Below are 44,829 nucleotides of genomic sequence, written 5' to 3' on the forward strand. Positions count from 1 at the left end.
TCCTAGCAAGGTCAAGTTAATCAGGAGGAATAACGGTCTATGCGTAGCGTAAAAAATTGGATGCCTCCATTCTTCCGGCATCCCTCTATCCCTCCTCGCCCTACGAGAGTTGAGGGCGAGGATTCCCGCGATTTTGTTGAATAAACGCTCGAATTCTCTGCTGATATTCTTTACCGGCTACAGGAGCCACATTATAATGATCCGCATCAGGAACAAGGAAGAGTTGTTTTGAACCCGTTATGGTATCAAATAAAACTCGGCTCATGTAAGCAGGTACAACGGGGTCACTCGTACCGTGAATCAAAAGAACCGGCATTTTGAGAGAGCTAACTTTGCTTTTCGAGTTAAACTTTTGCGTCAGCAGCAAATCAGCCGGAAATAAACTATAGATTCTCTGATGATCGACCATATCCCGCATTGAGGTAAATGTACTTTCCACAATTAAACCCCGGATGCTGGGATTTCTCACCGCTAAATCGATTGCGATCGCGCCCCCTAAAGATTGACCATATACGAAAATATCCTGGGGAGGAATACCCTTTTGCTGCACCAGATAATCCCACGCTACTTGAGCATCTTGGTAAACTTGGGTTTCAGTGGGAAACTTCCCGTCACTTTCACCATAGCCTCGGTAGTCAAATAACAAGACATCCAAACCCAATTGGTGAAATTCCATAGCCTGTTCGACATTCGCGCCGATATTTTCCCCATTCCCATGTAAATAAAGCAGCACCCCGATTTGGGGGGAGGTGGCGGGAATCCACCACCCATGGAGACGTTCTTGCTTTCCAGGAGAAACAGGTATCCACACCTCCTGATAACTCAATCCCAAGTCTGCTGGTGTGGTTTTAATCGTCTTAGAGGGAACAAAAACTAGCCGATTTTGCCCTAACCGGATAGAGATGCAGGCTAATAGATAAACGATGGCGACAATTCCCGCTAGGATTAGTAACCTCTTTCCCCGAAAGAAAATATAATTCTTCATCTTGATGCTATTTTTGACTCACCTTGTTTTTCCAGCAGGGCGGGCGCGAGTCAAGTTATCGGTTTTCTCGATAATGTTATCGGTCAAACCCGCCCCGAAAAATTGTCTCCCCCTGCTCACCATAGTTCCACGCCTTACGTCTTTACCAGCTCCCCCTGCTCTATTTAAGCGGTGGTTGCTTGAGATGCCAATCCGTAGATTGTTCGTAAGCATAGGCGACTTGAAATAACTGTTGTTCTCCCAAAACTTTCCCAATTAGCTGCAAACCAATAGGTAATCCTTGGTCATCATATCCACAGGGAATACTCATTCCTGGTAATCCGGCTAAGTTAACGGGAATTGTCATTAAGTCAGATAAGTACATGGTTAACGGATCTGAGGTTTTTTCTCCCGCTTTAAATGCAGTAGTGGGGGCGGTGGGACAAACTAAAACATCAACCTTTTCAAACGCCTGCTCGAAGTCTTGCTTAATTAGAGTGCGAACTTTTTGTGCTTTCAGGTAATAAGCGTCATAATAGCCGGCGGATAGAGCATAAGTACCCAACATAATCCGGCGCTTGACTTCCGCCCCGAACCCGGCTGCACGAGTTTTTTTGTACATTTCCAGGAGATTTTCTGCTTCCGGCGTGCGAAATCCATACTTGACGCCATCGTAGCGAGCTAGGTTGGCTGAGGCTTCGCTGGGAGCAATAATATAGTAAGCGGGTAACCCATAGCGAAATCGGGGACAAGAAATTTCTTGTACTTCAGCGCCTAGGCTTTTGAGCTGTTCAATGGCGTTTTGAACAGCTTTGGCAATGATGGGCTCTAAGCCTTCACCAAAGGTTTCTTTAATAATGCCAATTTTGAGACCAATGGATTTTAAATCAGGTTGCAGGGATTTGGTATAGTCAGGAATCTCCAGCTTGAGACTGGTTGAATCATTCGGATCATAGCCTGCGATCGCATTAAGTAAAATAGCCGCATCTTCTACTGTTCGTCCAAACGGACCAATTTGATCCAACGACGACGCATAAGCGACTAAACCATAACGAGACACTAAGCCGTAAGTGGGTTTCATCCCGACAATCCCACAGAATGACGCCGGTAAGCGAATTGAACCCCCTGTATCGGAACCGAGAGCAACCACACATTCGCTAGCCGCAACAGCGGTAGCCGAACCCCCAGAGGAACCCCCCGGAACGCGGGATAAGTCCCATGGATTCGCCGTCTGTTGATAGCTAGAGGTTTCGCAGGAACTCCCCATGGCAAATTCATCCAAGTTGGTTTTGCCAACCATGACAGCACCCGCATCCTTAAGTTTTTGAGTCACGGTAGACTCATAAGGCGGGACAAAGTTTTCCAGAATCCGAGAGGCGCAGGTGGTGGGAATACCCTGGGTACACATATTATCCTTGATGCCAATTGGAATCCCAGCCAACATGCCAATCTCTTCCCCAGCCGCGATTTTGGCATCCACTTGACGTGCCTGTTCTAGGGCATGGTCTGCAGTAATATGCAAAAAGCTATGGACTTTGGGTTCTAGCGCCTGAATTCGGTCGAGGGCGTCTTGCGTGATTTCAACACTTGTGCGTTCTTTGTCGATAATTTGTTGGTGCAGCTCACGAATGGATGCCATGCTTGTACCTATTTATACTGATTTACCATGTTTGCCTTTCGTATTTTGGCAAAAATTCAGGATTAATGGTTTATCGCACTCCTTTACTCCCAGACAGCTAGAGGATACTCGTTAAGCGCCAAGCTAGCTACAGGATTGATGGTTCACCGTATCCTGAGAACCGTGGTGTACTCAAACCAAAACTGATTACAAACTCGAATTCATTATTTTTTCTGCGCCTGATAGGTCAAAAACTGTTGAAAAGCTCCCACTGTTTCAAAATGATAAGCGGGCAATAAGGGACTGATGTTAATATCGGTGCGGTAAATGCTGAAAATTACCCAGTTTTGTTGTTCTGTCTGCTGGTCAATAATTTGCTGAATTTGGGGGCGTCCCGTATCCACGAGGGATTGGCATTGACGCTTGAGGAATTCGGGATCAGGGTTGAGAAACTCCAATTGCTTGGGGGTTTGAGTGCAGACTTCATCTTTGAGGTAGGTGCTGAGTTGTTCAACGGCGTACTCCTCATAAGACTCCTTACCCGGATTCGTCAACGCTAGTCCAACTCCTAGCACAACTAACGCCGTTCCACCCAAGACTGTAATAATTTTTAATGATTTCATGTCACTCAGTCAAGCTTCCATTGGTTATGACTTTCCCCTCTAGCTTATGAGTTCCGGTAAATTACCAATAAATACTGGTGCAACTCCCCGACTTGATGCTATACTAATAAACCGTATGGCGAGCGTAGCCAAGAGGTTAAGGCAGTGGATTGTGGTTCCACCATTCGTGGGTTCGAGTCCCATCGTTCGCCCTAGTTTCAGGGATTGCTTAGGAAGGCTACCCTAATGCTTCCCTAAGCTATACGCTTTTAAAGGGTGGTATAGCTACTTACTGAGGGTTTTCTCCCTGCGACCTTCCCTAAAGCTTCCCTAATTAGTGCGATCGCTTAATTTTTAGATGTCTATTGTGTGAAGGTCGCGGGGAAGTTTTCCCGTTAAGTCCCATAAAGTAAAACTTACTCTAGGACCACAGACAAGCTTACAATATCGTGGGACAAGCTCTATCTCTGCGCCCTCGACTACGCCGGGATATAATTCTCCGGCAATTCTTTCGTCTGGCGGAGTTTGATCGAAGGTCTCTGTAGGCTCTGCATTGTTGGTAAAATTCAGCCTATTCCATTTTGGTTCCCTACCCGTTGCAGATTTAACCAATGCAGAGAACAGTTTGCGCCCTTCCGCTTCATTAAGTACCATGTACCCTCTAGCCGAAAGTCCAAATCTTGGCTCTCCATAGGAAGCCCTAATCTTTCCTCTCTTAATTATTAGTGGAGGCTTTGCGAACTCGTCTCTAGTCCGCAAGGCATAAATTCGCGATACAGAGGGCAAAAGATCCTCAATATCTTCTTTTGTCCTAAAACTAATTTGGGTTTCATTAAAGCTCTCACCTGATTTTGCATTGGCTCGGCTATAGCCAACACAGATCAAACCCTTTTCTCTCTGAGTTGGTCTATCTGGCAGAGTTTGTTGAAACTGGCGAACTTGTTGAAGTTGCCGATCAGACTCGATTCGATTAACAGCTTCATACCCCAACAAAGTCGATGGCCCATAGATTAACTGTCGATTCCGAATCGACGTGTCGTTGTTCGGAACGCTTTTGTTAAGTTGCAGCTCAATTAAGCTCTCTGTGCCCAGCGGGTTCGGCTGCAGCCGAGATTGAACGAGCCAATTGTCCACGCCACCCCATAAGATGTAGCCAATATTCGCGCAAGCTTCAGTTGCCCCTTCGAATAAGCTTTCTACAAACTCTTGTAGTCGTTCGTTATCGATCTCATCTACAAAGTTCTCCCAGGCGATCGCGAACGACCACGGCTCCGATTCTCCTCTATTTGGGAAAAACTTATCCCGAACTTTTTGAAAAAGAAACGAAAATGAAACTCTAGCCAATTGCTGACCAGTTAAAGTAACTAAAGTCGCCAAATTACTGGCTAATTCGTCTAGGATTTCCTCTCCTACTTCCTTGAGCGCGTAAAGCCCCAAAGACTGGTTGAATTTTAACAAAAGGGAGCCAGGTAAGACGCCACAGACAAGCTGTCCTGAAGTAGTTCCTATTGTTTCTCCTAAAGTTCCGGCTAACGCCACGTTAGCCGCGTCGATCTGCTGTTGCAGTTCCTCGTTTGTGACGTTCCAGTTAAAATTCCACAATGTTTGGGTTCCACTTACGATTAACCCCCAAAGTCCAGATAAAGTCCACTCTATAAAATTACCAATAGCTGGAAAAACTTTCTCAAATAGCATTTTTCCAAATCGAAATAATCCATTAATAATCCCTGGTATTAAGCCACCATCTTCCTTTTCTGCATCTTCAGTTTCAATCAAAAAATCGTCAACTTGACGAATCCCGTGTATGGCTCCGGTTACAATTTGCCGTATTTCTCTGCTTGGCAAATTATCTAAATTATCAAATATGTCAAAAGCCATCTCCTTAAGGCTCCTCTTCTTCTGAGTTATCAGGGGCTTTTGTGATCTGTCGAATTTCTACTGTATTCTCCAAGGTTCCGCCCCAATAATCCGTTGTATCCCCTATTCCCGCTTCGCTGGTAAAAGCCCTTTCTATCTTCCTATAAGATTCTTGTTCATTTTTTATTGATCTTTGTGTCAATTTTTCATCAAAGTTAACTTCCTGTCGAATTATCTCCTTAATTCTAGCAGCTGCTGACTCCGTATCATTCGGCAGTGCTTGCCAATAAACTCCCCGTATTATTTTTGCCGCAAATAAAAGCTCTTGCAATATCTCTTTTAAGCCTATGTCCTTTTCGTTGTTCCATTCAATGATATCAATTTCAGCTTTAGAAGATTTGCTGAAGCCGAGTAAGTTTTTTTGTCCCGCAGTAAACAGCAGGGGGATTTTTTTTGTTTTTTGCTGCGTAACCATTCCCGTAAACCGTTCTACGGCTTTAAGATGATAGAAGTTTTTGGTACAAATTGACTTTGTACTCCCAGCCTCAATCAAAGTTTTACTGGACAGTTCGATCAACTTCTCTGTGTTCGTATACGACTGGTAAACCAGCGGCGCAATCTCAGACAATATTTCGGCTAGGTTTGGGAACCTAACGACCTCCTTCTTGACTTCTAACTTAGTCTCTGGGTTTCCATCTGCATCTAGTACTGGATTACCTTCGTCATCTAGTACTGGCTTTTCTTCTTTCGAGGTAACAAATTCAATTGAGGTCGGGAATTCTCCTAAGACTTCCTCAAACACTAAAACTACCCACTCGAAAAAGTCCATTAAATTATTGACAGTCTTAGTTCCCGGCTTAACAGGATTACCTTTATTATCAAATTTTTGTACGAGCGACTCTGGAAAGCTTTTGGGAAAATTCCAAATTGCGAAAAATTCTTGAAATACAGATCGGCGTCTTTCTTCTGGTGCTTGACCGGGAAAAAGAGCTGAAGCGGCAAGCCCTGCATCTCTTGCTGCTGGTTTGATTTCTTGTCGTATATAGTTTCCCTGCTGCAATATCTCAAATCCAAGGGGCTGAATTACTTCGGTTACAATTTGCCGTATTTCTTCCGCAGAAGGGATTGACTGTATATTCTCAAGGGCGGCTATCAACCGTTCGCATTCACTTGCGTCAGTGTCAGGTTCAGGCGGTGGCGGGTCTACTCTCTCTTCAAAATAAACTTTCGGAAGTTCTCCCATCCTGGCACGGACGAATCTCAATTCGTCAAGCACGATAAGTCCGGTGGCTGTTGCCAATTCATTCTCTGGAATGATGAAAAATCTAGCTAAATCATCATAAGTAATTACCCACTCCGGCATAAATTGCTTGTAAAACTGAAGGAATCGCTCTAGATCAGGCGGAACAATTCCATCTGCGTATTTTTCGGCTGGCAGGGTGCGCCACCGATTGATCGATAGATCAACGAACTCAATAGCTCGATTCAAAGCAGTTATCCACGCAATTCCAAGGGGTTGCTGAGAAAATCCCATTTTATCTGCTGCTACTACTGTTACTGCTTAATGTAGTATAGCGCAACACGATAAAGCCCTTATCCCGGAAACTTGGTAGAGTTGTTCGTCAGCTCAGATCCCGACTCTATTTTTGAAAATGTGGAGTAAAGTATATCACCAGTATTGTACCTTGGAGTTCCGTCTGTTGCTCCATCAATATAACTGGAGACCGAAATGAAGGAGTATTGTTTTGCTTGAAATATTGTGTCCCAGGTGATAGGAGAATTTGTTCTTATGCTCATACCCCCATTTTCGTTGTTCTTCCCAGCCTTTATAGTGTCAGAATTAGCAAAAACATTCTGAAAGTTAATCGCAGAAAAACTATCTGCTATAAAAAATGATCCTTCTTGTTGCGAAGCACTGATTACTTCAAGCTTGCCGACAACGGCAACTCTTGAGTTCATAGAAGACTGAATTAAACCTTTGGAATTATCTAGACTATTGTTCTCAAAACGACAGTCCTTTACTAAAACTTCAGAGCCTCGAACCGCCAAAAACAGGACACTACCTTCATCGCTTCTTCCAAAAGCTAAATTCTCTAAAGTAACGTTACTATTGGTTATTCTTACAGTCCTTTTGAATTGAACCTTTGTTCCTGTGGCATTAAAAAAAGGCTTATTGCCATTTGCATCTACAATTCCAACAAATCTAACTCCAATATTTTCAAAATTCGTAACAAGAAAGGGTTCTTTATACTCTCCTAACCCTGGATAAATTTCAACCGTTACCGAATCAAGGGAGCTATCTCCTTCAAACATCAGGTCGCTTGCGTGGATTCTAGCGTTGACAATGATAAACCTCACACAGTCTCTTAAAGTATTGAAGGTACGCCCTGGAACAGGAGGAACAGAATTGTCTATTATTAGTGTTGGACGATCAAGGTAATTGATCGAAGGAGGCTTATACGTGCTCTTAAAATGATAGACGCCGTTACTGTAGATATATTCTAGAACCGTTGTTCCGCTTGTATTTATCGAAATATCACTTCCTTGGGTCAAGGTTAAGGTTGGCTCAAAAAATAGTTTCGTCTCCGCAAGATTCTCAATGATTAAAATTCCCTGCGAGCCTTCCAGTATATCAGTAAGAACTAAGTCAAAAGGAAAAGACTTTAAATTCACACCGGAATTAGCCGGGTCTTGGTCTTGTATATCAAATCCTTGTATTTTTACTTTTACCAGGTTTCTGGGGAATTGATTGATTGTATAAAGTATTTTGTCAGGATTGGATGTGTCAGGCGTTAAAACTTCAAACTGTTGAGCATTGAGACCAAACGCATAATCTGATAAGACTTTGTTCCCAAACCTAAAATCACCTACCATTATATTTCGCTCCTTTCCATTACTTTTACTCTGGTTTCTGTGTCACTTGATACAACTAAAGGTTGTTTGATTTTTGTGTTTTCCTCTTGAATTGTCTCCCCTAACCCCAATACGGCGTTTGCTATAGTAGGCAAGCCCCAAGAATACTTCAACTCTCCAGTTCCTAAATTTGCCAAAAAATAGTGTTTCCTATTGGGGTTAAGTGGCAGTATTTCTTGGGTATTTCTTATGACGAATTCAGAGCTAAATATTACGTCGAGAGGTCGCCAATACCAAAAAGATATTGATACAAGACTATTCTTGAACCAATGTACTGGCTCGAAAACCAAGGAAAATTTTGTGAAGATTTCGCGAGTATCTATCAAAAGCACCTGCCGCTTTTTCAGATAGATCTTTAGCCATCTTCCCTGAACTTCCCCCAAGAAATCATCGAAATAAAGCGGAAAAATCCATCCAGCAAAATCCCAGGTAGGTCTTGGTGGGTTTACTGAGATCTCTATTGCTACTTTTGAGCAAAGCTCTGTGTCAAAAAGGATTCTTCCATTTGTAAGAACTGGCTCGGCTTGTATCCACCCCATATAGCTGCTCGGCGTTAGCTTGGCGATCTAGCTCCATGTCATACTCTCCGCCATACAAATACTCGTCGGTTTCCTTCCAGGTAGCTGGTAGCGCTAAACCGTTCCTGCCAATTATGCAAAATTCTCCGTTAGTCTGACTGGCAAGCGATCGCCAGTCTGGAGAAATTCGGTCAATAAAGAAGTCAGGATCTTCTGGCAGGATGATAAGCCTTGGCTCAATCCTGACTTCAAATTGGGGTTTTCCCGTTTCATCAAAAACTAGCATTTATACAAGAGACCATCCAGTAGGTAGATTGTCCTCTCTAGATGGAGCTACGAAGGTCTCCGAGTACGAAGGTCTCCCTTCGGCACTGATAAAAAGTTTTCGGGCGCGGCGAGGTCCGAAAAGCTCGTCAGCTCCCCAAACTAAATCGTCCTCTTTTCCATCACTAAACTCATGCCCCAATGTCGCTTGATCAGCATTAATTCGGGCAATTAAATATTGGGGTAGAGTCCAGGCTTTCCTGTATCCGGTTCCCGATGGCTCCCCAGTTCCCGGATCAATTGGTCGGGTATCCACGTATACGGTTCGGCTTCGTGTTCCCCCCGGATTCCCGAATCTTCTTAGTATCGGATGAACCATTCGATATCCTAGACCAAGGGCTGCGTTTATTCTGTCCGCCGAGCAGTAAGATCCATCATACCCCTCCGTTGCGGAAACCTTCCTCAATTGGGCTGGTGTCGGTCTATCGACTCCAAATAGAACTCCATCCACATAGCCGCCTGCTGCGGTAATGGCATCCTCGATGCCTAAATCCGTCTTTTCGGATTCAGATACTGGGCTTCTGTAACCGTATCGCCATGCTGCGCCGGGGATTGCGGTTACATAAACCGGCGGCCGCGCTCGGTATACATCATTGCTGGGCATGTTTTTTTATTTTTTAAGGGTGATACGTGCAACTCTAGATTTTCAGACAAACTTTCAGGCTGTCACGCTTCTACGGGTTGAGCTTGTGGACGGGGGCGTAGGGATGCCGTAGGGGGGGAAGGCACTTCTTGAGTTTCAGGGCTTAAGGGATAAAAGGTCAGCTCAACCTTAATAACTCCCTTTTGATACCCCGTTGGAGTTAGCACCTGACATGTAGCCCCTTCAGCTATGTAGTTGATGCTAGTTTTGTCGGTTAGGGCATAGCTTCCCATCCAGCCAAGCCGTACCCGCACCTCCTCCGACAAGACCCTCGCCTCACACAATTTCTGCCCTAATGGATTTTCAGATTCTACGTCAAAACGCACGATAGTATCGTCAGACAGGATCATTTCTGGCTCTCTTTTCTTCTTGAGTTAGATGTTCTTAAGATAGCGTGAAAGCTCCTGGAACCGCCAAGCGAAACCCTAGGGTTTCGCAATTTTTTCGGGGGGTTCCAAACGTTATCTTAGGACTAAATCAATCTAAGTCAACAAGGCAAAGATCAAGTTAAAATGAAGTTTGAAATTAAAGTCAATCAAGGAGAACAGTTGGATGTTTCTCGCTTAAGGCTATTGGTAGTGGGGAGAAACTCTGACTTGTGCAATATTGTAATTCCAGATCGGTCTGTTTCCGCCATCCAGTGCCTGATAAGCATCAGGGTTCCTTTGGCAGGAACAGGGGAGCGAGTTTTTTGGCTTTTTGATGGAGATGGAACCTCCCCTTCTACGAATGGGTGCTTACTTAATGGCAAACACCTAATCAAGCAGGGAACAACAAAACACAATTGCCCTTTGTTTAATGGAGACTTTATAAGAGTCGGAGGCTCAATTATTAGTTTCTTTGTTTTAACTAATGAGAAAAAGATGGATTCTCAGTCAACTATTCCTAGTGGCTAAATAAAATGGAACAAGTTATCGGATTTGTGGAGTTTGCCGTGGCATTAGGAGTCGGTCTGCTGTATAACTCTAGTCGTTTTCGAGAAAAAATTCTGGAATTTCAGTTGCTTTTGGACAAAGAAATTGCCCCAATTCAGCAAAAACAAAGCGAAATAGAGGGAGAGTTGCGGCGAATTGACGCTGTAGTTAAAGCAGAGGACTTGATGGAGAACCATCCATCAAGTCAAGATAACAATTCACTTGCTTTAATTATTGCAGTTTTAATTGTATTGAATAAGCCAAGTAAAGATGAAACTCTTTAGCCCGTCATTAAGTATAAGTCAACTAATTGAAATTATCGGATTTGTAGATAACCACAGTCTACCTGCTGGAATCATAGTAAACAAATCCGACTTGATAATTAAACGCAATCCGGCGAGTAAACGCCTCAAAGACAGGTTGTTACAGCAGCATGGGATCTATTTGCCACAGAAGACTACTGACTTACAACCAACCTTTCAACTAATTGATCTGAAGAAAAAAATAGGGAAATTAAAACCTATTAGGAAATTGCCAGCCTTAGATTACCTAGAGAAAGAGTACTACTTGAACTTTAACGGAACCTCAATAAAGGTTCTTGACAGGTTTTACCATCTGCGGCACAACAGCGAGTCGTGCAGAGTCTGGTTCCAACTAAAGGAGCTGGAGTTTGTTTAAAATAGGCTAGGGGGGCGACAAGGAGAGCCGCCTCCCCTTAGCTCTCCTTAGAAGGTTTATGGATTTTAGAGACTGGCTACTAGGGCTACCCCCTCGGTTGATAGCCTATTCCTTATGGGTCTTAATGTGGTGGTTGTTAATTAGCAAATTTGGATATCGGGAAAAACTTCGGCTTTATTGGCTTATCCCGTTTTTAGTGCCGCCCGTACAACCCTACCTGATCAAGGTTCCTGGCTTTGCGTTTATAGCTTTACTCCTTCTTCCGTGGCCTGTTTGGAAAGAGGTGAGGCGGGCACGGCAGTTAATTGAAGATCGCCCCACGGTCAAGTCAACGGCGCTGAAACCAGGACAAATATACTACATCAAGCTTCCTGGCGATCGCTGGATTGAAGCCAAGTATAGTCACCCTAGTATTGTAAAAGGGCAAACGCGATACTGTTTTACTTGTAATGGGGGGACGGTCGCGGTTGATCCTGAAAAAACTAGGACTGCTTTTTAATTGCAATATAAAAAGCATTTAGCTTGGACAAGCTTGCTTCTCCCCAGGGCAATTCAATTTCCCCCTGGCGGTGATTACGTACAAAGTTACCCCGATCGATAATGAGATCCGCCCTCGCCAGTGCGATCGCTCTCTAAGGGGGGTGCAGTTCGGTTGGGCAAGTCCCGCGCCAAAATGCTCAAGCTTCCTATTGATCCACAACCGATCATCCGATCAGAGGATCGGTTGTGGATCGGTTTGATGGATCGGTTTTAAATCCTTGTACGATGGGCGTTTTAGGAGAACCGATCATCCAATCCTCAATTTTTGAGTTTTTTGTTGATTCATTTTGAGCATTTTTGATGATCGGTGGATCGGTTTTGGCTGAAAACCTTGTCGGATAAGTGTTCTGGAACCGATCCACGCAACCGATCCTATGGATCACAAGCGGATCGGATCGGTTATTTGGTTAACGTTTGGTTAACGGAACCATTGGAAGTGTGATCACGGTGTGCGGTTAACTGGCAACTCCTGCTATGCCTGTCCAAGATTCAATTGTCTACCCTTTATTACAGACTGCCAATTTGCTTTCGCTACAGTCAAGACCAAGGGAAATACGGGAGCTTTCTTGATTATCCTCACCAAAGCTTTTCCCACACACGCCAATATATGCACCCATTGACCCCGAATCATAACCTTAGCAGCTTTAGGTAAGCCAAAAAGCTTTTCTGTGAACCCCTGGCGGGAATTGAACAAACTAAACTGGATCGCAAAGTCAACCGACTCAACAAGGATGTTTAGTGTAGTGTCAAGAAGATTAAATATTTCACCAGGGAGTTTTCTTAGGTTGCAGTCATCTTTTGACTTTAATATAAATAAGTTAAAGTCCGAAACCAGGCAAGAGAATTCCTGCTGGATGAATTCTGCCTTAAATTCCTTTAGGCTTGTTTTCAGGAAAAATGAGATACGTTCACTGAATATCTTTAAGTCGTCTATTAATTCTCTTGACTTTAAAATTTCTAGATATTCATCAGGTTTCTTTTTGTTCAGTCGCCGCGACGCATAAAAACCAAGCTTTTTTTCTAAGTCATTTAAAATATTTAAGGAGTCAGGAAGTAGCGTCTTAAACATTTTAATTAAGCTCATATAGTTACCTTTTTATTGTACACTACATGAGCTTAATTATATCTATTGATTAATCTTTGCGACTTCTAATTACCAATTTTTAGTTTTCTTTAGTTTGGCGAATTTTCCGCCTATGTTCACCTCGGTATTTCTCCCATATATCCCAGTACAAATTAGTGCGGTATGTCCAAATAAACTTTCTGGTCAATAGGCACAATTTTAGGAAGTTGTCGGGTTCTTCAACACAGTAAAGGTGAACGGGTAGAAATTTAAGATCCATGATTTTGTGCCTCCTCATTGGTGGTACGATTCAATCTATCAAATGGATCACATGAGTGGTCTGGGTACATTGGCGGATCAGTTATTTCGCTAGGGATAGGGATGCACTCATCTCCGAATCCTTGGTGTGTCGGGTCGTACCGATTTTGTCCTATCTGAATATACGAGTGGGCGTCACCAATATCGTTGATGCCGCAAACAACCGAAAAGTCAACCTTTTTAGCAGAAAGAACATCTGCCATTAATTCACACGCCGTATCACATACCAAAAATTCATCGCCGGGGTTTAGTAAAGCAGCAAGCTCAGCTTCAGAGTTACAGCTTATTTTTTCTACTTCTTCTGGCGTTTTTGCCAAAAGAAGTAGCTTGTTAATGTGGGTTGGCACAAAACAGGCGGTCACCCAAGTCAATCCATAAAACCTTACCTCGAATTGAGTAAAATCACTTGGATCATCAAGTTTCATCGTCGAGTGCCTCCAGTTCCTTCGCAAGCGCTTCACCAATGAGTTGATAGACTTGTTGCCGTTCAGAATCCAAGTCTGTTACCTTTTGCTGGAAGTGGTTGAGTAGGAATCGAGCGTCCTCAGTATCATGCTTTATAAAAATATCGTCACAGTCAAATACAATGTGAATACTTGGGACACCTTCGTGATCAGGGAAATTCCATTTAATATAATTGACGCGATTTAGGTTGATTGCGTAGCTCGAAAGGCAGATAAAGTTGTTCATTTTGGTGGTGAGTCTGGTAGGTCGTTAACACTTGCCTGCACCTTGGCGGTATAACCCGGAAAGCGTGTGCAAACGTTAGTAGTCATTATTCATTTTCATCAGAATGGTATTTCGTCATACCATCCTCCCCAACGATCGCTCCACTCCGGAGAAGTTATTCCGCTGGGTACCGAAGTCCTGAATCTGAGGACAACATTCAGGGCAACTCTGCACCGTAAAGGCAGCCATTTAAACCAGTGCGATTCTGTCAATACATCTGGGCGGGGGTACTTTAGTTCATAAATTAGTAAGCGCCAAAAGCAATACTCTATCTGTTCCGTATGTTTCATGATGGTGGGTCCGGTAGGTCGTCAAGTGACATTCCTGCTTGGTTCATCAACTTCATGAAAACCTTGAATTGCAGTAAGTCGAGGCTGAAGACAACCTCGCCTTTCTCGTAGCGCCTAATACTGCGCTCAGTTGTACCAAGCGCACTAGCTAATTGAGATTGTGTCAGTTTTAAGCGTGACCTTAGTTCCTTCAAGGTTTTCGCGGAAGGGTTGCTATATGAAGATGAATCATTTACCATTTTACATAGAACCGGACATTTCTGTCCGGTTCTCCCACAAACCACAGCAGGTTAGGGGGAACCATCGGTGGTACGGGAGGAACCCCCTAACCTGCGAACCATACTGTATCGCGACGCTCAACTCAGCGATCGCGATCGCAACAAATGTTAAATGTATTGAATTTTACAAATATGGCAAACCGCGATCGCCCGATAGCCGGCGACTGACGCCCGTGTCATGCAAGCTCAATGTTTCGTCATCTCCCTGGCAACAACCCTAGACCTAATTGCCTATGAACTAAGGTGCAATCGCCCGCCAGCAGGCGAACTCTAGTCTAAAGCCGAATAAGATTTGTGTAATTTGTGTAATTGGAGGTGGGGGAGGCTAACTCCCCCTTTTATTAATGGAACTAATCAGGGCGAACTTAACCAGGGCAATTATTGCTCAGCTTACCCAAGGGGACAGACGCTGTAATCCCCACCAAATTGGAGCGGCATTTAATCGGACAGACATCATCCTTCAAAAAGCAGAGATCAATGATCAGACCGTCGAAGCGTGGCGACAAAACTTTGAGTGGCTAGAGATGTACGTTAACCTGCTGGGGGTTCATGCAACCTTCAAGGAACCAACAAAGAAAGAAATTGTGGCTTTGACCGAGAGGGCCCAGCGGCTTGAGGGTTGGATTAGAGCGGAAGAAAAGCATAGGAGCGCCTAAATGAAGAGAACGGACAAATATATAAAAGCCAAAAAAATTGCTGCGACTCTTAAGTTAAACATAACGGAGACCCTAGGGAGCCTTGAAAACAAAAAAATGTACCGCATCCTAAACGAGAGGAGCTATTACTGGAACTCTAAGGCCAAAGAATGGGAAGAAATGACCTTCGAGGGTGCTGGCCCACCCTTTTGAAAAACCAGAAGAACAAACCCGCATAGAAAACGGCAGCGCAGTGCTAGGCGAACTCTAGCCTAAAGCCGAACAAGAAACTTATTTTTTCTATTGAACTGGGGGAGGTCACTCTCCTTTTTACCCAAATGAAAAGCATGGGAGCTCTAGAAGATTTTTTCCGAGAAGACCAAAAACGTCACCAGGGCGAACCAGTTCGAGTTCTATTTCATTGGCGACTTGGAACGCGAGAAGCGTCTAAGGCTCTTTTAACCTTAAGGCATTTTGATGTGGGTTGCGTGGTGTCAGCCTTTAGCCTGTACCCGTCTAAATACACTTTTTCTGGGGACTTTAAATACGCATCTCAGAAAGTATGCGCGGATTACAGCTTAAAGCCAGCTTCCACGGCTTTTTTTGAGGAGTACATAAGCTCTTTGGGGATTAGATACATTGAATTTCGATCGACTGAAGGAATCATAAGTCGAGAGATTCTGGCACAAAAAGACTTTCACCTCTTGCTCGAACGACTAAGTAATCACAACCAGGGTAATTGTGGACGAATTTAGGAAAGCAATTGAATTGGCTATTTTAGCCGCCAGGAGTGTGGATCGGCAAATAAATCCATACTTAGTCGAATCGGCGAGAACAAATGCGAATGCTCTCTCTCAAAAAGCCGATTCACTACTGGACGGAGAGTTTTCTAGTGCAAATTGGCACGGGCTGTTTGCCACCTTTATCGGGTGCTACTTCGTTCGTTTTGGCGAACCATCTTACAACGAGCTTGAATCCTTTGTCGATAAGGTTGTCCGGATCTACGAATGGAAAGAATCACAGAGTGCAGCAGAATAATTGGATAAATGGGAAATTTTCCCCTTTGAATTATGTAGTCGAGGGAATGAAAATTTACAGAATGAAAAGAACAGCAAAATTCACAAAAGCCGAGATTGTTGCATGCAGTCTCAATGTAGACACTGACATCCTTGATCAGATCAATGACAATGAAGAACTTTATCGACTTCTAAACGAGCGGAAATATTACTGGAACTCTAAGACCAAAGAATGGGAGGAATTAACCTTTGAGGGTGCTGACCCACCCACCGAAGTTATTCGGATTAGAATATGGAGCGACGGTCGGTTCACCGAGGATATAGCACAAGAGGTCATTGATTCTTTATCGGCAAAAGGGTTGCGCTGTGTCAGTAAATCATCGTCGTATCCTTGCCGGAAACCCAATCAGCTTGAGTCAAGAGTCTACCTAGACTTTTTGAAAAACCCAGAAGAAGAAAGTCGTCCAGAAAGCGGTAGCGCAGTGCTAGTGCTAGGCGGACTGCGCGAAAATTGACAAAAAAAAAGAGAGGGTTAGCCCCCTAAAAAACTATGAGCGAGTATACTGTTCCGAAACTTCAATTACAGTCCAATTATAACACGATTCCACCGCAAGTAATAGATGCGGAGGAGCCAATATTGGGAGGGATAATGCTCGATCCAAATGCTCTGGATCGAGTGATCAATATATTGTCTCCTGAGATGTTTTACGTTCCGGCTCATCAGGAAATATATAGGGCAGCTATTGCCCTACGTGAGGGTGGTAGCCCTACGGATTTTATGACAGTTACCTCTTGGTTGTATGACCATAAGTCATTAGACAAGGTGGGGGGTCAGAACAAAATAGCACAGTTGCTTGAGCGCACTGTTAGTGCCGTTAATATTGACCGATACGCGGCGCTGGTGCGGGACAAATTCGTCCGGAGATTATTTATTCAGTCCGGAAACGAGTTAGTCTCCCTGTCACTAGATCAGGCGAACGAAACTAGCGATTTAATTGAACTCACAAGAAAAAGACTAGAAAGGATTGTCGCTCTTCAGACAGAGGATAAAAGCGAGGCTGAATACTCCCAATTGATGGACAAAGCTGAGAAAATTATCTTATACGAGGACAATCCAGGAAAAAGGGCCTGGGACTTAGGAAAACTAGCCAAACAATACAGGCTAAACGCCAAAACATTAGAAGACATCTACTTCAAGCATTTAGTTCACAAAGATTCAGAACCGCGATATACCTGGGAAGAATTACTGCAACACGAGGATGACTCTCAGAAGTGGCTACTTTACGGATTTATGCCACGAAAATCCTTAACCTTACTGCACGGTAAGGCTGGGGATTCAAAGACTCGGTTTCTGATTGGACTTTTGATGAAGGTCGCCAAAGGTTTAGACTTAAAATCGGAGTGTGGAACTTTCGCAGTCCCAAGACCAGGGAGAGTCCTTATAATTCAGACAGACGAAACTAAACCAGAGACAATAGAAACACTTCAATCTTATGGAATGCAGGCTGGTCTGCAGGTAGAATTTTTAACAACTTGGACTGTTGAAGAAATGCCGCGATTGCTTCGAGAATTGAAGGACTATCGCCCAGACGCAGTTTTGATCGACAGCTTATCTTCGGTTTCCCAGTACAGTTGCGTGGAGGAATCCGATTCGAGATATGCTAAGCCAATCCTTGCAATGCGCGAGTATGCTGGGAAGTTCAATTGCTGGATTGGGGTAATTCATCACAGCAACAGGGATGGACAGGCAAGGGGGACTACCGCACTGGAAGCCGCTGCTAGCACTGTAATGAAAATCGAGCGGCTACAGGGAAGCCCACCGAGTTCGGGGAAAAGATTAGTTTCCATAACCAAAAGCCGCAGCAGACGCCCGACCACCTACTTGGTTGAAGCTGACTGGGAAGCAGGAGAATGGAATTTTTTAGAAGAAACCACTGGTTGGTTCTCGCCCGAAAGTTCTATCAAGGAGCAAATTTTCGCATTTCTCCAAAAAAATGCGAACGTTCGATATGAAACTAGAGAGATTTCAGAAACGTTAAATCTTTCGAGTGACAGTACCAGACGGGCGGCATACCAGATGGCATCCGATGGAATCATATCGAAAGCCCGGAAAGGAAACCGAAACTTATATTGGGTTGAGCGAGACGATGGGGGTGGGGGTAAACCCGAACCGGAAACGCCAGCGGGCGAACGAGACAATGGTGGTGAAGATCATATACCTGGTACCGGGGCGGAACCCGAAGCGCCAGGGGCTGACCTGGATATGGAACCCGAACCCGAAGCGCCAGCGGGCGATCGCATTGATGAACCCGAATTAGTCAGCGAGATGATCCGACTCATCCAAGATCTTTTGGAAATTAGGGGCAGCAACCCCTGGGAAGTATTGCGGAACGCGGCGGACTTAAACAAAGTTCAAAAACAGCAGGTGTTACGTAAGCTTAGTATTGGAAAAGGACACCGAATCGTTCATGACATGAATAATCCTGACTGGGGGATAATTAACTCTTGCCTGATACAGCGTGGTGTTTTGATAGACTTTCGACCATTTCCGGGAATATCAAATAGTCTCTATGCCTATTGCAGTTTTGATGACGGCTTTGAGGGATACATGGATTGGGTAGATCTTCAGGAAGACGACTGTATTGAACCCGACCCTGGGGCAGAAGCCAAAGCACTGGAACCTGGTCTTGAACCCGACCCTGGGGCAGAAGCCAAAACACTGGAACCTGGTCTTGAACCCGACCCTGGGGCAGAAGCCAAAACACTGGAACCTGGTCTTGAACCCGACCCTGGGGCAGAAGCCAAAACACTGGAACCTGGTCTTGAACCCGACCCTGGGGCAGAAGCCAAAGCACCAGAACCTAGAGAGATATTCGACCGGATACAAGTGGGCGATCGCTTAACCAGAAACGGTACTACTATGATTGTCGCAAAAAAAACACTGTCGCCAAAAGAGGTTGAGATTAAAGATGGCGCCGATACAGTACGGAAGTTAAATCCGTCTGAATTGGAAGTTCTCAGATTTCAACACGAACCATTACGGACTGGGACTCAGGTTCGCTACGGAGAATACACGGGAGTTTTGGCACAACGATGCAAAAACCATAAATGGTTTGTCAGATGGGACAAGCGATCGAAAAAGTGGGTAGAGAGATATGGTTGCCCTCCCAGTAAGGCTCTTTTGCCTGATGAATTCGAGGTTATCAAATGAATCTAGAGATCAACAAACAACTCAAATCATTAAATATAGGCGTAGCCATTCGCCAAAAAGGGCGACGTTTATATCTGCGGGCTACACTACCAGCCAAGCCGGGAAGCGATCGCCCTCCACACCAACAGGAGATCAGCTTGGGTGTTTATGCAAATGCCGATGGATTAGACTTTGCAAAGCAAGAGGCTTTTAAGATAGGGGCAGCGATCGCTACCAAATCATTCTCGTGGGACACGTATTTGCGTCTTCAACCTCAGTTCCCAATTTCAGTAAAGAAATGGGTAGAAAGGTTTGAAAATGACTACTTTAATCGTCGCCAAAGAACGCCAAAATCTGAAACAACCTGGGACAAGGACTACAGGCTCACATTTGCAAAGCTTCCTCAAGACGAGCCACTGACAATAGAAAATTGTCTTAGGTTGATTGGAAAAACCCAGCCAAATAGTCGGGCGAGACAACGCTATGTAATGGCATTAGGCAGCTTGTGTAGATTTGCGGGTTATGAAGCAAATTTCAATGGACTCAGCAAGTACTCTCCCAAGGAACTAAAACCTAGGGACTTACCGGACGATCGGTTGATAATTAAATGTCGAGACCTGATCAAAGACCCTACTTGGCAGTGGGTTTACGGAGTTTTAGCAACTTATGGCTTACGCCCCCACGAAGTATTCCTCATTGACATAGAGGGAGTTATTAAGATGAACCCAAATGTCTGGGTAACTGATGGAAAAACAGGATCAAGGACTGTTTATCCATTTCCTGCTGAGTGGTGGGAGAAATGGGAATTGTATTACGTGCAAATGCCAAGTCTTACGGGCAAAAATAATTCAGCTTATGGAGCTAAAATCCTCAAGCAATTTAAAAAATATAAAATTCCCTTTAATCCGTATGATCTTCGGCATAAGTGGGCTATTCGGACTTTAGAGATGGGACTAGATGTAACTCTTGCGGCTAAACAAATGGGACATTCTCGGCAAATCCACGATAAGATTTATCACAGATGGATTGACCAATCAATTCACGAGGAAGCGTTTAACCGGATACACGAACACGATGACCCTACTAGTATTGCCAAGAAGAACTGATGGATTATGCCTTTATTACAGTGGATGGATTGCGGTCGGAGAGGTCTATCAACAAACTGGAAGTAAGCCTAGCGGAACGAATGAAATTGAACCCGTGTATGGATGGTCTGAGGCAGTTTTTGGCTTATCCGGCATCAGGGGTCATGCTTGGGTTTTTGTAGGTGCTTCCCTTGAGACACGCTACGGAATAAATACCTATACAATACGCTTCCTAGAACAAGTAAAAGGTACATTAAATGAAATACCTATTGAGTTTGTTGATGATAACTATTCCTATAGGCTCAGGGAAATTATGTTTTGTAAGTGTGGACAAAAAGAAATAGACTGCGGAGAGTGTTGCCTCTCCTGTTGTTCTATAGCCGAAGAATTGTTGAAAAGATTAAGCTAGTTATGCTTTACGGTTCCAGTGTAAAAGAAAGCTTGCTAATAAAAAACAAGCGATACAGAGACTTATTAATAGAAAACTTTGCATACTTGTATGTAGACTCAGGCTTTGACGGTTTAGGTCAAGTCAAAAAAGCAAAAAAAATCAGCGAATTCGCGCTAGATAATAATAAGATATTGAGGGGCAACCATTTAATTTCTAACTTGTCCACAAGGAAATATCCAAAGGAAGCCTTCGATCGAGTAATAGAATCAAAGTTAAGGCAGTTCCCTGAAATAAGTGAATGGGAATGTGTCCACGAAGTAATTGCCGATAGCGGTCGCTTCAGAAAAAACTGGTCACAGAGCCAGATTGAAGAATGTTTTTTGATTGCGAAAAACTACTCCCCAGGGACTACATTGTTTTACGCAGACTACTACCGGGACGGAAGAAAGTGGAGGAAGCTGTATGAGTTCCTGTATGCGGCAAAACTAAAGGAAGTACCAGTAGACGGCATTTCGGTTCAGTTGATGTCCAACCTAGTTCCCCCCGTTAGGGGGAATCCATTAAGCCTAAATATTTGGTTAGCCCTAAACTGGATACGGAAAATAAAGAGAGATTTCCCAGAAATGGTAATTGTCGCCCCAGAGACCGTTGTCTGGCAGCCAGAAAAAATTTTATCTAAAAAACACCTTATAAAAAAGAGTCCGCCATATATTAGATACGACAGAAAAAAGGAATGGATACGCAAGTACGCAATAGGGTTAATGCTTCAACCCTATAACATCGACCTGCTACAGTATCAAGGCTACAAAATAATAATTGAGGCACTCATTCCAGAGTGCAAGATGATAGGCTTTTGGAGCGCATTTGATGCGGCTCCATGGAATTGGATAGGTAATCGATGCAAGGCTGGGCTATGGGATGAAGGGTTCAACCCCAAGCTATCCGCTCAATTATTGCTAAACACGGCAACCATTTAAGACCGGAAGCGCTGACGGCGATCGAAAATAAAATCTCCTCTATGCCTGCTACCCCAGAATGGATTGTGGTTCCACCATTCGTGGGTTCGAGTCCCATCGTTCGCCCTTAATATGGCAGCAGGGAAGTAAATTTTCCCTAATATTGCCTTAGTTTAAGTCGAAAAAATCCTGATACTGCAATATATCCTGATACGGCAATATTGTTATCACGGAGTCTTGGTTAACTTGTGCCTATCGAAGTTTACCCGAATTACCCGTCAGAAAGTATTTATAGAAACCGAAGTGCGTAGAGACGTTGCATGCAACGTCTCTACTGTGAAATCATCGCTACTCCTGTAGCCAACGGGCAGCGTCTTTGGCATGGTACGTCAGAATTAAATCAGCGCCCGATCGCTTAAATCCAGTCAAGGTTTCCATCACCACCTTTTGTTCGTCAATCCAGCCATTGAGGGCAGCCGCTTTGACCATCGAATATTCACCCGATACATTGTACGCGGCAACTGGTAAATTCGTGGCTTCCTTCACCCGCCAGATAATATCCATATACGCCAGCGCGGGCTTAATCATCAGCATATCTGCCCCTTCTGCAATATCCAATTCTATTTCCTTGAGGGCTTCCTGGCTATTGGCGGGGTCCATTTGATAGGTGCGGCGATCGCCAAATTGTGGCGCTGACTCGGCGGCATCCCGAAAGGGTCCATAATAAGCAGAGGCATACTTCGCCGCATAAGAAAGAATCGGCGTTTCCTGGAATCCAGCTTCATCCAATCCTGCCCGAATTGCTTGGACAAAACCATCCATCATCCCCGATGGAGCAATAATATCCGCCCCAGCTTTGGCTTGAGAGACGGCGGTTTTCTTCAGCAGTTCTAAGGTGGGATCGTTAAGAACCCGCCCGCTTAAATCCCCGACTTCAAGATACCCACAATGTCCATGACTGGTGTATTCACACAAACAGGTATCGGCAATAATTACCAAGTCTGGCACCGCTTCTTTAACGGCTGTCGCGGCTTTCTGGACAATGCCACAATCATGCCATGCACCAGTGGCTTCCACATCTTTGTTATCAGGAATGCCAAATAGAATAATCGATGGAATACCAAGATCGTAAACTTCCTTAGCCTCTTCCACAATTTTGTCTACCGATAACTGGTAGACTCCCGGCATAGATTTGACTTCTTTGGCGATTCCCTCACCGGGTACAGCAAACAAGGGATAGATGAGATCGCTAGTGGTAACAATGTGTTCACGCACCATGCGACGCAACTGGGTGGTTTGGCGGAGACGGCGAGGACGATGAATGGGAAACATAGGTTAAGATTTGAAAAGACGGATTAACCGAAAATTTTTAGACTAGAAGACTATTGTAGAACGAGCCTTCCCCTAGGGATAGCCATCATCGCGATCGCGCCGTTCGTAGTGAGCGCTTACTTCGCTTGACGCATCAAACATTCCAGTCGGTTGAGTTGAATGGATAAAATGCCTTATCTGTCAAGCTTTTGATCGGCTTATGACCCGTTCAGCTTTAATGATTATACAAAGTGAATTTAGGATCTAACCAAATAATCCGAAAAATATCCTTAATGCGATAACCTACCATTGGAGCCTTTCCCGAAAATCCTAGGGCAATAAAAAAGTCGATATCTTCCGTAATATGCTTAGGAATTGAAGCTTTTATGCTAGTTCTCGCAATCTTTTCTGCACCCAATCCATGCCGATCTGCTGCCCAAATTTGTCGCCAAGTCATTTGACTTCGTTTTCTCAGAGCCTTAGCCAGATCAGCCTGCTCATCCCTAGTACATTTATCCAGACCGTAGTCATCCTCTAAATACCGAAGACAAAAAACAGGATGACAGTCATCGTAATTTAAAATCTTGTTCGATGAAGGTTCTGCAATCCTGCCTTTTACTTTAGACTGATTTGGAAAAGGGTTTTTGATTCTATTTTTATTACCTTTACCCATCAATCCTCAACAATCTGACTCTTAAAATAGTCACTCATTAATTCATGAGTAATGGTTTGATTTATTCCTGTATTCATCCAAGGTTTTTCTTGATGAGTAAGATTGGCTAAAACAGTACCAGTATATTTACCAAACACGCTATAAACTTCATCAATTAAATTCTTTATTTCTGGCGAAATTATTTCAGGATTGAAATTTTCAGGATCGGGTAAAGGATTACGCGAATATCCCTTATAGGCGTGATAAATTTCTTCGACTACTGGACCATACTGCCATGCCTTAATTTCTTCTCGAAAAAGAGGCTGATTAAACAAAGCCAAATGAAACCCTTGGGCATAATACAGTAATTTTTGCAGTTTTAAATTCGTCATCATGCCGTCCTCTTCAAGATTGGCATAGTGAATGAAATATTTAGCTATATCCGAAGCTTGATACATGGTGAAGCTCCTAAAGCTGACTGACCTTTAAATCTATTGTCGCATTTTTCGGACTCAATTAGGTTGAAGAATCCTTATATGGGGGGTGAGGTTTTCCGAAGAAACCTAATCCAATCAGGAATACAACCTAACCGACTATCGCTCTCTGGAGCGAAAGGCATCGCCTTTACGGGCGCGACAGCTAGCGGTTTGGACGATCAAATCAATCAGGCGATCGCGTTTTTTCCAGCGCATTGCCCGCCGACTAGCATCCATCCCATGTTCAGCAATCATATCTTTAAGTTGTTCAACCTCGAGTTGCTGCAACTGTTGGCGTAAGTATTGCTCCCCCTGCTGGTGATAGAGTTCAACGGGATCAAAAACACTCGTACATCGTTTGGTGCGGTGCTTTTTCGAGGGAGCTTGACATTTTATCGATAAGATTTGAAATAATGAATCAATCTCTTGGGCAAAGTCGGGATCATGTTGGTATTTGGTCAAAGTTGCCTGGGTATCAGGAAGAATTTCTTCCAGGAGTTTGATCAATGCTGTAAGTTTGTCAAGGCTCATTGAATTTCTCCACGTTCAACTGGAGTGATACGGCTTATTTTTGAGAATTTGACTAGCCGCAATTCTGATCTCTTTTGCCAAATTTAGATATTGTTCAAACTGACCCGCATATCCCCATTTCTGTCGCAAGGTTGAGAATTTGTCGGGATCATTGAATTCAACAGTTTCAGCAATTTGTTGCTTGTGGGGAATTTGGGTTTCAAAGACACGGGCATCTTTACTATATCGACGTAAATCCTTAATCACGCGATCGTGAAGTGTCATACCAGCATTGTATTTACAGATGACAATGCCTAAGGGAACAATAGATTCAGCGATTGTTTCGGAAAACTCATGAATGGTTTTGGTGATTTGGGGAATTCCATAAGTTGAGAGAATATCCGGAATGGTGGGAATGATATAACCATGGGAAATTCGTAATCCATTGAGTGTAACAATACCCAAATTAGGAGGGCAGTCGATGAGAATATAATCATAGAGCTCAATTACAGAGCGAATTCCGCGCCGCAAAATGTTAATGGGACTGGCGGCATAAAACCGTCCAGCGGGAATAGTGGCTAACCTATCCTGCACATTGATTAGATCTAAACTTGAAGGGAGCAAGTCTAAACTGGTTAAATCTTTGACATTAGAAACTTGATGTTGTAAGGCTTTATCCAGATTAAACTTAGGGTATTCTGGCGCGATTGCATCTAAAAAAAGTTGGGCTAAGGTGTGATTATTTTCATTGAGTTCCTCCCATCGTTCTTCACCAATTAACATTAATGTAGCATTGGTTTGAGGATCAAGATCAATGACCAAAACTTTGCGATGGAATACCCCAGCCAACATCTCAGCAACGGCGACGGTGGTTGTTGTTTTCCCCACACCTCCCTTGAAATTAATAAATGAAATTATAATTGCCACAAATCCACTCCAGTCTCTAGATTGAGCGGGTTGAAAAGTTGTTGGATTAAGACTTGGTGTTGCAGAGAAAACTTGAGTAGGTTCATGGGTCGCGATCGCGTCACATTTGGTAGTAGAGAATAAAACCAAAGATTATTCATTGTTAGGTTAGTTATTTGGAAGACAGGTCCTGCCAATTCATAACAATTCTTAGGCTGACCCGATCACGTTTGTCGCATTATGGGCTAGCCTGTTCCTGCCGAGGAGCTTATGGTAGTGGTAATCACCCTTCTACTTTCCAAGGTAACAAGCTAACATCAGGGTACGCCATGCTCACAAACAAAGAGACGGCGGCAAACGCTGTTCCCCTCAAGGATAGGAGAAGAGGGATTCCCCGCAGAACCAATGTTGCGATCGCGCCCAATCTCATCATCTCCTTGCCCGTCAGGGCTAACCAAACCGATTCAATTATCGGCGGCTTACAGGGTATAGCCGTTGCAAATGGGTTGGAACTTATGCAGGATGATCAAAACCTAGACAACGCCAGATTTATCCAAATATTACCAGGCATCATTTTTCTATGGCAAAGAAATGGATGATGACGAGACTGAACATACCTGTGTGGTATTATTAGTGCATGAATTCCCCCTTTTGTCCCCCTTTATCCCCCTTCCGTCCCCCTTAAAAAGGGGGAAGCCAGAGGATGCGGGAGCTTTTTATTCCATGGGGGAAGCCAGATATGGCTTCGGGTTATAAACTCATTCATTTAGTTTTATTGTATGTCTAAATAGATGCCAATAACTCTTACACAAAACTGGAACCAAGTCAGTTATAAAATTAGTAATCATTTTTTTAACCTAGTTGGGCATCTTTTGGTTAAAGAGTGGAATCCTAAACTACTTGGCTTATCCAAACTACCCATCCACTCAATTATCGACGTGGGAGCAAATGACGGTCAATTCTCTCGGAAAATGTGCCGTATTTTTCCCGACGCTCATATTTATTCATTTGAACCTTTACCTGACCCATTCAAAAAACTAGAACAATGGGGAAAACAACGAAAAAAGAACGTCAAGGTTTTCAATATGGCATTAGGAGATTCTATTAAAACTATTGAAATCAATAATCATTTATATTTTAATCAATCGTCTTCCATCCTACAGACTACTCAACTCTGTGAACGCATTTACCCAATGCTAAAAAAGCAACAAACGATTCTCGTGCAACAGTCAACCTTAGATCAAGAAATTTCGTCACTGCCAACACCTCTTCTCCCTGATATACTTATTAAGTTGGATGTACAAGGATATGAAGACAGGGTGATCCGAGGGGGTATTGAAACCTTTAAACAGGCTAGAGCTTGTATTGTCGAAATTTCGTTAGATATACTTTACCAAGAACAAGCTGATTTCAACGATATTTTTTTGATGCTCGATAAACTAGGATATTGTTATGCTGGGAATTTAGATCAAGTTCAAGGGAAAGATGGTCATGTACGCTATTTTAATGCTGTTTTTATCAAAAACAATTAGCCGGAAATAATTATGCACGTTGAAGCTTGCTGCCAAGACTTGTTAGGACAAGTGTTACCCCTTATTGATCCCAAAAGAGAGGGTATTTGTATTGACGTAGGAGTGGGAACCTTTGCTTTTTATTGTGAACGGTTTTCTCTACTGGGATTTAAGACAGTTGCGGTTGAACCACTACCTGTCAAAAAATTACAGAACCTATGCCAACGTTATAACATTGACTTAATTAAAGGTTGTCTTTCAGATATCAATGGCGATCAAACCTTATATCTGGGTAAATTTATCGGTTTATTTAATCATAATTTTAATTCTTTATCAGCCGACTGGTTTGGTTCTTCCAAAAACATAAAACAAGTCAAGTCTGTAACTCTATCTAATTTACTATCCAGTATCAATGCTGAAAAAGTTACTTGTCTTAAACTTGATATTGAAGGATGGGAATCTAAAATTATTAAACAGTTTCATGAGTTGTCACCCTTTCTACTACCACGAGTGGTCATGTTTGAATATGGCGGTGGCACCAGTAAAAAAAATGGAAAAGGAGGATGGTCACCTACATTTATTAATGCTACATTAGAATGTTTAAGTATTTTGAAACAATGCGGTTATGGTTTGAGTGTGATGGTTGATTATGCTTATTCAACAAAAGAAACTATTTTTGACTTACAATCGTCTACTTTAGACATCAATGAAATCATTCCGAATCATTCAATTTATGGAAACATTATTAGTTTTCACAACTGGAATTATCCCGAAGAAAAAATTACCCAAATCTGTTCCCCTTATTATGGGGGAGTGGCACAGCGGTTGTTGACCACAATTTTTTCCCGATCGCTGAATTAAACTGTATTCCTCGCGACAAAATGTTAAAGGATGAATTTTAGTTAAAATCAACCCGTATAAATTTTTTGAACAAGCTTGTGACGTCGAGATTTAACGATTTCAGGAATATATCTATTCTTTTCATCTTGACCTTCAAAACCTAGCCGCTCATACACACTACCACCAATACCCGGTAGGACTATACCTTGATCATCTCGCGTAGAATCTTTAGCAAAGTAGAAAAACTCAAATTTACTGTAAATATCCTTGTTGAATTCACTCCTTAACTTTTCTTCTGCTGTTTTATAAATTACTGGTGCAGCAATAAGTATTTTTTCGGGTTCAATTTTTTGAATTAGATTAGTTAGATTTGTCCTCACGACACAAGCACCAGAGATAATGGACTTAATCACGATTAAATACTGAACGATATCATTATTAACAGGCTCCTGATACTTTTTGAGTATCGGAGCAACTTTTAACTCGTTTATCTCAAAGGGGGAAAATCGTTGATTCCAAAAACAAGCGAAGGCAAGTTTTGAAACTTTAGGTTCTAAAGTCGTAAGAATTCCTTTGGCTAAAAAATCCGCATCTTCAACGGTACAGGCTAGATATACATTGCTTTGACTATTAATAGATTTTAAAATTGAATTGCCAAGTTTTACCCCTAGCTTAAACATAACTGAGCGATAGGCTTCAGGAGATGTGCTTTTATCTCCTAATTTATCGAGGAATTTTTTTGTTTCCGTATCGGCTAATTCTGTATAGTATCTTGAGTTTATTTTGGTTATAAATTGCATCTCAATCATCTCCTAGTTTGTATACTAAAAAATAAATAATTATATAATTTTTACGTCACCATAAATAAATATTTACTCTAAAATTTTAATTTTTTAAAAGTAAACTTCAAGTTCATCAAAAGTCCTTGGTTTATTTTGCTTAACTCGTTTTTGAAAGCGTCTAAAGTTTTCAGTTTCTATACTGTATGGCAAAGTTCCTTCTTCCAGTCCATTCGCAAATTGCCATTGCAAAAAACCTTTAGATATGCTGTACGTAAACCATTGTATTTTAGCAAGAATTTTTTTAACCTCTGGATCGATTTGCACATCTTGGCTACCAAAGTAACGAATATAAGAAGGTTGCGATTGTCGAGATTTTTCCAAAATTTCCCTAAGAGAGACATTAGATTTATCGCTGGAAAGCCAAGCGCCTAGAATCACACTAGCTACACATTCAATTTTATCGGGTTCAGGATTGTCAAAAGCGCAAAGATATGCCACAGCTTGGCTAAACTCCTGTTCTTCTTGAAGAACTTTTGGTAAACTAGGGGCAAAGTAAAAGTAATCAACTTTACTAAACTCGGCAACTGGCTGAGGTATTTGATTTGCCAACCTGTCTCTGAGTTGCGACTTAGAAACAACTAACGTCATTTCTGATTGCTTTGATACAGCTTGATTTAAATTATATTGTTTAGCAAAATCGTCAGCAATCGAGCGTAGTCCACTTCCCCATCTTAAACTTGCAGTATTTTTCAACTGGTAGTGTTGATAAATATTCTCCTGGATGTCGTTAATAATTAAGTCATCAACAAACGCCATGATTTGACTAGCCAATACTATTTGTTTCTCTTTTTCTAAGACATCTTTGGACAAAACCGATATTTTATATACGGCAAAAAAATTCTCATAAGTATTACCTTTTTCGTTAACCATTCCCCCTTTGTTTTTATTTTTTAGATAATCGAGAACTTCATTCCCAAATAACTCTTGAATTTGCTCTTGTTGGTACACTTCGTCTTCACCGTCATCTTAAATAAACCAAGCACTGCACTAAGTTTTAAGTTGCACAGATGATCCTTTGAATCTCTTGGGCGGTAGCCGGGGCGAGGAGAACACCGTTGCGATAGTGACCCGTTGCCAGTAAAACATTATCATAACCCGATAGTTTACCAATAACCGGAGCTGGCTGTCTTTCTGGACGAGGACGTTTACCTAACCAAGTGCGAACCACTGTAGCTTGAGCTAAAGCGGGACAAAAGGCGATCGCATCTTGTTTCACTTGTTCGAGTAACCCAGGTTCTGCAACCACTTCGCCGCGATGAGGAAACTCCACCGTTGCACCCACCCAATAATCGCCGCCACCAATTGGCACAATATGCACATCATCCCCTGTAATCACAGGCTGGAAATCCGGATTACCGATTGTACCCGCTAGGCGTAATTGTAACGCTTGACCGAGAACGGGTGTCAGCGTAATCGCAGACGCTTGATCCGGTGGGGATAGCAGAAAATTGACCAATTGTGCCGAACCTAATCCCGCCGCAATCACCAGCCAATCCACTGTCAAGGTTTCCCTGTGTGTGTGAATTTGCGCTGCATACCGCCGATTGGAACCATTGACAGGCATCGATTCCACCCCTTCAACACCAACGCCAAACTTAAACATCACCCCCTTCTGTTGGGCGGCGGCGATTAAGGCATGGGTGAGGGCTGTGGGTTCGACTTGTCTGTCATCGGGAGAATAAATCGCACCGATAATCTTCTCAGGATTGAGCTGAGGACAATGGGATTGAACTTGAGCCGTGTTCCAAATTTCCAATTGCCATCCTTGAGATTGGCGAATTTTGACTAAATTCTGCCAAGAGTCTAAATCGTCGTTCTCAAACGCCAGCATCAGGATGCCTTGACGGTTAAAGGGAATGTGATGCCCAGTCAATATTTCTAATTCTGGAATCAGGGTTTCATAGCGCTGCATACTGGCTTGGCGCAACTGCCATGTTCTCCCCTTAACCTTTTGACTAATCACACCCATCAATACACCCAATGCTGCCCCTGTGGACCCTTGGGCGGGGGGTTGTCGATCCAGCACAGTAACCTGTAGCCCAGGAACGCTACTTAGTTCGTATGCGATCGCAGCACCAACAATCCCACAGCCAATGATGGCAACATGACTCATTCAGGCAACTCCGGCTGCATTACTAGCATCAGGAATCAGCTTCAAAAACCGATCAAAGTCGATTAACGCCTCTTGATAATTTTTGATGGCAAGTTCATAGTTGCGGCTTTGAGAGGCGGTGTCAATTTTCTGCAAATGTTCAAACAAGTCATTTGCCGCTTCACTGGCTGCCTTTTGTTCTTGGGGAAGCAGTTGGCGCGTCAGATAACTCATGGTTTTCCGCAAGTTGCCCAATGGACCATGAATATAAGTGGCAACATTTACCCAATCGCGATTGTTAATTTTCGTTTTCAGAACAGGCATTTTTTCTCGCACTTCCCAGAGGCTAGACACCGTGCGCTGAATCTGCTCAACCTGCTGAGTGGTGTAAGCTGGAGGCGGTGTCGTTGCAGCAGGACTACCGCAGCTTACTAAACATGTGGTCACCAGTGCTAGCATTAATGCCAGAATAGAGCGATAACGTCTCATCAGCATGAGTTTCCTCGGATACAACGTTTGATATAGACAAACAAGTAGGTTGAATGATAGCTCAACCCAAAGTCTAATTCAGTGTAACTTAACGTATTATAGGGGGTAAGAAGTGACGTCCCCAGTGCCGCCCTAGGGGACGGTGTGGGACTTTTCGCCGAATAAGCTAAAATACCAAACCCACAATCATCCCGACAAGTAACACAAAACCAATCCAGACATTTTGGCGGAAAATTTCTCCATAAACGGGTTTGGGAATATCAGGTTGTCGCAGTCGCCTATAGTGCCAAATCCACCCGATAATTGCCACACCTAAAGCCATCCAAAAGCCCCAGTGTAGCTGCATGACAAATCCCAATCTTGCCAAAAATCCCACTGTAGCGGCAAAAAATAGACCAACTGCTTCCGGGGCGTAGTCTCCAAAAAACAAGGCGCTAGAATTTACCCCAAGTTTCTGGTCCTCTTCACGGTCTGACATCGCATAAACGGTGTCAAACCCTAATGTCCAAGCTACCGTTGCTGCCCACAAAAACCAAGTGGCGGGTGCTAAATTCCCAGTAACGGCACTCCAACTGATTAAAACAGCAAACCCCCAGGCGATGGATAATACCAACTGGGGAATCGGAAAAACTCGCTTGGCTGACGGATAAAATACAATCACGGGAACGGCGGCGACGCACAGCCAAAATGTAAAGGGATTGAGATAAAGGGCAAGGATACCTGCACAACTCATCGTTACTAACGCCACAACTACGCCCACTTGAACCGACAGAGCGCGAGAGGCTAAGGGACGTTCTTTTGTTCGTTCAACTTGCGGATCAATATCTCGATCCCACAAATCGTTGATTACGCAACCGGCTGCACTGGTGGCTAAGGTTCCCAGGATAATCACACCGACTAAGGGAATCGGGGGTGTACCTTGGGCGGCTAAGAAAACTGCCCATAGCGCTGGAACCATCAAAATTAAGCGTCCGGCTGGCTTATCCCAGCGCAAAAGCCGCGCGATCGCCAGCCAGGTTGGTACTGAGTTTGGGTGTTGTTGGGTCAGCATCGATGATCAGGTCTTTTATAGTTCACAATAACGCAACAGTCTGGTACTGTCGATTTGAGCTGGTTTAACGGTATTGTTGTCAATAGCATCACGGCTAGAGTTGTAATCCCAGATACAAGCATGATCGATTTAGCTGCCAAAGGGAATTCGGCAGGAGTTTCCACTCCAAACACAGACAACGATCGCATAATGGCTGCCATTGATATCGGCACGAATTCGATTCACATGGTCATCGTCCGGATTGATCCCAGGCTTCCTTCGTTTACGATTATCGCCAAAGAAAAAGATACCGTGCGACTGGGGGAACGTGATCCGCATACGGGGAATTTAACCCCCCAAGCTATGAAACGTGCGATCGCGGCGTTGCAACGCTCTCAAGAGTTAGCTAAAAGTTTCCAGGTCGAGCAGTTGGTTGCTGTGGCTACGAGTGCGGTACGGGAAGCCCCCAATGGACGCACCTTTTTACAAGAAGTTGACTCACAATTAGGGCTATTTGTCAACCTTATTTCCGGTCAAGAAGAAGCGCGGCGGATTTATCTGGGTGTCTTGTCGGGAATGGAATTCAACAACCAGCCTCATATCATCATCGATATTGGTGGCGGTTCAACAGAATTAATCTTAGGTGATAGTCACGCTCCCCGTTCTCTCACCAGCACCAAAGTCGGCGCAGTACGCTTGAGCCGTGAATTTATTACCACCGATCCGATTAGCGATCGCGAGTTTCAATACTTACAAGCCTATATTCGGGGACGCCTCGAACGTGCCGTTGAAGATATCTTAGCGAATATAGAACCGGGAGAAAAGCCCCGTTTAGTGGGAACCTCAGGTACGATTGAAACCCTAGCCGCCCTTCACGCCAAAGAAACCTTAGGGATAATACCTACTCCCCTGAATGGTTATGAATTCTACCGCAACGACCTGAAAGATATCGTCAAACAACTCGCCTCACTCCCATGTGCTGAACGGGAAAAACTTCCCGGACTTGCTGAGAAACGAGCCGAAATTATCGTTGCTGGTGCGATTATTTTATTAGAAGCCATGACGCTATTAGATATCGAATCTATCACCGTCGGGGAACGCGCCTTGCGAGAGGGCGTAATCGTAGACTGGATGCTTTCCCAAGGCTTAATTGAAGACCGATTACGGTATCAAGGCGAAGTTCGCAAACGCAATGTAATTAAGGTGGCGCAAAAATATCACGTTAACTTAGCCTCTAGTGAACGGGTGGCTAACTTTGCCCTCAATTTATTTAATCAAACCAAAGGACACCTGCACAATTGGGGAACTGAAGCACGAGAATTGTTGTGGGCGGCGGCAATTTTGCACAATTGTGGCTTATATGTCAGTCATTCGTCACACCATAAGCATTCCTATTACCTGATTCGCCACGGGGAATTACTCGGGTTTACTGATATTGAAATTGAAGTTATCGCTAACCTGGCTCGCTACCATCGCAAGAGTTCACCTAAGAAAAAGCACGAAAATTACAGCAATTTACCCAACAAATACTATCGGCATTTAGTAAAAGAATTGAGTCCTTTATTACGGTTAGCTGTTGCTCTTGATCGCCGACAGATTGGGGCAATTTCTCAAATTAGATGCCACTATTTACCAGAAGAAAAGGAAATGTGTTTGCGTCTAGTGCCTGTAGAGCATAATGATACCTGCGCCTTAGAAATCTGGAGTTTAGAGGATAAAAAAGTCGCGTTTGAAGAGGAGTACGACGTTAAATTAGTCATACAGCTAGAAAACCAGGCTAGTTAACGCTACAAGAAAAAATTCCCTAGGGGCGGGCGCGAGCATCTTAGGAGAATTTGGTACTGATAGCTGAGCAACGAAACCCGCCTTTATTCAAAAGCATAGGAGAGTGAAGCGTAACGCACCAATCAAATTCTTTAATAAATTACAAATGACAATCAACTCAATGTTATCTTTTTTTCTCGTAATACTGCTGATGATAATCTTCAGCTAAATAGTAATCAGAAGCAGGTTTAATTTCGGTCATAATATCCTGTTCATACTTACCAGACATCTGAAGCTTGCGCTTTGATTCTCTGGCGGCTTGTTCTTGGTCAGGATTGTGGAAAAATATAACCGAGCGGTATTGCTCGCCGCGATCAGGTCCTTGACGATTATATTGGGTAGGGTCATGAATTGACCAAAAGACATTCAGCAAGTCATTGTAGGAAATCTGAGACGGGTCATACTCCACTTGCACAACTTCTGCATGTCCGGTAATTCTGGCACAAACATCCAAATAGCATGGGTTGGGAAAATGTCCTCCCATATAGCCAACGGATGTAGAAGTAACGCCGTTTAATCGACGAAATGCTGCCTCGACTCCCCAGAAACAGCCTGCTCCAAATGTAGCTTTTTCCATTATTCACCTATTCTTTCTACAACTTGGTAGAGCCTAGTTGTAGATAAACCAAGCATAGGTCAAAATTGCCAGAAAAGCGAAGCCAAGTAAGGTTTCTCGTTGCTCTTGCCAAAGCCTTAGCACACTTTGCCTTATATAGCGTAAGGTGACTCTACGTTCATGACCGAGTTCATCCATGAGTTGAGCCACTCTCACATCGACTTCCTTAACGGAGACATCGCCTCGCTTGTAGGCGGCTTCTAACTCGTCTAGCTTTCTCCAGTAGTCTTTGGTGGATTCGATGAGATTAATCATGGTTGCGCCAGAATTGTTAACTTATGTAAACATCCTAGCGTGACTCCTGGAGTTGGGGGGTGAGGTTTACCCCACCGCGTGATGAGGACGCATAAAAAAGTCGAGTTGTGAGTAGATTGGAGTAGGTCTTATGTAACGTTGACAGGAGTAAGTTTAATGAATGCCTTTCCCTAGACTGATGTTGAGTGGGACAGGCTGCGCTGAAGATTGGGCAGTAGAGTTCGCCCGTTGAGGAGTCAGGAGTTTGGTAAATGGACACACAACTACTGCACCGCTGGCTTTCAGAGCGTGTTTCCCAGGAAAGTCTGAGTTGGCTAGAGCAGAAGCAGGAAAAAATTGCTCAAGGTGCCCCTGAACGGGTATTCTTTACTGCCTTTAGCGCTGTGCCGCGTTACATAGGCAAACAGGCTCTGGATCTGAGTGTAGAGGACTTGGAAGCAGCACAGGAAGTACGCCCTGGTTGGTTTGCTGGTCATTGGACTGTAGATCAGGCGGGTCGCACGCTTTTAGTATTATCTCTGCCATGCGATCGCGCCGAAACCTATGTACAGACGCTTAATAAAGTTTTCACTACTGCCGATGAAGGGGAGTTAGTCGCGCTGTATCAAAGTTTACCGTTATTACCTTATCCTGAAAAACACAAGGCACAAGCGGCTGAAGGGGTTCGCAGCAATATGACGACGGTTTTTAATGCTGTGGCACTGAGAAATCCTTACCCTGCCGAGTATTTCGATGATATCGCTTGGAATCAAATGGTTCTAAAAGCCGTTTTCATCGGGAGTCCCTTGTCTCTAATTCAGGGATTAGATGAACGCGCTAACCCACAATTAGCTCAGATGTTAGTCGATTATGCCCACGAACGCTGGTCAGCTAAACGCCCCGTAACACCGGAACTGTGGCGAGTTGTAGGGGGATTTGTTGATGATGCGATCGCATCCGACTTACAAAAAGTTCTATCTGACTCCGATATCGCCCAACAACAAGCTGCTGCCTTAGCTTGTTCCCAATTATCCTCACCCCAAACCCAAGCCCTTCTTGCCAGTCGCCCAGACTTGCAATCTTTAATTCAAAACGGTAATTTAACGTGGGACAGCTTTAGCGGTTCGACAGATCCCCTAAAATATGCTTAAATCTCTGCATAACTCTTTAGGCGCAAGCTATGCATAGATTAGAGCATCTAGTTGAGGAAAAGTAACGATGCCACGCCGCAAGAAGCAACAGAAAACTCAAGAAATTTACACTCAGGTTATTCCTGTTGCTTCAAGTTCAGATGAAGCGCAGGTGAGGAGAATCATGCACCTGTGTGGCATCGAGAGAGCATTAACATACAACAAACTTGGATCGCTACAAGGATGGGGACTCAACTGGAGAAAAGCCGCTCCTATCGTGAGAACCCAACTGAGCCCAACTGATATTGGATTACCTGCGAAGCTTTGGGAATGGTCAGTTAATGACGCTATGAAGGCGATTTTAGCGCAACAAGAAGCCGCGAAAACCTTCATGATTCGAGCAATTTACCGCCGCACTCTAGACGAAGAAAAGCGGTCTAAGTTGCTGGATTTGATGCACAATGACCCAACTTCCGATCCTTGGCTGCATCGGGTGTTCCGTAATCAATACCAGCGTGGACACACCTATGTTCGTAATCAGATCGTTTACCAAGGTGGCGGTTACACCTGCAAGCGACTCACTCGCAATACAGTCAAATTGGAAGTTCAAGGGTTAGAGAAAGGTAAGCGGATTACGTTAAAACTGAAATGCCGTCATATTATATCTGGGCAAATTCGACTAATCTGTAATCAAGACGATAAACTATCCATTCATTGCACTCGGAAAAGAACGCTGACTCTTCCCACGCTCCAAGTCGATCAAGAAATCGGTATTGACAAGGGATATACCGAAGCCTTCTACACCTCAAATGGGGACAGCATTGCCGATGGACTCGGACATCTTATGACCGAGAAAACGAAGCGCATCACCCGCACAAATCGCAACCGTTACAGACTGCGCTCTCATGCCAAAAACAACCCGGAAAAATCGGCAGCAATCCTCAAAAATAATTTGGGTTACAAAGTCAAATCACGTAAGCTAAGAAAAGAAAAAGCAACCATTCAGAATTTCATTCGCAAAGACTTAAGACTCCTGATCACCTCACCGACTCGCATCTTTGCCGAAGACCTCACCTCGCCGATCAAAGGGAAACAGCAAGCCAAGCAAATTAATCGCTTGCTGAATCAATGGATGAAAGGTGAACTACAAGCTTCAACCCTTGAAGATCGCATTGGAGACTGGATCAACAGTGTCTGTGGTGAATCCAGCTTATACGTCGCAAATGTGTTCTCGTACCGGGACGTTATTGGGTCAACGGGATGGGGATCGTTTTATCTGTTACACAGGGGACGTAATTCAAGCAGACAAAAATGCCGCAATGAACATTCTGCATCGCGGCGGTGATCGTGAGATTACTCTCTTTCTGAAATATGCAGAAGTCCGCACCATTTTACTGATGCGGACGGTTCGATACTTAGCTTCGATTGGAAAGTCTGTATCTGAAGCTCTAAACTTGGGTTGGCTCAACCTTAAGTTTAGAGCACAAGCGTTACGACTTGAAGCGGAGTATCACCTAGCGGGGTGCTAGGTACGGTTAAGCTCCGGTGGGTGGGAGAAGTGCCTTGCTTCACCAACGTCCCTAACGACAACCATCAACGGATGAAACCAGCAATATGAGACACTTCTAGCTTGTCTGCATAGATTTGCACAGATTTAGTTCACCCCAACACCACCTATCCAGCCAAAACCTATCCAGCCAAAACAAGTAATCATGAATACCTTGCCCATGATGTTCATCGACCCCCACATTCACATGAGTTCCCGCACGACTTACGATTACCTCACCATGCGGGAGTATGGCATTGTTGCTGTCATTGAGCCATCCTTCTGGCTAGGGCAACCCCGTACTCATATTGGAACATTTAAGGATTATTTCAGCAGTATTGTCGGATGGGAACGCTTTCGTGCCAGTCAATTTGGCATCAAACATTATTGCACAATTGGGTTAAATCCGAAGGAAGCTAACAATGAAGCGTTGGCAGAAGAAGTGATGGAACTGCTGCCACTTTATGCCTGTAAGGAAGGTGTTGTTGCTATTGGTGAAATTGGCTACGACGACATGACGGATGCGGAAGATAAGTATTTCCGTCAGCAGCTCGATTTAGCCAAAGAACTGGATATGTTGGTGTTAATCCATACACCCCACCGCAACAAAAAGGCAGGTACAAGTCGCAGTATGGATCGTTGCATTGAACATAAATTAGATCCGTCCCAGGTGATTATTGACCACAATAATGAAGAAACCGTTGAGGAAGTGCTAAGTCGCGGTTTTTGGGCAGCTTTTACAATTTACCCAATGACGAAGATGGGTAATGCTAGGATGGTGGAGGTTGTACGTCAATATGGGTGTAAGCGCATCATCGTTGATAGTAGCGCCGATTGGGGAATGAGTGATGTGTTAGCTGTGCCGAAGACTGCTCGATTGATGCAGGAACGGGGTATTCCGGACGATCATGTACGGGCAGTTTGCTATGAAAATGCTTTGGCGGCTTATAGCCAAACTGGGGTGATGAAAGCAGAAGATTGGCTTAATCCATCAGCGATTGACCAAAGTCAGTTGTTTAATGGTAATTCTGTGTTGCGGGGGCAGGAACCGGGTATTGAGTCCATTCAAGACTATGTGTTGATTGAGTAGAGAAAAACGAACCACTCCAGGCACAGAGAACGCACCGGAGAGAGGAAGAGGAGGTATGGAGTGAATGGGGCAGGTTTGAGTTCTCAGGGTGGGTGGGCTTATTTACAATTAATGCGCCCTGCCAATATTGTGACGGCTTGGGCTGATATTTTGGTTGGATTTGCGGCTTCTGGGGCGGCGATTATTTTTGATCAGGTAATCACTGGGCAAGCGGTTTTTATTCAACTGCTTCCTTTGGTTTGGTTGCTAATAGCAACAACGGGTTTATACGGCGGTGGCGTTGTTTTTAATGATGTCTTTGATGCTGAACTCGATGCCAAGGAACGCCCAGAACGACCAATTCCGAGTAGTCGCGCCTCGCGTCAGAGGGCAACTGTGCTGGGGACTGTGCTGTTAGGTATCGGTGTCGTGGCGGCTGCACAGGTTTCCTGGGTGAGTGGTGTTTTAGCCGCAATTATTGCGGGTGCGGCTTTGAGTTATGACGCCCTCGCCAAACATCATACTTTTTTTGGTCCTCTGAATATGGGGCTATGTCGCGGTGGCAACTTACTACTAGGTGTAAGTGTTTTACCCGCAATGGTAGAGGAACGCTGGTATTTAGCCCTAATTCCTATTGTTTATATTGCGGCAATCACTGCCATTAGTCAGGGGGAAGTCCAAGGTGGAAAAAAGATTACAGGATTTGTAGCTTTACTGCTGATTGGGGTAGTAATTAGTGGTATTTTAGGATTAGGACTATTGCCAAATTATGAAATTATTGCCGCCCTGCCATTCGCTGCTTTATTATCTTTTCGGGTACTCCCGCCATTTTTAAAAGCTGCCCGTGAACCCATGCCTGAACAAATCCGAACGGCGGTAAAGGCTGGTGTGTTGTCGCTGATTGTCTTAGATGCAACAATTGCGGCTGGTTTTGCGGGGTTGCCTTTCGGATTATTGGTGCTACTTCTGCTGCCTATCTCAATGGGATTAGCACAACTGTTTGCTGTCACTTAAAAAAACAATGACGATTAGCCGAGCGGGAAAAGCCAGATTAAATTTACAACCAATCAATCAACAGATTCGCGTTACCTTTACTTATAACGTTCACTTTACGACAGGGGTGTTTAATTTAGATAATGCTTTGCTGGCGCAAGTAGTAACAGCAGATGGGGAGAGAGGGACGAAAAAAGCGATCGCTATTATAGATTCAGGACTATTACATCATCATGAAGAACTGCCAGAGCAAATAGCCGCCTATACTAAGCGATATGAAAACGCCTTAACCTTAAGCGCAAATCCAGTTATTATTTCTGGTGGAGAAGCTGCCAAGAATAATCCAAAACAGTTAGAGGAAATTCACCAGATTATTAATGAAGTGGGATTGTGCCGTCACTCCTACTTATTAGCCATTGGTGGGGGTGCTATATTGGACTTAGCCGGATATGCCGCAGCAACGGCTCATCGAGGAATCCGACTGATCCGAATTCCTACAACTGTATTAGCGCAAAATGATTCTGGGGTAGGGGTTAAAAATGGAATTAATGCCTTTGAAAAAAAGAATTTTCTCGGCAGTTTTGCGCCCCCTTTTGCAGTTTTGAATGACTTTAATTTTATCAAAACTCTAGATGAGCGAGATTGGCGATCTGGCATTGCTGAGGCAGTTAAGGTTGCGCTGATAAGAGATACCGAGTTTTTTGAGTTCATTACAACTCAGGCTGAGGCATTGGTGCAGCGAGATATGAATGCAATGCAGCAGCTAATTTATCGTTGCGCTCAATTACATTTGGCACATATTGCTAATAGTGGCGATCCCTTTGAAGCCGGTTCGTCTCGTCCTTTAGATTTCGGTCACTGGGCGGCTCACAAATTGGAGTATTTGACAAATTATAACTTGCGTCATGGTGAAGCAGTAGCGATTGGAATTGCCCTAGATAGCACATATTCCTACTTAGCCGGATTGCTCACTCAGTCCGAGTGTCAACAAATATTAAATACGCTGATAGAATTGGGGTTTACATTATATGTACCAGAACTGGATGAACAACTTCATCAACCAGAACATACCCGTTCTCTATTCCGGGGATTAACTGAGTTTCGGGAACATCTAGGAGGAGAACTCACCCTGATGCTGCTGCAAGGAATTGGACAGGGAGTAGAGGTTCACGAGGTAGATTTTTCTTTATATAGGCAAGCAATTTCTATCTTGCGAGAGGTTGCCGAAAATAGGCAGATGGTGGAGAGTATTCCATGAGTGCAAATTCTCTATTCACGCTAAGTAAGATAGATAGCTTACCTTTGTAGACGAAGTACTGAACGATGAAGATTCAAATAGACAGTGGCTTTCACTTAACCTATTGCACCAACATTCATCCGGGTGAAGAGTGGAAAAAAGTCTTTTTAAACCTAGAACAATATATTCCAATCCTCAAAGCACAACTCTCACCCACAAAACCCTTCGGGGTTGGACTGCGATTGGCAGATGTCGCAGCACGGGAACTTTTAGAAGGAGATAATCTCACTCAATTCCAAGCATGGCTAACCGAGCAAAATTTATACGTTTTTACCCTGAATGGATTTCCTTATGGAGGATTTCATCACCAGGTTGTAAAAGACCAAGTTTATGCACCAGATTGGTCTAAACAAGAACGGTTAGACTATACCATGCGCTTGACGAAAATCATAGCCGCCTTATTACCCGAAGGAATGGATGGCGGAATTTCTACCTTACCGCTGTCTTATAAACCCTGGTGGAAAGAAGACAAAACCCTGAGTGAAACAGTTCTGAAAGATAGTAGCTTTAATCTGACTCTGCTGGTAGAGGAAATGGTACGCCTCCAGGAAGAAACGGGGAAATTGCTGCATATAGACTTGGAACCGGAACCGGATGGTTTGATTGAAAATGCGGATGAAGTCATTGATTTTTTTCAAAAATGGTTATTGCCAATAGGTGGAGCATATTTAGCAGAACGCTTAGGAATTTCGCCGGAATCAGCCGAAGCTAAAATACTCGATCATGTGCGCGTTTGTTATGACACCTGCCATTTTGCTGTGGAGTATGAAGAACCGGCTTTAGTCTTTAGCCGTTTTCAATCAGCAGGAATTAAAATTGGCAAGATTCAAATTAGTGCTGCATTAAAAGTTATATTGCCGCAGGATTATGAGGATAGAAATCAGGTTTTTGAGCGATTGCGTCCCTTTGCCGAATCTACCTATTTACACCAAGTCATAGAGCGAAGATCTGATGGAGGTTTCTATCATTATCCTGACTTAGGAACAGCATTACCACAGCTTGAAAAATCTCCTGCCCAGGAGTGGCGCACTCACTTTCACGTCCCAATTTTTATCCACGACTATCAACTATTGCAGTCTACTCAAGATGACATTATTACTGTGCTGAAGCTACTGCAAGAAAACCCCACTTGTCAACATCTGGAAATTGAGACTTACACCTGGGATGTATTGCCAGCAGAAATGAAGATGGATTTGTTGGCATCCATTCAGCGAGAGTATGAGTGGGTATTGGGAAGAATGAGTGCTGGAAGTATCAATTCCAAAGTTTCTGTTTTATAGGAGAGAAAAATAGGAATAAAAAGTTATCTTTAGAAAATCAGTCCAAGTATTGCTCATGCAAAAAACAGTTGTTCTTAATGTTGTCGGATTAACTCCTGGCTTACTGGGAAAAAATACTCCGTTTTTATCCCGTTGGAGTTCTCAAGGGCAAGTGGTGTCGGTGACGCCCATTTTGCCTGCTGTAACTTGTTCGGTTCAAGCGACTTACTTAACGGGAAAATTACCAGATGAACATGGAATTGTTGCCAATGGCTGGTACTTCCGAGATGAATGTGAGGTGAAGTTTTGGCGACAGTCAAATAAGTTAGTGCAGGCTCCTAAAGTATGGGAGATGGCGAAATCTATTGACCCCACTTTTACCTGTGCCAACCTCTTCTGGTGGTATAATATGTATTCTTCGGTGGACTACATCATTACACCGCGCCCCATGTACCCCGCCGATGGCAGAAAAATCCCGGATATTTATACTCAACCTGGGGAAATGCGATCGCAAATTCAATCCGATTTAGGTCAATTCCCCCTCTTCAATTTTTGGGGACCTAATACTTCTATTCATTCTAGCCAATGGATTGCAGAATCAGCCAAGTGGATTGAGCAGCGCTATAACCCCACATTAACTTTAATCTATCTGCCTCACTTAGATTATTGCTTGCAACGAGTTGGCTTTGACGAGAAACAGATACAGAAGGATTTGCAAGAAATTGATACAGTTTGTGGCGATTTGATTGAGTACTACGAATCACGCAGCGCTCAGGTTATTGTTCTGTCTGAATACGGCATCACCTCAGTGTCTAAACCTGTTCATCTGAACCGAATCCTGCGGGAAAATGGATTAATTGTAGTGCGTGAGGAGTTGGGACGAGAATTGCTCGATCCGGGAGCAAGTACTGCTTTTGCCGTTGCCGATCATCAAGTGGCTCATGTCTATGTTAACGATTCAGCTTATATTCCCAAAGTTCGCTCTCTTTTAGAAGCTACTGTTGGGGTAGCAAAAGTATTAGATGAAGAAGGTAAGCTGGCTTACCATCTGGATCATCCCAGAGCCGGGGAGTTAGTTGCGATCGCACAGCCTGATGCTTGGTTTACTTACTATTATTGGCTTAGCGATCGCCGCGCTCCTGACTTTGCTAGAACTGTGGATATTCACCGCAAACCGGGTTACGATCCTGTAGAACTTTTTCTCGCTCCAAAACTCAAACTTCCCCAAGTAAAAGTCGGTCTAACGCTACTAAAAAAACAGCTTGGTTTTCGTTACCTGATGGATGTAATTTCTCTAGATGCCTCATTAGTTCGTGGTTCTCATGGTTGTGTCACCACTTCGTCAAGTGAAAAACCATTATTGATAACTCGACAGACTCACCTGCTAGATACAACAGCGATTGAAGCGACTGATGTTTGTGGGTTGATTTTAAAACATTTGAAGGGAAGGGACTCCAACGTCTCCTTTGCTGCATCTACCTCATTCCCCTAACTATTTTTTCTCAGGTAAATTCGCTTCACCGAATACCTGCTGCGGTGTCAATTCCAATCCCTCAAACAACGAATCTATAATCAACCTATCTTTCGTATAAGTTCGCGGTGGCGCATCGGGATAGAAAACTGTGATACTTCTTGCTTGGGGATCTACAACCCAAACTCGTAACACTCCCGCTTCCAGATAATCAGTGGCTTTCTCCGCCAAAGTCCCAAATGTCTGTCCCTGTGAAATAATTTCAATTGCCAATTCTGGCGGAACTGGACAAGCTTCATCTTCCATCACTTCTGTAGGTAGTCGCTGATAAGAAATATAGGTCAAATCTGGCACCGGAACCCAGTCTTCACCCCTACGTTTTAACGCGATCGCCCATTCTGGGTAAACTTCACCTTTCCCCTGACACCACTTATCAATAATAAATAACAATGTCTTTTGCAAAGCTGCATGAAATCGTTTTGGTGACATCTTTGGTATCGCCTCACCCTCGACTAATTCATGGGTTACATCTGACTCTGGCATTGCCAGAAATTCTTCAAGTGTAAGTTTCTTTTCTAACTGTTGCATTGCTAGTTATTGGTAATTTGATAAGTTTTGAGTTTTGAGTTAACTCCCCCATTTCTCTGTGGTTAACGCTTTTTGCTGTGCTGTTTTTAGGATGGAAAAGAGATGTTAGCGATCGCGTTGATGTATTGTGTAATTTGAGACTGAACTTAGACAAAATTTATGTGTCTGACATCACGATACCCTAGATCGTGGCAAGTTCAGCTGGGTGGGAATCAGCCAGACTGATAAGGGATAATGATTCTATGATGCACTATCGCAAGTCCACGCTCATTGACGCACCTGTCGAAGTTGTCTGGAACTTTCACGAGCGTCCAGATATCTTAGAACGACTCACTCCGCCTTGGCAACCTGTTCAGGTTGTACGTCGCGAAGGCGGCTTAGATGTGGGTGCGATTTCAGAATTTCGCCTGTTTTTTGGCCCAATTCCGGTGCGATGGGTAGCGGTTCACTTGACATCCTCCCCACCCTGCTTACGCGATCGGGTGGGGATTCCCATCATCACTGACGGGGTTTCCTGGCTCTACGAGTAACCTTACTTTTTGGAGTTTCCCCCTCCAAGCAGTGGGTCATCTCATCCCCAGGCGTTACTTTCCGAGCGCCCCTCGGTAGTTGAGCTAAGCC

The 44,829-nt window shown here is 43.8% G+C and carries 50 protein-coding genes, 1 tRNA gene and 2 pseudogenes; 24 read left to right on the forward strand and 29 right to left on the reverse strand.

Annotated features, from left to right (window positions below; genetic code table 11):
* Window positions 1-100: 100 nt before the first annotated feature.
* The 3 genes from RID09_RS06980 to RID09_RS06990 all read right to left on the reverse strand — a co-directional run bounded on the left by RID09_RS06980 (window position 101) and on the right by RID09_RS06990 (window position 3,205).
* Entirely contained in the window at window positions 101-985 is an 885-nt protein-coding gene (locus RID09_RS06980; RefSeq protein ID WP_446335225.1) for an alpha/beta hydrolase, read from the reverse strand.
* A gap of 160 nt (window positions 986-1,145) precedes the next feature.
* Window positions 1,146-2,603: an Asp-tRNA(Asn)/Glu-tRNA(Gln) amidotransferase subunit GatA gene (gene gatA, locus RID09_RS06985; RefSeq protein WP_446335226.1), complete on the reverse strand. Its 1,458-nt coding sequence runs from the start codon at window positions 2,601-2,603 to the stop codon at window positions 1,146-1,148.
* Between the two features lie 203 nt (window positions 2,604-2,806).
* A complete protein-coding gene (locus RID09_RS06990; protein ID WP_446335227.1) occupies window positions 2,807-3,205 on the reverse strand; it encodes a DUF4359 domain-containing protein in 399 nt (132 codons plus the stop codon).
* 118 nt (window positions 3,206-3,323) lie between these two features.
* Between RID09_RS06990 and RID09_RS06995 the strand changes: the two genes are divergently transcribed.
* Window positions 3,324-3,396: transfer RNA gene (locus RID09_RS06995), tRNA-His, on the forward strand.
* 142 nt (window positions 3,397-3,538) lie between these two features.
* Here the strand turns inward: RID09_RS06995 and RID09_RS07000 are convergent.
* The 7 genes from RID09_RS07000 to RID09_RS07030 all read right to left on the reverse strand — a co-directional run bounded on the left by RID09_RS07000 (window position 3,539) and on the right by RID09_RS07030 (window position 9,789).
* Window positions 3,539-5,062: a hypothetical protein gene (locus RID09_RS07000; RefSeq protein ID WP_446335228.1), complete on the reverse strand. Its 1,524-nt coding sequence runs from the start codon at window positions 5,060-5,062 to the stop codon at window positions 3,539-3,541.
* A gap of 4 nt (window positions 5,063-5,066) precedes the next feature.
* Window positions 5,067-6,575 carry a hypothetical protein gene (locus RID09_RS07005; RefSeq protein WP_446335229.1) on the reverse strand — a complete coding sequence of 503 codons (1,509 nt, stop codon included), beginning with the start codon at window positions 6,573-6,575 and terminating at the stop codon, window positions 5,067-5,069.
* A gap of 59 nt (window positions 6,576-6,634) precedes the next feature.
* Entirely contained in the window at window positions 6,635-7,915 is a 1,281-nt protein-coding gene (locus RID09_RS07010) for a hypothetical protein (protein ID WP_446335230.1), read from the reverse strand.
* The gene (locus RID09_RS07015) at window positions 7,915-8,493 is read right to left on the reverse strand and encodes a hypothetical protein (RefSeq protein ID WP_446335231.1); all 579 of its coding nucleotides are present in this window, start codon (window positions 8,491-8,493) and stop codon (window positions 7,915-7,917) included. Before RID09_RS07015 ends, RID09_RS07010 begins: the two co-directional genes overlap by 1 nt.
* Complete coding sequence (locus RID09_RS07020) at window positions 8,441-8,758, reverse strand: hypothetical protein (RefSeq protein ID WP_446335232.1); 318 nt, start codon at window positions 8,756-8,758, stop codon at window positions 8,441-8,443. The genes RID09_RS07015 and RID09_RS07020 overlap by 53 nt, the downstream gene beginning before the upstream one ends.
* Window positions 8,759-9,400 carry a hypothetical protein gene (locus RID09_RS07025; protein WP_446335233.1) on the reverse strand — a complete coding sequence of 214 codons (642 nt, stop codon included), beginning with the start codon at window positions 9,398-9,400 and terminating at the stop codon, window positions 8,759-8,761.
* Between the two features lie 62 nt (window positions 9,401-9,462).
* A complete protein-coding gene (locus RID09_RS07030) occupies window positions 9,463-9,789 on the reverse strand; it encodes a hypothetical protein (protein WP_446335234.1) in 327 nt (108 codons plus the stop codon).
* A gap of 162 nt (window positions 9,790-9,951) precedes the next feature.
* Between RID09_RS07030 and RID09_RS07035 the strand changes: the two genes are divergently transcribed.
* Both RID09_RS07035 and RID09_RS07040 read left to right on the forward strand, forming a co-directional pair.
* Window positions 9,952-10,335: an FHA domain-containing protein gene (locus RID09_RS07035; protein ID WP_446335235.1), complete on the forward strand. Its 384-nt coding sequence runs from the start codon at window positions 9,952-9,954 to the stop codon at window positions 10,333-10,335.
* 5 nt (window positions 10,336-10,340) lie between these two features.
* Window positions 10,341-10,637: a hypothetical protein gene (locus RID09_RS07040; protein ID WP_446335236.1), complete on the forward strand. Its 297-nt coding sequence runs from the start codon at window positions 10,341-10,343 to the stop codon at window positions 10,635-10,637.
* Window positions 10,638-12,043: 1,406 nt separating this feature from the next.
* On the opposite strand, the gene RID09_RS07045 is transcribed toward RID09_RS07040, so the two are convergent.
* The 5 genes from RID09_RS07045 to RID09_RS07065 form a co-directional block, all read right to left on the reverse strand.
* Window positions 12,044-12,655: a hypothetical protein gene (locus tag RID09_RS07045; RefSeq protein ID WP_446335237.1), complete on the reverse strand. Its 612-nt coding sequence runs from the start codon at window positions 12,653-12,655 to the stop codon at window positions 12,044-12,046.
* Between the two features lie 79 nt (window positions 12,656-12,734).
* Window positions 12,735-12,914 (reverse strand): hypothetical protein, encoded by a 180-nt coding sequence (locus RID09_RS07050; protein WP_446335238.1) that lies wholly within the window; start codon window positions 12,912-12,914, stop codon window positions 12,735-12,737.
* On the reverse strand, window positions 12,904-13,377 hold the full coding sequence (locus RID09_RS07055; protein WP_446335239.1) for a hypothetical protein: 474 nt from the start codon (window positions 13,375-13,377) through the stop codon (window positions 12,904-12,906). The genes RID09_RS07050 and RID09_RS07055 overlap by 11 nt, the downstream gene beginning before the upstream one ends.
* On the reverse strand, window positions 13,367-13,642 hold the full coding sequence (locus tag RID09_RS07060) for a hypothetical protein (RefSeq protein ID WP_446335240.1): 276 nt from the start codon (window positions 13,640-13,642) through the stop codon (window positions 13,367-13,369). The genes RID09_RS07055 and RID09_RS07060 overlap by 11 nt, the downstream gene beginning before the upstream one ends.
* A gap of 325 nt (window positions 13,643-13,967) precedes the next feature.
* Window positions 13,968-14,210, reverse strand: coding sequence for a helix-turn-helix domain-containing protein (locus RID09_RS07065; RefSeq protein WP_446335241.1), 243 nt, complete (start codon window positions 14,208-14,210; stop codon window positions 13,968-13,970).
* Between RID09_RS07065 and RID09_RS07070 the strand changes: the two genes are divergently transcribed.
* The 8 genes from RID09_RS07070 (at window position 14,195) to RID09_RS07105 (ending at window position 21,543) form a co-directional block, all read left to right on the forward strand.
* Window positions 14,195-14,470, forward strand: coding sequence for a hypothetical protein (locus RID09_RS07070; protein WP_446335242.1), 276 nt, complete (start codon window positions 14,195-14,197; stop codon window positions 14,468-14,470). The genes RID09_RS07065 and RID09_RS07070 overlap by 16 nt on opposite strands.
* A 123-nt stretch (window positions 14,471-14,593) precedes the next feature.
* Window positions 14,594-14,905 (forward strand): hypothetical protein, encoded by a 312-nt coding sequence (locus RID09_RS07075; RefSeq protein WP_446335243.1) that lies wholly within the window; start codon window positions 14,594-14,596, stop codon window positions 14,903-14,905.
* 720 nt (window positions 14,906-15,625) lie between these two features.
* Window positions 15,626-15,922, forward strand: a complete 297-nt coding sequence (locus RID09_RS07080) for a hypothetical protein (protein WP_446335244.1) — start codon at window positions 15,626-15,628, stop codon at window positions 15,920-15,922.
* Between the two features lie 61 nt (window positions 15,923-15,983).
* Complete coding sequence (locus tag RID09_RS07085) at window positions 15,984-16,415, forward strand: hypothetical protein (protein WP_446335245.1); 432 nt, start codon at window positions 15,984-15,986, stop codon at window positions 16,413-16,415.
* 35 nt (window positions 16,416-16,450) lie between these two features.
* Window positions 16,451-19,111 carry a DnaB-like helicase N-terminal domain-containing protein gene (locus RID09_RS07090; RefSeq protein WP_446335246.1) on the forward strand — a complete coding sequence of 887 codons (2,661 nt, stop codon included), beginning with the start codon at window positions 16,451-16,453 and terminating at the stop codon, window positions 19,109-19,111.
* Window positions 19,108-20,196, forward strand: a complete 1,089-nt coding sequence (locus RID09_RS07095) for a site-specific integrase (RefSeq protein ID WP_446335247.1) — start codon at window positions 19,108-19,110, stop codon at window positions 20,194-20,196. Before RID09_RS07090 ends, RID09_RS07095 begins: the two co-directional genes overlap by 4 nt.
* Complete coding sequence (locus RID09_RS07100; RefSeq protein ID WP_446335248.1) at window positions 20,165-20,584, forward strand: hypothetical protein; 420 nt, start codon at window positions 20,165-20,167, stop codon at window positions 20,582-20,584. Before RID09_RS07095 ends, RID09_RS07100 begins: the two co-directional genes overlap by 32 nt.
* 2 nt (window positions 20,585-20,586) lie before the next feature.
* Window positions 20,587-21,543 carry an endo-1,4-beta-xylanase gene (locus RID09_RS07105; RefSeq protein WP_446335249.1) on the forward strand — a complete coding sequence of 319 codons (957 nt, stop codon included), beginning with the start codon at window positions 20,587-20,589 and terminating at the stop codon, window positions 21,541-21,543.
* A 327-nt stretch (window positions 21,544-21,870) separates the two neighbouring features.
* Here RID09_RS07105 and hemB read toward each other — a convergent pair whose 3' ends face one another.
* The 6 genes from hemB to RID09_RS07135 form a co-directional block, all read right to left on the reverse strand.
* Window positions 21,871-22,854: a porphobilinogen synthase gene (gene hemB / locus RID09_RS07110; protein WP_446335250.1), complete on the reverse strand. Its 984-nt coding sequence runs from the start codon at window positions 22,852-22,854 to the stop codon at window positions 21,871-21,873.
* Between the two features lie 214 nt (window positions 22,855-23,068).
* Window positions 23,069-23,506 (reverse strand): hypothetical protein, encoded by a 438-nt coding sequence (locus RID09_RS07115; RefSeq protein ID WP_446335251.1) that lies wholly within the window; start codon window positions 23,504-23,506, stop codon window positions 23,069-23,071.
* Window positions 23,506-23,943, reverse strand: coding sequence for a Panacea domain-containing protein (locus RID09_RS07120; RefSeq protein WP_446335252.1), 438 nt, complete (start codon window positions 23,941-23,943; stop codon window positions 23,506-23,508). The genes RID09_RS07115 and RID09_RS07120 overlap by 1 nt, the downstream gene beginning before the upstream one ends.
* A 135-nt stretch (window positions 23,944-24,078) precedes the next feature.
* Window positions 24,079-24,492 (reverse strand): hypothetical protein, encoded by a 414-nt coding sequence (locus RID09_RS07125; RefSeq protein WP_446335253.1) that lies wholly within the window; start codon window positions 24,490-24,492, stop codon window positions 24,079-24,081.
* Window positions 24,493-24,507: 15 nt separating this feature from the next.
* Complete coding sequence (locus RID09_RS07130; RefSeq protein WP_446335254.1) at window positions 24,508-25,398, reverse strand: ParA family protein; 891 nt, start codon at window positions 25,396-25,398, stop codon at window positions 24,508-24,510.
* Window positions 25,386-25,538, reverse strand: a complete 153-nt coding sequence (locus RID09_RS07135; RefSeq protein WP_446335255.1) for a hypothetical protein — start codon at window positions 25,536-25,538, stop codon at window positions 25,386-25,388. Before RID09_RS07135 ends, RID09_RS07130 begins: the two co-directional genes overlap by 13 nt.
* A 168-nt stretch (window positions 25,539-25,706) precedes the next feature.
* Here RID09_RS07135 and RID09_RS07140 point away from each other — a divergent pair, with 168 nt between their 5' ends.
* From RID09_RS07140 to RID09_RS07150, 3 genes are all read left to right on the forward strand, one after another.
* Window positions 25,707-25,976 carry a hypothetical protein gene (locus RID09_RS07140; protein ID WP_446335256.1) on the forward strand — a complete coding sequence of 90 codons (270 nt, stop codon included), beginning with the start codon at window positions 25,707-25,709 and terminating at the stop codon, window positions 25,974-25,976.
* Between the two features lie 192 nt (window positions 25,977-26,168).
* Window positions 26,169-26,909 carry an FkbM family methyltransferase gene (locus tag RID09_RS07145; protein WP_446335257.1) on the forward strand — a complete coding sequence of 247 codons (741 nt, stop codon included), beginning with the start codon at window positions 26,169-26,171 and terminating at the stop codon, window positions 26,907-26,909.
* A 12-nt stretch (window positions 26,910-26,921) separates the two neighbouring features.
* Window positions 26,922-27,749 carry an FkbM family methyltransferase gene (locus tag RID09_RS07150; RefSeq protein ID WP_446335258.1) on the forward strand — a complete coding sequence of 276 codons (828 nt, stop codon included), beginning with the start codon at window positions 26,922-26,924 and terminating at the stop codon, window positions 27,747-27,749.
* 47 nt (window positions 27,750-27,796) lie between these two features.
* Here RID09_RS07150 and RID09_RS07155 read toward each other — a convergent pair whose 3' ends face one another.
* The 5 genes from RID09_RS07155 to RID09_RS07175 all read right to left on the reverse strand — a co-directional run bounded on the left by RID09_RS07155 (window position 27,797) and on the right by RID09_RS07175 (window position 32,202).
* The gene (locus RID09_RS07155; protein WP_446335259.1) at window positions 27,797-28,528 is read right to left on the reverse strand and encodes a hypothetical protein; all 732 of its coding nucleotides are present in this window, start codon (window positions 28,526-28,528) and stop codon (window positions 27,797-27,799) included.
* Window positions 28,529-28,621: 93 nt separating this feature from the next.
* Window positions 28,622-29,518: a hypothetical protein gene (locus RID09_RS07160; RefSeq protein WP_446335260.1), complete on the reverse strand. Its 897-nt coding sequence runs from the start codon at window positions 29,516-29,518 to the stop codon at window positions 28,622-28,624.
* Between the two features lie 46 nt (window positions 29,519-29,564).
* Window positions 29,565-30,683 carry an NAD(P)/FAD-dependent oxidoreductase gene (locus RID09_RS07165; RefSeq protein WP_446335261.1) on the reverse strand — a complete coding sequence of 373 codons (1,119 nt, stop codon included), beginning with the start codon at window positions 30,681-30,683 and terminating at the stop codon, window positions 29,565-29,567.
* Window positions 30,684-31,157 (reverse strand): photosystem II protein PsbQ, encoded by a 474-nt coding sequence (gene psbQ, locus RID09_RS07170; protein ID WP_446335262.1) that lies wholly within the window; start codon window positions 31,155-31,157, stop codon window positions 30,684-30,686.
* A 160-nt stretch (window positions 31,158-31,317) separates the two neighbouring features.
* A complete protein-coding gene (locus RID09_RS07175) occupies window positions 31,318-32,202 on the reverse strand; it encodes a 4-hydroxybenzoate solanesyltransferase (protein ID WP_446335263.1) in 885 nt (294 codons plus the stop codon).
* 120 nt (window positions 32,203-32,322) lie between these two features.
* Between RID09_RS07175 and RID09_RS07180 the strand changes: the two genes are divergently transcribed.
* The gene (locus tag RID09_RS07180) at window positions 32,323-33,966 is read left to right on the forward strand and encodes a Ppx/GppA phosphatase family protein (protein WP_446335264.1); all 1,644 of its coding nucleotides are present in this window, start codon (window positions 32,323-32,325) and stop codon (window positions 33,964-33,966) included.
* A 163-nt stretch (window positions 33,967-34,129) separates the two neighbouring features.
* Here the strand turns inward: RID09_RS07180 and msrA are convergent, their stop codons facing one another.
* A complete protein-coding gene (gene msrA / locus RID09_RS07185) occupies window positions 34,130-34,582 on the reverse strand; it encodes a peptide-methionine (S)-S-oxide reductase MsrA (protein ID WP_446335265.1) in 453 nt (150 codons plus the stop codon).
* Between the two features lie 33 nt (window positions 34,583-34,615).
* Window positions 34,616-34,876 carry a hypothetical protein gene (locus RID09_RS07190; protein ID WP_446335266.1) on the reverse strand — a complete coding sequence of 87 codons (261 nt, stop codon included), beginning with the start codon at window positions 34,874-34,876 and terminating at the stop codon, window positions 34,616-34,618.
* Window positions 34,877-35,127: 251 nt separating this feature from the next.
* Between RID09_RS07190 and RID09_RS07195 the strand changes: the two genes are divergently transcribed.
* From RID09_RS07195 to RID09_RS07230, 8 genes and pseudogenes are all read left to right on the forward strand, one after another.
* Entirely contained in the window at window positions 35,128-36,006 is an 879-nt protein-coding gene (locus RID09_RS07195; RefSeq protein WP_446335267.1) for an EboA family metabolite traffic protein, read from the forward strand.
* A 1,202-nt stretch (window positions 36,007-37,208) separates the two neighbouring features.
* Window positions 37,209-37,253, forward strand: a pseudogene (locus RID09_RS07200) (hypothetical protein); the annotation flags it as partial.
* A 51-nt stretch (window positions 37,254-37,304) separates the two neighbouring features.
* Complete coding sequence (locus tag RID09_RS07205) at window positions 37,305-37,514, forward strand: hypothetical protein (protein WP_446335274.1); 210 nt, start codon at window positions 37,305-37,307, stop codon at window positions 37,512-37,514.
* Window positions 37,515-37,715: 201 nt separating this feature from the next.
* The gene (locus RID09_RS07210) at window positions 37,716-38,621 is read left to right on the forward strand and encodes a TatD family hydrolase (RefSeq protein WP_446335273.1); all 906 of its coding nucleotides are present in this window, start codon (window positions 37,716-37,718) and stop codon (window positions 38,619-38,621) included.
* A gap of 60 nt (window positions 38,622-38,681) precedes the next feature.
* A complete protein-coding gene (gene eboC / locus RID09_RS07215) occupies window positions 38,682-39,614 on the forward strand; it encodes a UbiA-like protein EboC (RefSeq protein ID WP_446335268.1) in 933 nt (310 codons plus the stop codon).
* 7 nt (window positions 39,615-39,621) lie between these two features.
* A complete protein-coding gene (locus RID09_RS07220) occupies window positions 39,622-40,851 on the forward strand; it encodes a 3-dehydroquinate synthase (RefSeq protein ID WP_446335269.1) in 1,230 nt (409 codons plus the stop codon).
* Between the two features lie 65 nt (window positions 40,852-40,916).
* The gene (gene eboE, locus RID09_RS07225; protein WP_446335270.1) at window positions 40,917-42,170 is read left to right on the forward strand and encodes a metabolite traffic protein EboE; all 1,254 of its coding nucleotides are present in this window, start codon (window positions 40,917-40,919) and stop codon (window positions 42,168-42,170) included.
* 55 nt (window positions 42,171-42,225) lie between these two features.
* Entirely contained in the window at window positions 42,226-43,641 is a 1,416-nt protein-coding gene (locus RID09_RS07230; RefSeq protein ID WP_446335271.1) for an alkaline phosphatase family protein, read from the forward strand.
* On the opposite strand, the gene RID09_RS07235 is transcribed toward RID09_RS07230, so the two are convergent.
* A complete protein-coding gene (locus RID09_RS07235; RefSeq protein ID WP_446335272.1) occupies window positions 43,642-44,208 on the reverse strand; it encodes a Uma2 family endonuclease in 567 nt (188 codons plus the stop codon).
* 242 nt (window positions 44,209-44,450) lie between these two features.
* Between RID09_RS07235 and RID09_RS07240 the strand changes: the two are divergent.
* Window positions 44,451-44,657, forward strand: a pseudogene (locus RID09_RS07240) (SRPBCC family protein); the annotation flags it as partial.
* Between the last annotated feature and the right edge of the window lie 172 nt (window positions 44,658-44,829).

Origin of the sequence: Coleofasciculus sp. G1-WW12-02, from assembly GCF_040219735.1 — a bacterium.
Lineage (GTDB): Bacteria > Cyanobacteriota > Cyanobacteriia > Cyanobacteriales > Coleofasciculaceae > Coleofasciculus.

Coding starts and splice junctions, on each gene's coding strand:
- RID09_RS06980 (WP_446335225.1), bottom strand. CDS start 985: ATGAAGAATTATATTTTCTTTCGGGGAAAGAGGTTACTAATCCTAGCG.
- gatA (WP_446335226.1), bottom strand. CDS start 2,603: ATGGCATCCATTCGTGAGCTGCACCAACAAATTATCGACAAAGAACGC.
- RID09_RS06990 (WP_446335227.1), bottom strand. CDS start 3,205: ATGAAATCATTAAAAATTATTACAGTCTTGGGTGGAACGGCGTTAGTT.
- RID09_RS07000 (WP_446335228.1), bottom strand. CDS start 5,062: ATGGCTTTTGACATATTTGATAATTTAGATAATTTGCCAAGCAGAGAA.
- RID09_RS07005 (WP_446335229.1), bottom strand. CDS start 6,575: ATGGGATTTTCTCAGCAACCCCTTGGAATTGCGTGGATAACTGCTTTG.
- RID09_RS07010 (WP_446335230.1), bottom strand. CDS start 7,915: ATGGTAGGTGATTTTAGGTTTGGGAACAAAGTCTTATCAGATTATGCG.
- RID09_RS07015 (WP_446335231.1), bottom strand. CDS start 8,493: ATGGGGTGGATACAAGCCGAGCCAGTTCTTACAAATGGAAGAATCCTT.
- RID09_RS07020 (WP_446335232.1), bottom strand. CDS start 8,758: ATGCTAGTTTTTGATGAAACGGGAAAACCCCAATTTGAAGTCAGGATT.
- RID09_RS07025 (WP_446335233.1), bottom strand. CDS start 9,400: ATGCCCAGCAATGATGTATACCGAGCGCGGCCGCCGGTTTATGTAACC.
- RID09_RS07030 (WP_446335234.1), bottom strand. CDS start 9,789: ATGATCCTGTCTGACGATACTATCGTGCGTTTTGACGTAGAATCTGAA.
- RID09_RS07035 (WP_446335235.1), top strand. CDS start 9,952: ATGAAGTTTGAAATTAAAGTCAATCAAGGAGAACAGTTGGATGTTTCT.
- RID09_RS07040 (WP_446335236.1), top strand. CDS start 10,341: ATGGAACAAGTTATCGGATTTGTGGAGTTTGCCGTGGCATTAGGAGTC.
- RID09_RS07045 (WP_446335237.1), bottom strand. CDS start 12,655: ATGAGCTTAATTAAAATGTTTAAGACGCTACTTCCTGACTCCTTAAAT.
- RID09_RS07050 (WP_446335238.1), bottom strand. CDS start 12,914: ATGGATCTTAAATTTCTACCCGTTCACCTTTACTGTGTTGAAGAACCC.
- RID09_RS07055 (WP_446335239.1), bottom strand. CDS start 13,377: ATGAAACTTGATGATCCAAGTGATTTTACTCAATTCGAGGTAAGGTTT.
- RID09_RS07060 (WP_446335240.1), bottom strand. CDS start 13,642: ATGAACAACTTTATCTGCCTTTCGAGCTACGCAATCAACCTAAATCGC.
- RID09_RS07070 (WP_446335242.1), top strand. CDS start 14,195: ATGAATCATTTACCATTTTACATAGAACCGGACATTTCTGTCCGGTTC.
- RID09_RS07065 (WP_446335241.1), bottom strand. CDS start 14,210: ATGGTAAATGATTCATCTTCATATAGCAACCCTTCCGCGAAAACCTTG.
- RID09_RS07075 (WP_446335243.1), top strand. CDS start 14,594: ATGGAACTAATCAGGGCGAACTTAACCAGGGCAATTATTGCTCAGCTT.
- RID09_RS07085 (WP_446335245.1), top strand. CDS start 15,984: ATGAAAAGAACAGCAAAATTCACAAAAGCCGAGATTGTTGCATGCAGT.
- RID09_RS07090 (WP_446335246.1), top strand. CDS start 16,451: ATGAGCGAGTATACTGTTCCGAAACTTCAATTACAGTCCAATTATAAC.
- RID09_RS07095 (WP_446335247.1), top strand. CDS start 19,108: ATGAATCTAGAGATCAACAAACAACTCAAATCATTAAATATAGGCGTA.
- RID09_RS07100 (WP_446335248.1), top strand. CDS start 20,165: ATGACCCTACTAGTATTGCCAAGAAGAACTGATGGATTATGCCTTTAT.
- RID09_RS07105 (WP_446335249.1), top strand. CDS start 20,587: ATGCTTTACGGTTCCAGTGTAAAAGAAAGCTTGCTAATAAAAAACAAG.
- hemB (WP_446335250.1), bottom strand. CDS start 22,854: ATGTTTCCCATTCATCGTCCTCGCCGTCTCCGCCAAACCACCCAGTTG.
- RID09_RS07115 (WP_446335251.1), bottom strand. CDS start 23,506: ATGGGTAAAGGTAATAAAAATAGAATCAAAAACCCTTTTCCAAATCAG.
- RID09_RS07120 (WP_446335252.1), bottom strand. CDS start 23,943: ATGTATCAAGCTTCGGATATAGCTAAATATTTCATTCACTATGCCAAT.
- RID09_RS07125 (WP_446335253.1), bottom strand. CDS start 24,492: ATGAGCCTTGACAAACTTACAGCATTGATCAAACTCCTGGAAGAAATT.
- RID09_RS07135 (WP_446335255.1), bottom strand. CDS start 25,538: ATGAATAATCTTTGGTTTTATTCTCTACTACCAAATGTGACGCGATCG.
- RID09_RS07140 (WP_446335256.1), top strand. CDS start 25,707: ATGCTCACAAACAAAGAGACGGCGGCAAACGCTGTTCCCCTCAAGGAT.
- RID09_RS07145 (WP_446335257.1), top strand. CDS start 26,169: ATGCCAATAACTCTTACACAAAACTGGAACCAAGTCAGTTATAAAATT.
- RID09_RS07150 (WP_446335258.1), top strand. CDS start 26,922: ATGCACGTTGAAGCTTGCTGCCAAGACTTGTTAGGACAAGTGTTACCC.
- RID09_RS07155 (WP_446335259.1), bottom strand. CDS start 28,528: ATGCAATTTATAACCAAAATAAACTCAAGATACTATACAGAATTAGCC.
- RID09_RS07165 (WP_446335261.1), bottom strand. CDS start 30,683: ATGAGTCATGTTGCCATCATTGGCTGTGGGATTGTTGGTGCTGCGATC.
- psbQ (WP_446335262.1), bottom strand. CDS start 31,157: ATGCTGATGAGACGTTATCGCTCTATTCTGGCATTAATGCTAGCACTG.
- RID09_RS07175 (WP_446335263.1), bottom strand. CDS start 32,202: ATGCTGACCCAACAACACCCAAACTCAGTACCAACCTGGCTGGCGATC.
- RID09_RS07180 (WP_446335264.1), top strand. CDS start 32,323: ATGATCGATTTAGCTGCCAAAGGGAATTCGGCAGGAGTTTCCACTCCA.
- msrA (WP_446335265.1), bottom strand. CDS start 34,582: ATGGAAAAAGCTACATTTGGAGCAGGCTGTTTCTGGGGAGTCGAGGCA.
- RID09_RS07190 (WP_446335266.1), bottom strand. CDS start 34,876: ATGATTAATCTCATCGAATCCACCAAAGACTACTGGAGAAAGCTAGAC.
- RID09_RS07195 (WP_446335267.1), top strand. CDS start 35,128: ATGGACACACAACTACTGCACCGCTGGCTTTCAGAGCGTGTTTCCCAG.
- RID09_RS07205 (WP_446335274.1), top strand. CDS start 37,305: ATGAACATTCTGCATCGCGGCGGTGATCGTGAGATTACTCTCTTTCTG.
- RID09_RS07210 (WP_446335273.1), top strand. CDS start 37,716: ATGTTCATCGACCCCCACATTCACATGAGTTCCCGCACGACTTACGAT.
- RID09_RS07220 (WP_446335269.1), top strand. CDS start 39,622: ATGACGATTAGCCGAGCGGGAAAAGCCAGATTAAATTTACAACCAATC.
- eboE (WP_446335270.1), top strand. CDS start 40,917: ATGAAGATTCAAATAGACAGTGGCTTTCACTTAACCTATTGCACCAAC.
- RID09_RS07230 (WP_446335271.1), top strand. CDS start 42,226: ATGCAAAAAACAGTTGTTCTTAATGTTGTCGGATTAACTCCTGGCTTA.
- RID09_RS07235 (WP_446335272.1), bottom strand. CDS start 44,208: ATGCAACAGTTAGAAAAGAAACTTACACTTGAAGAATTTCTGGCAATG.